Source organism: Streptomyces sp. AV19 (genome assembly GCF_015999245.1).
In the GTDB taxonomy this organism is placed as follows: Bacteria; Actinomycetota; Actinomycetes; order Streptomycetales; family Streptomycetaceae; genus Streptomyces.
On record NZ_JAEAMR010000004.1, the window covers coordinates 385,047 to 429,130 of the forward strand.

The following is a 44,084-nucleotide window of genomic DNA, read 5'->3' on the forward strand; positions in this document are numbered from 1 at the left end:
AGCACGCCGCCCTCTCAAGGCGGTAGCGCCGGTTCGAATCCGGTCGGGGGTACTGGTAACACCATGGGCTATGGTGTAATTGGCAGCACGAGTGATTCTGGTTCATTTAGTCTAGGTTCGAGTCCTGGTAGCCCAGCTGTAAACCTTCTGGTTTACAAACAGACTTGCCCCCGTTGTGTAGCGGCCTAGCACGCCGCCCTCTCAAGGCGGTAGCGCCGGTTCGAATCCGGTCGGGGGTACAAGTAAGAAGATGCCCCTCGCGTTTCGCGGGGGGCATCTTCGCGTTTTCCGTGCGCGCCCTTTCCGGGGCCGGGGCCCGCGACCATAATTCCCGGCATGGTCCATCCCCGTGGCGCGCTCCGCCGGGTCCCTGCCGGTGACCTCCGGCCCGGTGACCATGTCTGCCTGCTCTACGCCTCGGACGAGGAGCGGACCGCGGTCCTGCGCGACCTCGTGCGCGACGGCCTGGACGCCCAGGACAAGATCCTCTACCTGGCCGGCCCCCGCGAACCGCGCGACGCCGCTGCCCTGCTCGACCAGGCCGGCCGGCCGGAGGGCCGGGTCGACGTCGTCCCTCTCCGTGAATTCCTCACCGGCGAGGGCGAGTTGGAGCCCGACGCACTGCTCGGCCACCTGCGCCGGGCCGCGGCCCGCTCGCGCGCGGAGGGCTTCCGCGCCCTGCGGGTCGCCGGCGACCTGAGCGCGGCCCTGCGCGACGAGGGCCGTGACGAGTGCGACGTACGCCGGCTGCTGCGCTACGAGGCGCTGCTGGGCGAGGAGTTCGGCTCCGGGCAGGCGCTGGCCGTCTGTCAGTACGACGCCCGCCGTTGCGATCCCGCCGCGCTGGACGCCGTCGAGTCCGTCCACGCCCGCGGTGTCGAGGCCGACCCGCTGGTGCGGACCGCCGAACTCCTCGTCGCCCGCACCTACCGCCCGCAGGGGCTGCGTCTGGAGGGCGTCGTGGACACCGCCGCGCACCGGCAGCTGAGGGACGCCCTGCGATCCGTGGCGGCCGTCCGGGAGGACGTGCGGCTGGAGATGTCCCGGGTGGAGTTCCTGGACCTCGGCGGGCTGCGGCTGCTGATGACCTTCGCGCGGGCACGGGCGGCACGCCACCGCACGGTCGAACTGGCCGGGCTGGCACCGCATCTGGCCCAGGTCATCACGCTCATCGGCTGGGACCGGACGCCGGGGCTCGTGCTGGGCCGGCGAGGGCGCCCTAGCGGGCGAACCGCCGTGCCGACTCCTCCGCGTGCGCCATCCTCCGCAGACTCAGCAGCACCGGCTCGTACAGCACGGTGAGCGCCACGGCCGCCTCGACCTGCCCCGACGGCGTCGGCTCCGCCGTCACCAGGTCCAGGTCGCTGACGGCGAGCTCCGCCGCCAGCCGGCCGTACGGCAGCAGGTGCGCCGTGCCGCAGGGGTAGCCGAGCCGGTCCAGCGCGGCGACGGAGGCCACCAGCGTCTCGTACGCGGGCCCGCCGTGATGCTGCCAGCCCAGCCGCTTCAGCAGCGCCGCCACGGACGCCCGTGCGGCCCCGGCGGACGCGTCGTCCTCACCGTCCGCCGCCGGCTCGTGCGGCAGCGCCCAGGTGGCCGCGCCGAGCCGCATGTGGTGGTCGAGCGACTCGTCCTCGGCCGCCGCGACGACCTCCCGGGCGGCGGCCACGGACATCCGGCCCACCTGGATCAGGGCCCGCACCAGGCGCAGCCGGCGCAGATGCTCCTCGCCGTAGTCGGCCTGGGTCGCCGAGACCCGGTGCCCGGGCTGGAGCAGTCCCTCCCGCAGGTAGTACTTGATCGTCGCGGTGGACACCCCGCTGCGTTCGCTGAGCTCGGCCAGTCGCATCGTGCTTGCGCACCTCCTTGGGCAGTGGCACTATCCAAGCATGGATAGCGCCGCTATCCAATGATGCCTTCCGGGGGTTCCATGAACAGGACGGTGACGCCGGGCCGGGTCACGGCGGCGGTCGACGGCGACGTGGTCGTCTTCCTGATCGGCATGCGGGTCAACCGCTGGCGGTCGGTGCGGCATTGGCTGCCCGTGCTCACGGCCATGCCGCGCATGCTCAAGGAACTGGAGCGCGATCCGGAGAGCGGGATGCTGGGGTACCGGGTGCTGACGTCCGGCCCCCGGGAGTACATGGTCATCCAGTACTGGGAGTCGCGCGAGAAGCTGCTCGCCTATGCCCACGACCGCGGGCGCGCGCACCGCCCGGCGTGGGCGGCCTTCAACCGGCGGGCCCGGGAGGGGGCGGGCCGGGTGGGGATCTGGCACGAGACGTACGAGGTGCCGGCGGGGGCGTCGGAGTCGGTGTACAGCGGGATGCCGGGGTATGGGCTGGGGGCGGTGTATGGGGTGCGGGGGTTGGGCGCTGCGCGGTGAGAGTGCCCCGGTCCCGCCCTTTCTCCGTTTCCCGGGGAGCCCCCGGACCCCGTCCGCCCTTCGGGCGGAGTCCTCAAACGCCGGACGGGCTGAAATTCAGCCCGTCCGGCGTTTGAGGACTGGGGGCACCCCCTCTGGGTGAGGGTCCGGGGCGCCCTCCGCGACAGCGGACCTACGCACTCCTCCGCAGCGTCTCCGTCAGACGCACCGCCGCGTCCAGCACCGCCTGAGCGTGCATCCGCCCAGGATGCCGCGTGAGGCGCTCGATCGGTCCGGAGACCGAGACGGCCGCGACCACGCGATTCGAAGGGCCCCGCACCGGCGCGGACACGGACGCGACGCCGGGCTCGCGCTCGCCGATCGACTGCGCCCACCCCCGACGCCGCACTCCGGACAGCGCCGTCGCCGTGAAGCGCGCGCCCTGCAGCCCGCGGTGCAGCCGCTCCGGCTCCTCCCAGGCCATGAGCACCTGCGCGGCCGAGCCGGCCTTCATCGGCAGTGTGGATCCCACGGGCACCGTGTCCCGCAATCCGGACAGCCGTTCCGCGGCGGCCACGCAGATCCGCATGTCGCCCTGGCGGCGGTAGAGCTGGGCGCTCTCGCCCGTCACGTCGCGCAGGTGCGTGAGCACCGGCCCGGCCGAGGCCAGGAGCCGGTCCTCGCCCGCCGCCGCGGCCAGTTCGCTGAGCCGGGGGCCGAGGATGAAGCGGCCCTGCATGTCGCGCGCCACCATGCGGTGGTGCTCCAGGGCCACCGCCAGCCGGTGGGCCGTCGGGCGGGCCAGCCCGGTGGCCGTGACCAGCCCGGCGAGCGTCGCCGGACCGGACTCCAGCGCACTGAGCACCAGAGCCGCCTTGTCGAGTACGCCCACTCCGCTCGAGGCGCCGCCCGCGCCGCCAGAATTGTCCATGCAACGATACTCGCGTCTCACTCTGTGAAACGCAAGTTCATATTTCCGAGGAAGCCGCCAACCTGTACCCACAGCACCCAACCCGGAGGGACAGCGATGGGACGGACACTGGCGGAGAAGGTCTGGGACGACCACGTCGTCACGCGCGCCGAGGGCGAGCCGGACCTCCTCTTCATCGATCTGCACCTGCTGCACGAAGTCACCAGCCCGCAGGCGTTCGACGGGCTGCGCAAGGCCGGACGCACGGTCCGCCGCCGTGACCTGACCATCGCCACCGAGGACCACAACACCCCCACGCTCGACATCGACAAGCCCGTCGCGGACCCGGTCTCGCGCACCCAGCTGGAGACCCTGCGCCGCAACTGCGCCGAGTTCGGCGTACGGCTGCACCCGCTGGGCGACGTGGAGCAGGGCGTTGTCCACGTGGTGGGACCGCAACTGGGACTGACCCAGCCCGGCACCACGGTCGTCTGCGGCGACAGCCACACCTCCACCCACGGCGCGTTCGGCGCGCTCGCCTTCGGCATCGGCACCAGCCAGGTCGAGCACGTACTGGCCACCCAGACCCTGCCGCTGGCGCCGTTCAGGACGATGGCCGTCACCGTAGAGGGCGAACTCCCCGACGGCGTCACGGCGAAGGACCTGATCCTGGCCGTGATCGCCAGGATCGGCACCGGCGGCGGCCAGGGCCACGTCATCGAGTACCGCGGCCCCGCGATCGAGAAGCTCTCGATGGAGGCCCGGATGACCGTCTGCAACATGTCCATCGAGGCCGGTGCCCGGGCCGGCATGATCGCCCCGGACGAGACCACCTTCGCGTACCTCAAGGACCGCCCGCACGCGCCCAAGGGCGCCGCGTGGGACGAGGCGGTCGCCTACTGGCGCACCCTGCGCACCGACGACGACGCGGTCTTCGACCGAGAGGTGGTCGTCGACGCCTCCGAGCTCGCGCCGTTCGTCACCTGGGGCACCAACCCGGGGCAGGGCGCACCGCTCTCGGCGGCCGTTCCCGACCCGGCCTCGTACGCGGACCCCTCCGAGCGGTTCGCCGCCGAAAAGGCCCTGGAATACATGGACTTGACGCCGGGTCAGGCGCTCCGTGACATCCGGGTGGACACCGTCTTCGTGGGCTCGTGCACCAACGGGCGGATCGAGGACCTGCGGGCCGCCGCGGCCGTCCTGGGCGGCCGCTCCGTGGCCGAGGGCGTCCGGATGCTGGTCGTCCCGGGCTCGGTCCGGGTGTCGCTGCAGGCCGTCGCGGAGGGGCTGGACAAGGTGTTCACCGCGGCCGGCGCCGAGTGGCGGCACGCGGGCTGCTCGATGTGCCTGGGCATGAACCCCGACCAACTGGCGCCCGGCGAGCGGTCGGCGTCGACCTCCAACCGCAACTTCGAGGGCAGGCAGGGGAAGGGCGGCCGCACCCACCTGGTCTCGCCCCAGGTCGCCGCCGCCACCGCGGTGCTGGGCCACCTCGCCTCGCCGGCCGACCTGACGACCGCCCCCGTGCCGGCGGCCTGAGCGCGCGGAACCCTAGCGCAGCACGCCGACCGCAGCACACCGCACGAGCAACAGGAGAGCATGGTGGAAGCCTTCACCGCACACACCGGCCGGGCCGTCCCGCTGCGCCGCAGCAACGTCGACACCGACCAGATCATCCCCGCGCACTGGCTCAAGAAGGTCACCCGCGACGGTTTCGAGGACGGGCTCTTCGAGGCGTGGCGCAGGGACCCGGAGTTCGTGCTCAACCGCCCCGAGCGCGCGGGTGCCTCGGTCCTGGTCGCCGGCCCCGACTTCGGCACCGGCTCCTCGCGCGAACACGCCGTCTGGGCGCTGCAGAACTACGGTTTCCGGGCCGTCGTCTCGTCCCGCTTCGCCGACATCTTCCGCGGCAACTCGCTCAAGAACGGGCTGCTGACGGTCGTCCTCCCGCAGGAGACCGTGGAGCGGCTGTGGGAGCTGACCGAGGCCGACCCCGAGGCGGAGGTGACCGTGGACCTCGTCGCCCGCGAGGTGCGGGCCGAGGGCATCACGGCCGGATTCGACCTTGACGAGAACGCCCGGTGGCGGTTGCTGGAGGGGCTCGACGACATCGGGCTGACCCTCCGGCACGAGGCCGACATCGACGCTTTCGAGGCCCGCAGGCCCGGCCACAAGCCGTCCACGGCCCTGCTCTGAGGCTTTTTTTCACGCCCGTTCGGCGGAGCGCGGAGACCCTCGGGGGACCCCGGATTTCCGCTGCTCACCCCAGGTTTGGCATGATGCGCCCCCTGTCTTCGGACAGGGGGCGCATCGCTTTGTTGAGGCCCTGTGAGGCGACAACTCGCCTCAGATGGCACAATCGGTGCATGGAACGCGACAGCCAACTCGAGCTCTACCGGCTCGTCGCGGACCAACTCAAGGAAGCGCACTCCCGGGTGCGCACACTGCAAGTCCCGGAGGGCGTACGGATGGCGCTGTCCCGGAAGCTGCTGGCCATCACGGCTGCGGCGAAGCACGATCTCTCAGGCGCGGCAATGCGTCTGGACCGGCTGATGAAGGACCTCGACGAGGGCCGTTTCCCTTCAGAGCGCGGCACCGACGGAACTCCGTGATGGGTCGGGTTCGTTGCGGCACAAGGGTGATTAGACCGTTTCGTGTTTGATTTGCGGTATATATCTGCCTAACGTGCGAAAAAGGCTGGAACAAATTCCAGCGAAGTCTCCGAAGGGGAAGACGTGAACAAGGCGCAGCTCGTTGAAGCGATTGCCGACAAGATGGGCGGCCGTCAGCAGGCCGCTGACGCTGTCGATGCCGTACTCGACGCCATTGTGCGCGCGGTTGTGGCCGGCGACCGGGTCTCGGTCACCGGCTTCGGTTCGTTCGAGAAGGTCGAGCGCCCGGCCCGTTACGCCCGCAACCCGCAGACGGGCGAGCGCGTGCGGGTCAAGAAGACCGCGGTGCCGCGCTTCCGCGCCGGTCAGGGCTTCAAGGACCTGGTGAGCGGCTCGAAGAAGCTGCCGAAGGGCGGCGAGGTCGCCGTCAAGAAGGCGCCCAAGGGCAGCCTCACGGGCGGCAAGGCCACCACCAAGGCCGCGGCCAAGAAGGCCACCGCGAAGAAGGCCACCGCCAAGAAGGCGGCCGTCAAGAAGACGACCGCGGCGAAGAAGACCACCGCGGCGAAGACCACGGCGGCGAAGAAGACCACGGCGAAGAAGGCCGCACCGGCCAAGGCGGCCGCCAAGAAGACCACGGCGAAGAAGACCACCGCCGCGGCGAAGAAGACCACGGCCAAGAAGACCGCCCCGGCGAAGAAGGCCGCCGCGGTCAAGGCTCCTGCGCGCAAGACCACCGCGCGCAAGACCGCCGCCAAGAAGACCACGGCCAAGAAGAAGTAAAGGCTGCGGTCGGCGTCACCGCCGGGCCGGGCTCCCTCCGGGGAGCCCGGCCCGCGGTGCGTGACGGCCCCCAAGGGCCCGAGGGGGTCCGTGAACGCCCTTGGGCGCTCAGAAGGTCTGGAGGGTCACCAACGTCACACGGAGGCCCTCAGGGGCGTCCTGGGACCCTTCGCACTCGATCCGCACCCGCTGCCCCGGCCGCAACAGCCGCAGCCCGCCCGCGTCGAACGCGGCGGCGTCGAAGGGCACCGGGGTGCCGTCGTCCAGGAGGACGCTGCCGGAACGGGACTCGGGATCGTAGGTGTACGCGGTGGCCTGCATGGGCGCAGCCTAGTCCGTCACCGCGCCGTGGGCGGAACGCCCGCCTCCGGCCGTACCCCGGCGACCGCGGCCGTCCTGGGACCCACGCCCAGGGCCAGCGCGGCCCGCAAATCCACGCCGGTGTCCACGTCCCGGCGCACGGAATCCACCCCGGACAACACGATTTCGCGGGCACCGGAGGCGCGGTGCCGGGCGCGCGAGCGGCCCTCGAACGCCGGCGCCAAAGGTATTCCGGGAGCCGCCGCCAGCAGCGTCGTCCCGATTCCCGCCGCATCGGCGAGAAATGCCCGCGGGAATTCCGCGGCCGAATCGAGCACCCGCCCGAGTTCCGCGGCGCGCAGCGCCGGGAGGTCGGCGTTCAACGTCGCCACGGCCGCCCGCGGGCGGTGCGCGCGGACCGCGCGCGCCCCGTGCGCCAGCGCCGCGTTCAGCCCCTGTCCGCCGGGCGGTTCGGGCACCGCGCGGGCGCCGAGCGCGGTCAGCTCCGCGCTCGCGAGCGGATCGTCGGTGACAACCACCACATCGTCCACCGCGGCGCAGGCCAGCGCCGCGTCCACCGTGTCCAGCGCGAAGGCCAGCGCCAGCGCCGAGCGGGGCAGGGCCCCGACGGCGTCCGCCAGGCGGCTCTTGGCCCGGGCCAGCGGCTTGAGCGGAACCACCAGGGTCCAGACCACGGCAGCCCTTCCTTCCCGATCTCGCGTACGGCGTTCATTGTTGCCTGCCGCCCGGTCGCCACCGGCTGCCGCGTCCCCGGGACGGGCACGGGGTTACGGTGTTCTCGACAGACCGGGTACCCGGGGCGACACTTGTCCGGCCGCAGGGTGCGCAGCGGACCCGCGGAAGCTTCCAGGTCCCAAGAGAAGGGTGTACGGGTGTCCCGCCACAGAATCGGCTTCTGGTACCGCTTTACGGCGGTGTTGGCGAAACCGCCGCTCGTGGTTCTGTTCAAGCGGGAGTGGCGCGGAATGGAGCACATTCCGGCCGACGGCGGCTTTATCACCGCCGTCAACCACAACTCCTATCTGGACCCGCTCTCCTACGCCCACTTCCAGTACAACACCGGGCGCGTCCCCCGCTTCCTGGCCAAGGCCGGCCTCTTCCGCAACGGCTTCGTCGGCACCCTGCTGCGCGGCACCGGCCAGATCCCCGTCTACCGCGAGAGCACCGACGCCGCCAACGCCTTCCGCGCCGCCGTCGAGGCCATCAACAAGGGCGAGTGCGTGGCCTTCTACCCCGAGGGCACCCTCACCCGCGACCCCGACATGTGGCCCATGGAGGGCAAGACCGGTGCCGCCCGCGTCGCGCTGCTCACCCGGGCACCCGTGATCCCGGTGGCCCAGTGGGGCGCCCACGAGGCCATGCCGCCGTACGCCAAGGAGAAGAAGCTGCGGCTCTTCCCGCGCAAGACGCTCAAGGTGCTGGCCGGACCGCCGGTGGACCTCTCCGCGTACCACGGCAAGGAACCGACCGCCGAGGTGCTGCGCGAGATCACCGAGAAGATCATGGCCGCGATCACCGAACTCCTCGCCGAACTCCGGGACGAGCCGGCCCCCGCCGAGCCGTACAACCTCAAGAAGGCCCGCGCGGCGGCGCGCCGCCGGAGCCAGGAGGAGAGCAAGTGACGCGCTGCGCCGTCTTCGGCACCGGTTCCTGGGGCACCGCCTTCGCGATGATCCTCGCGGACGCCGGATGCGAGGTGACCCTGTGGGGCCGCCGCGCCTCCGTCGTGGACGCCGTCAACACCGGCCGCACCAACCCCGACTACCTCCCCGGCGTCGAACTGCCCGCCGCCGTACGGGCCACCACGGATCCCGCCGAGGCCGCGGCCGGCGCCGACTTCACCGTCCTCGCGATCCCCTCGCAGACCCTGCGCGCCAACCTCGCCGAGTGGGCGCCCCTGCTGGCCGGCGACACCGTGCTCGTCTCCCTGATGAAGGGCGTCGAACTCGGCACGGCCAAGCGGATGAGCGAGGTGATCGAGGAGGTCGCCAAGGTCTCCGCGGACCGCGTCGCCGTCCTCACCGGACCCAACCTCGCCAAGGAGATCGCCGCGCGGCAGCCCGCCGCCGCCGTCGTCGCCTGCCGCGACGAGGAGGCGGCCAAGCGCCTCCAGCGGGCCTGCCACACCGCGTACTTCCGCCCGTACACCAACACCGACGTGGTCGGCTGCGAACTCGGCGGCGCCGTCAAGAACGTCATCGCGCTCGCGGTGGGCATCGCCGACGGCATGGGGCTCGGCGACAACGCCAAGGCGTCCCTCATCACCCGCGGACTGGCCGAGACCACCCGGCTGGGACTGGCGATGGGCGCCGACGCGCACACCTTCGCCGGACTCGCGGGCATGGGCGACCTCGTCGCCACCTGTTCCTCGCCGCTCTCGCGCAACAACACCTTCGGCCACAACCTCGGGCGCGGCATGAGCCTGGAGGAGACCATCGCGGTCACCAAGCAGACCGCCGAGGGCGTCAAGTCCTGCCAGTCCGTGCTGGATCTGGCGCGCAGGCACCATGTCGACATGCCGATCACCGAGACCGTCGTGGGCATCGTGCACGAGGGCAAGCCGCCCATGGTCGCCCTCAAGGAGCTGATGTCGCGCAGCGCCAAGGCCGAGCGGCACTGAGACAGCGGGTGGCACAAGGTACTCTCAACGCGATATGAGCAGCGAGAACCCCACCCAGAACCCCGACCGCAAGCCCCGCGTCGCGGTGGTCTTCGGCGGCCGCAGTTCCGAGCACGCGATCTCGGTGGTCACCGCGGGCGCCGTGCTGCGCGCGATCGACCGCACCAAGTACGACGTGCTGCCGATCGGCATTACCACCGACGGCCGTTGGGCGCTGACCGCCGACGATCCCGAGCGGATGGCCATCGCCGACCGCGCGCTGCCGAGCGTCGAGCAGCTCGCGGAGTCTGCCGACGGTGAGGTCCTGCTGCCCGTCGCCCCGGCCCGCCGCGAGGTCGTCTACTCCGAGCCCGGCGCCGTGCCCAAGGCGCTCGGCGAGGTCGACGTCGTCTTCCCGGTGCTGCACGGCCCGTACGGCGAGGACGGCACCCTCCAGGGCATGCTGGAACTGGCCGGCATCCCCTACGTGGGCGCGGGCGTCCTCGCCTCGGCCGTCGGCCAGGACAAGGAGTACATGAAGCGGATCTTCATCTCCTACGGACTGCCCGTCGGCCCGTACGAGGTGATCCGCCCGCGCGAGTGGGAGGCCGACCCGGTCGCCGCGCGCCGCAAGATCGTGGACTTCGCCGAGCAGCACGGCTGGCCGCTCTTCGTGAAGCCCGCCCGCGCCGGCTCGTCCATGGGCATCACCAAGATCGACGACGCCGACGGCCTGGACGGCGCGATCGAGGAGGCCCGGCGCCACGACCCCAAGGTCGTCGTGGAGGCGCTGCTGCGCGGCCGCGAGATCGAGTGCGGGGTGCTGGAGTTCGAGGACGGGCCGCGCGCCAGCGTCCCGGCCGAGATCCCGCCGGTGGAGGCGCACAGCTTCTACGACTTCGAGGCCAAGTACATCGACTCCGCCTCCGGCATCGTGCCCGCGCCGCTCACCGAGGAGCAGACCCGCCGCGTCCAGGAGCTGGCCGTCCGCGCCTTCGACGCCACCTCCTGCGAGGGGCTGGTCCGCGCCGACTTCTTCCTCGGCGAGGACGGCGAGTTCGTCATCAACGAGATCAACACCATGCCCGGCTTCACGCCGATCTCCATGTACCCGCGCATGTGGCAGGAGAGCGGCGTCACTTACCCGGAGCTGGTGGACCGGCTGATCCAGGCGGCGCTGCGCCGCCCGACCGGGCTGCGCTAGGAGCGCGCGTCGTCCGGGTCCTGGGAGGGCACCGTCCTCTTGACGGCGGCGGCGAGATCGATGAGCGCGCTCATGTCGCCGCCGTCGCCGACGACCTCCTTCGGCAGTGTCACCTCGATGTACACCGGCCGCAGCGGGGTGGTGAGGCGGATGCCCCCGTCCCCGAGCCGCTCGGGGGCCCATTGGACGCCGTCGATCACCGCCGCGTCCGTCGCCGGGTCGTTGAACATCGCCGGGCGCGGCACCCCGCAGCGCAGGGTGATCGACGGATCGTCGCCCCAGGCGGCGGTGAAGTCCGAGACCGGCTCGGTGGCGCGGCGCTTCAGGCCGCCCACGGAGGCGGGCAGTTGGCCGTGCAGGGCCCGGCAGAGCTCGGCCTGCCGGCCCGTCGGCGCGGGCGTGGGCACCGCCGGCCCCGCGGCCCGGTCCGCCGCCGAGCAGGCGACGAGCGTGCACAGCAGGGCGGCGGCGGGCAGGCCGGTCAGCCGGCGGCCGGCCGGCCGGTGGAGCGAAAGGTTCACCGGCCGAGCATACGAGGGGTCAGAGGTGGACCACCGGGCAGGTCAGCGTGCGGGTGATCCCGTCGACCTGCTGGACCTTGGCCACGACCATCCGGCCGAGCTCGTCCACGGTGTCGGCCTGGGCGCGCACGATCACGTCATAGGGACCCGTGACATCCTCGGCCTTGATCACGCCGTTGATCTTCGAGATGACTTCGGCCACGGTCGACGCCTTGCCGACCTCGGTCTGGATCAGGATGTACGCCTGTACCACGGAACCTCCAGGGCGGCTACGAGGATCATGTGGGGAGAAGAGACGCCACCGTACCGCGCCGCCGCACGGCACGGGGAGACCCGCGCGGCCTGCGCGGCGCGGGACGCCTCACTGCGGGGCGTCTTCGAAAACGGCATCCCGAAATCAGGGCAACGGAACTCCGAGGAGGAGCGCAGTGAAAGGCACCGTCGGCGAGTTGGGGGAGTTCGGGCTCATCAGGGAGCTGACGTCCCGGCTCACCACCACTCCGGCCGTCCGGCTCGGACCGGGCGACGACGCCGCGGTGGTCGCAGCGCCCGACCGGAGGGTCGTGGCCAGTACGGACGTGCTCCTGGAGGGGCGGCACTTCCGACGTGACTGGTCCACCGCCTACGACGTGGGGCGCAAGGCCGCCGCGCAGAACCTGGCCGACATCGCCGCGATGGGCGCCGTGCCCACCGCCGTGCTCCTCGCCCTCGTGGTCCCGGCCGAACTGCCCGCCACCTGGCCCATGGAGCTGATGGACGGCATCCGCGACGAGTGCCAGGTGGCCGGGGCGGCGGTGGTCGGCGGGGACGTGGTGCGCGGCGAGACGATCACCGTCTCCATCACGGCCCTCGGCGACCTGCGCAACCACGAACCGGTCACCCGCTCCGGCGCCCAGCCCGGCGACGTCGTCGCCGTCACCGGCTGGCTGGGCTGGTCCGCGGCCGGACTGGCCGTCCTCTCCCGGGGCTTCCGCTCCCCGCGCGCCTTCGTCGAGGCGCACCGCCGGCCCGAACCGCCGTACCACGCCGGTCCCGCCGCCGCCTCGCTCGGCGCCACGTCCATGACGGACGTCAGCGACGGGCTGATCGCGGACCTCGGGCACATCGCCGAGGCCAGCAAGGTCCGCATCGACCTGCGCACCGCCGCGATCGACGTCCCCACGCAGATGTCCGACATCGGGCAGGCCGTGGGCGTGGACCCGATGCAGTGGGTGCTCACCGGGGGAGAGGACCACGCGATCGTCGCGACCTTCCCGCCGGACGTGAAGCTGCCCGCCCGCTGGCGGGTCATCGGCGAGGTGGTCAGCCCGTCCGCCCTGCCCCAGGTGACCGTGGACGGCGCGCCGTGGGACCGCACGGGCGGCTGGGACCACTTCGGGGACGGGTACGAGTACGGGGACCTCGGGGGCGCCGACGCCGGCGCCTTCGGTGACGAGGGCCACGACGGGCCCCTGGAGGACTGAGCCTAGATTGGGCCCATGCCGATACCTCCTCGTGTGCTGACCGTCGCCGGGTCCGACTCCGGCGGCGGGGCGGGCATCCAGGCCGACCTGAAGACCATGCTCGCCCTCGGCGTCCACGGCATGAGCGTGCTCACCGCCGTCACCGCGCAGAACTCCCGCGGCGTGCAGGGGGCCTGGCCGCTGCCGGCGGAGGCCGTGCGGGCGCAGTTCCGCAGCGTCGTGGACGACATCGGCGTCCAGGCGGTGAAGACGGGCATGCTCGCCTCGGCCGAACTCGTGGAGACGGTGGCCGGGCTGCTCGCCGGCGTGGACGCGCCCGTGGTCTGCGACCCCGTCGGCATCTCCAAGCACGGTGACCCGCTGCTGGCCGCGTCGGCGCGCGACGCGCTGCGGCTGAAGCTGCTTCCGCTCGCGACCGTCGCCACGCCGAACTTGGATGAGGTGGCGTGGCTCACCGGCGTCCGCGTGGGCGGCGAGTCCGACCTGCGGGCGGCGGCGGAGGCGGTGCTGGAGCTGGGACCGCGGTGGGTGCTGATCAAGGGCGGACACCTGGAGGGGGACGCCGTGGACCTGCTCACGGACGGCACGACGGAGCGGTGGCTGCGGGCGCGGCGCCATGACAACCGGCATACGCACGGGACGGGGTGCACGCTGGCGAGTGCGATCGCGTGCGGGCTGGCGCGGGGGCGCTCCGTGCCGGATGCCGTCGCGGCGGCGAAGGAGTACGTGACGGGGGCGATCGCGGCCGGGTTCGCGCTGGGGGAGGGGATCGGGCCGGTGGATCACGGGTGGCGGTGGCGGTAGGCGGTAGGGCTGCTGGCGCGGTGAGGGTGCCCCGGACCCTCCCCCAGAGGGGGTACCCCCACTTTCACCGTTCCCGGGGAGACCCCGGACCCCGTCCGCCCTTCGGGCGGAGTCCTCAAACGCCGCGAACGCGGCGCAGCCGCGTTGCCACGCGCGGAGCGCGCGAGAAACGGTGAAAGGTGCGGGCCGGGGGCAGACTCACCCCTTCTCCAGGAACTCCTCCCGCTCCGCGTCCAGCAGCGCGTCCAGCGCCGTTCGCAGCTCCGGGAGCCGCTCCAGGCCGGGGTCGGCGGTCACCACGGCCGTCGCCTCCTCCCGCGCCGCCGCGATGACCTCCTCGTCGTCGATGACGGCGAGCATCCGCAGCGAGGACCGGGCCCCGGACTGCGCCTGCCCCAGGACGTCCCCCTCGCGGCGCTGCTCCAGGTCGATCCGGGACAGCTCGAAGCCGTCGAGCGTGGCGGCCACGGCGCCGAGCCGGGCGCGGGCCGGGCTCGCCTCGCCCGCCTCCGTGACCAGGAGGCACAGGCCCGGCGCGGAGCCCCGCCCGACGCGCCCGCGCAGCTGGTGCAGCTGGGAGACGCCGAACCGGTCCGCGTCCATGATCACCATGACCGTGGAGTTGGGGACGTTCACCCCGACCTCGATCACCGTGGTCGCGACCAGCACGTCCACCTCGCCGGCGGCGAACCGCCGCATGACGTCGTCCTTGGCCTCCGGCTGCATCCGGCCGTGCAGCACCTCGACGCGGAGCCCGGCCAGCGACCCCTTCGCCAGCTGCCCGGCGATGTCCAGGACGGCCAGCGGGGGCCGCTTCTCCTCGTCCGCGCCGGCGGGGGACTTGCCGTTCTCGTCCTCGTCGCCGATGCGCGGGCACACCACGTACGCCTGGTGCCCGCCCTCGACCTCCTCCCGTACCCGCTCCCAGGCGCGCGTCAGGAAGTGAGGCTTGTCCTTGGCGGGCACCACGTGGGTGGCGATGGGCGAGCGGCCGGCGGGGAGCTGGTCCAGGACGGACGTCTCCAGGTCGCCGAAGACGGTCATGGCGACCGTGCGCGGGATGGGCGTGGCGGTCATCACCAGCAGGTGCGGAGGCTGCTTGCCCTTCGAGCGCAAGGCGTCGCGCTGCTCGACGCCGAAGCGGTGCTGCTCGTCCACGACGACCAGGCCGAGGTCGTGGAACTGCACCTTGTCCTCGATCAGGGCGTGCGTGCCGACGACGATCCCGGCCTCGCCGGTGACCAGGTCCAGCAGGGCCCGGCGGCGGGCCGCCGCGCCCATGGAGCCGGTGAGCAGCACGACCTTGGTGCCCCGCTCGGCGCCGCCGAGCATGCCTCCCTCGGCGAGGTCGCCCATCATCTCGGTGATGGACCGGTGGTGCTGCTGGGCCAGGACCTCGGTGGGGGCGAGCATCGCCGCCTGGCCGCCCGCGTCCACCACGCCGAGCATGGCGCGCAGGGCGACCAAGGTCTTGCCGCTGCCCACCTCGCCCTGGAGGAGGCGGTGCATCGGGTGCTCGGTGGCCAGGTCGTCGAAGATCTCGGCGGAGACCGCGCGCTGGCCGTCGGTCAGGGTGAAGGGCAGCCGGGCGTCGAAGGCGTCGAGCAGGCCGCCCTCGACGGGCTTGCGGGCCACGGCCGGCAGCTGGGCGTCGGCGTGCCGGCGGCGGGCCAGCGCGACCTGGAGGACGAACGCCTCGTCCCACTTCAGCCTGTCCCGGGCGGTCTGGACGTCGGCCTTGGCGCGCGGGCGGTGGACCTTGCGGAGGGCGTCCGGCAGCTCGGCCAGGCCCCGGCCCTCGCGCAGGGCGGGCGGCAGCGGGTCGACCAGGCCCTGCCAGCCGTCGGCCTCGAAGTGGGCCAGCAGCACGTCCACGGCCTTGGCGACCTTCCAGGACTGGACCTGCTTGCAGGCCGGGTAGAGCGGCAGCAGCCGGCCCGCGAACTCCTCCGCGGCACCGGCCCCGCTGTCGTGGTCCAGCAGCTCGTAGTCGGGGTGGAGGAGCTGGCGGGCGCGGTTGAAGACCGAGACCTTGCCGGCGAACATCCCGCGCCGGCCGGGCACCAGTTCCTTCTCCCGCGCATAGGCGCCGCGCCCGAAGAAGACCAGTGTCAGCGAGCCGCTGCCGTCGGTCACGACGACCTCCAGGCGCATGCCCCGGCCGTGGTTGAAGGTCTTCATGGCGGCCTTGGCGACCTGGGCGACGACCGTGACGTGCTCATCGAGCGGCAGGTCGGCCAGGCGCGTGAGCTCACCGCGCTCGGCGTAGCGGCGCGGGTAGTGGTGCAGCAGGTCACCGGCGGTGTGCAGGTCGAGGTGCTCGGCCATCACCTTCGCGGTGGTGCCGCCGAGGAGCTTCTTCAGAGGTTCATCCAGCACTTCTTCTCCAGGGCCTGCTTCTCCAGGGCCTGCGCCACCGGTATCCGGCTGGGGGTCCGGGGGTCGTCCCCCGGGGTATCGCAGTGTCGAGCGCGGGCACGTTCCCATTCCACACCAGGCCACTGACAACGCGGGCTATTCGATCCCGATCAGCAGTGCCGCGGGCTGCTGGCCACCCCGGTAGACGACGGTGTCCACGGCGAGGTGGCCGGAGCGGACGTGCCGTTCCAGGCCCTCCGCGACGGCGTCGGGGACCCCGGCGCCCAGGACGAGGGTGACCATCTCGCCGCCCGCCGCGAGCATCCGGTCCAGCACCGTCGCGGCCGTCGCGGCCAGGTCCTCGCCGATGACCGCCACGTCCCCGTCGATCAGGCCGAGCACGTCCCCGGCCTGGCAGACGCCGGCCATGGTCCACGACTGGCGCTCGGCGACGGTCAGTTCGGCGTACCGGGTGGCACCGGCGGCGGTGGTCATGGCGACGACGTCCTCGTCGAAGCGGCGGCCGGGCTCGTGTACGGCGAGCGCGGCGATGCCCTGGACCGGGGAGCGGGTGGGGATGAGGGCGACGCGCACGCCCTCGGTGCGGGCCTGTTCGGCCGCGGCGGCGGCCGTGTGCCGCAGGCCGGCGTCGTTGGGCAGCAGCACCACCTCGTGCGCGTGCGCGCGCCGCACCGCCTGGACGAGCTCGCCGCTGGCGGGCGGCTCGCCCGGCCGGACGCCGACCACGGTCGCCCCCGCCCCGGCGCACAGCTCGGCCAGTCCCTCACCGGGGACGACGGCCACGACGGCGCGCTGGACGCGCTCGGGGACGCGGGTGCGCTCCTCGGCCGCGGCGCCGAAGTGGGTGATGCGGACCCGGTGCGGGCGCCCGGCCTCGATGCCGGCCTCGACCGCGGCCCCGGCGTCGTCCACGTGGACGTGGACGTTCCACAGCCCGTCCCCGCCGACGACGACCAGGGACTCGCCGAGGACGTCCAGCCGGGCGCGCAGCCTGGCGACGGCGGCGTCGTCCGCGTCCAGGAGGTAGATCACCTCGAACGCGGGCCCGGCGCCCGGCGCGGCGCCGTCGCCGGTGTCCGCCGGGCAGCCCCCAGTACGCCACGGGTGCGCGGGCGCCTTCGCGGGCACCGGGACGCCGCTGCCGCCGAGCGCGCCCGACAGGGCGGCCAGCACCTCGACGAGGCCCCTGCCGCCCGCGTCCACCACCCCGGCCCGGCCGAGCACGTCGAGCTGGCAGGGGGTGGCCTCCAGGGCGGTACGGGCCGCCGCGTGCGCCGCGCGGGCCACGGCGGTGGCGTCCCCGCCGGTCCGCTCGCCGGCGGCCGCGGCCGCCGCCGCGACGGTGAGGATCGTGCCCTCGACGGGCCGGGCGACGCCCTCGTAGGCGGACTCCACCGCCCGCCGCAGCGCCCGCCGCAGCAGAGCGCCGTGGCCGTGATCCTCGTCACCGCCGGCCGCCAGGACCTCGGCCGTGCCGCGCAGCAGCTGCGCCAGGATCGCGCCGGAGTTCCCGCGCGCGCCGATGAGGGCGCCGTGCGCCATCGCCCGGGCCGTCTCCGGCAGTCCCGGGCGGGAGGACGGGCCCGTGGTGGCGTGGGCGTCGAAGACGGCGTCCACGGCGCGGGCGGCGGACTCGACGGTCAGGTAGAGGTTGGTCCCGGTGTCGCCGTCGGCCACGGGATAGACGTTGATCGCGTCGATCTCCTCGCGGGCCCGGCCGAGCGCGTCGAGCGCCAGGGCGCACCAGGCGCGTACCGCAGCGGCGTCCAGCGATCGCGGCACCTGCGCTCCTCCTGTCGGCTGTGAACAACGCTGGGCACCCTAGCCGTGCCGGGCCTCCCGGGGGCCCGGACGGGCGGGATCAGGGCCGGTCATGGTAGTTTCGTTGTCCTGGAGCGGTCGTTGTATGCTGCTCCGGTTGCCTGACGAGAGTCAGGCCATCCCCCTGACACTGCCGGTCGCTCACTGAGATCTCGGCACGCAGGGATTCACCGTACGTGCCTGTCGTTTCCGCGTGAGCGGGGATGACCCGTCTTTGGAGTAACCCGTGGCTGCCAACTGCGACGTCTGCGGCAAGGGGCCGGGCTTCGGCAACAGCATCTCGCACTCGCACCGCCGTACCTCCCGCCGTTGGAACCCCAACATTCAGCGGGTTCGTGCGAAGGTCGGTGCGACGCCGAAGCGCCTCAATGTCTGCACCTCGTGCATCAAGGCCGGCAAGGTCTCGCGCTAGCGGCTTCTCGCCAGTGGCGCAGCCTTTCGGTTGCACGCAGCCGGTCCCGGTCCCGGGGCCGGCTTTTTGCTGCCCCGCCGCGGACGGGGCCGGGGCGCCCGGCTCCCGCACCGCCTAGGCTGAGGGGGAGACGCCCCCTCCACCCCGCCCCGCAAAGGACCCCGACCCCATGACCCGCGTGATCGCCGGATCCGCCGGCGGACGCCGCCTCGCCGTGCCGCCGGGCACCGGCACCCGTCCCACCTCCGACCGGGCGCGCGAGGGCCTGTTCTCGACCTGGTCGTCGCTGCTCGGCACCCTGGAGGGCGCCCGCGTCCTCGACCTGTACGGCGGCTCCGGCGCCGTCGGCCTGGAGGCGCTCTCGCGCGGCGCGGCGCACGCCCTGCTCGTGGAGGCCGACGCCCGCGCGGTCCGCGTGATCCGGGAGAACGTCCGGTCCGTCGGCCTGCCCGGCGCCGAGGTCCGGGCCGGCAAGGCGGAGCAGGTCGCGGCCGGGCCCGCCGGCCCGGGCGGCCCCTACGACGTGGTCTTCCTCGACCCGCCCTACGCCGTCACGGATGACGAACTCGGCGAGATCCTCCTCACACTCCGCTCCGGCGGCTGGCTCGCCGAGGACGCGCTGGTCACCGTGGAGCGCAGCACCAGGGGCGGCGAGTTCCGCTGGCCGCGGGGCTTCGAGGGGCTGAGGGCCCGCCGCTACGGCGAGGGCACGTTTTGGTACGGTCGCGCCGCCTCGGCGTACGCGGCCGCCACACAGACGCCACGCACGCCATGAATGGACCGGAGAGCGAGGAACCACCGTTGTTGCGCCGCGCCGTCTGTCCGGGGTCGTTCGACCCCGTCACCAATGGACACCTCGACATCATCGCCCGCGCTTCCAAGCTGTACGACGTCGTGCACGTGGCCGTGATGATCAACAAATCGAAACAGGGCCTCTTCACGGTCGAGGAGCGCATAGACCTGCTGCGCCGGGTGACCGCCGAGTACGGCAACGTGGAGGTGGAGTCCTTCCACGGCCTCCTCGTCGACTTCTGCAAGCAGCGCGAGATCCCCGCCATCGTCAAGGGGCTGCGGGCCGTCAGCGACTTCGACTACGAGCTGCAGATGGCCCAGATGAACAACGGCCTCTCGGGTGTCGAGACCCTGTTCGTCCCCACCAACCCCACCTACAGCTTCCTCTCCTCCAGCCTGGTCAAGGAGGTCGCGGCCTGGGGCGGAGACGTCTCGCACCTCGTCCCGGCGCCCGTGCTGGAGGCCCTCACCGAGCGCCTCGCCCGCCGCTGAGGACCCCGATGGCCTGACGGGCCGTCAGTCGCTGCCGGGCGGGCGGCGCGAGCCGTACAGTCGTGCCGTTCGCAGGCAGCGCGGCGGCACCGCCGGGCACTGCCATCACAGCCGGAAGAGAGTGGCGATCGTCAGGTGGACGTACAGAAGAAGCTCGACGAGATCGTCGCGGCCGTCGCCGGCGCCCGCTCCATGCCGATGTCGGCGTCCTGCGTCATCAACCGGGCCGACCTGCTCGCCCTCCTGGAGGAGGTGCGCACCGCCCTGCCCGGCTCGCTGGCGCAGGCGCGGGAGCTCATCGGCGACCGGGAGCAGATGGTCGCCGAGGCCCGGGGGGAGGCCGAGCGGATCATCGAGTCCGCCCGTGCCCACCGGGGCTCGCTGATCTCCGACACCGAGGTCGCCCGGGAGTCCCGCGAGGAGGCCGACCGCATCCTCGCCGAGGCCCGCCGGGAGGCCGCGGAGATCCGGGCCGAGGCCGACGACTACGTGGACAGCAAGCTGGCCAACTTCGAGGTCGTCCTTACCAAGACCCGGGGCTCGGTCGAGCGCGGCCGCGAGAAGCTGCTCGGCCTCGGCGACGGCTACGACCCCGAGGACCCGGACGGCACGGACCTGCCCGGGCGCAGCGCCGACCCGGCCGCGCAGCGGCACAACGCCGACGCGTACGTGGACGCCAAGCTCGGGGCGGTCTCCGCCGTGCTGGCCAAGACCCTGGAGGCGGTGGGCCGCGGCCGGGAGAACCTGCTGGGCGCCCGTCCCACCGACGAACTGGGCGCCCTGGCCGACCGGGACGGCTCCGCCGGGGGGCATCCCACCAGTGACGCCGACTTCCTCGCCGGGCTGGCGGAGGCCCCCGCAGCGGCCCCCGCGCAGCCGCCCGCGCCGGAGTACCCCGGCTACCAGCCCCCTGCCCCCGCCTACCCGCCGCACGAGCCGCAGCCCGGCGCGTACGACTGGCAGCAGTTCCCGCAGCAGGCGGACCCCTACGCCGCGGGCGGCGGCTACGCGCAGCAGGCCGACCCGTACGCCTGGCAGGGCGGCACCGGCGGCGCCCAGGGCTATGCCGCCTACCCGCAGCAGCAGGGGCAGGGGCAGCCCGCGGACGGGCAGCAGGCGCCGCGCTCCGGCGGGGCGCTCGACGAGACGAGTTTCTTCGACACGAGCATGATCGACCTGGAGCAGCTCCGCCGGTACGAGCAGGGGCGCTGAGCCCGCGGCCCGCTCCCCGGACCCGTCCTGACCGGGGCGGTTCCGGGAGCGGATTGGGCCGATCGCGGACCGTCCAGTATCCTGGCTCTTCGGTCGCGAGTAACTCCGCGATCCGGGCTGCCCTCGGCGCACCGCACGGTGTGCCGCAAGTGTGGCCGTCGCCCGCAGCGTAGAAAGCAGGAAGCCCTGAACGCCCGCCTCGATCACCGTTCCCCTCTTGTGTTCGACACACACGAGCTGGGGCGGCGTCCCGGTGCGCTGAAGCGGCTCACCCGCTCCCTCCCGGCCCCCGCCGACCTCGGCATCGAGGTCATCGGGATCGCCGAGGGCGTGACCGTGGAGCTGGACCTCCGTCTGGAGTCGGTCATGGAAGGGGTGCTCGTCACAGGCACCGCCCGTGCACCGCTCACCGGGGAGTGCGTAAGGTGTCTGGAGCCGATCGAGCGCGAGCTCGAAGCGGACTTCCAGGAGATGTACTCCTACCCCGACGCCGACGCCCGGGGCCGCATCGCGGCCGCGGACGACGACGCCGAGGACGACGAGGAGGACATGCTCTTCCTCGAGGACGACCTGTTCGACCTCGAACCCGTGCTGCGCGACGCGGTGGTGCTCGCACTGCCGCTGCAGCCGGTGTGCCGGGAGGACTGCCCGGGCCTGTGTTCCGAATGCGGGGCGCGGCTGGCGGACGAGCCGGACCACCACCACGAGACCGTCGACATTCGTTGGGCGGCACTGCAGGGACTCGCCGGTTCCGACCAGGACGGCGAGAAGGACAACGCACCCCGGTCCGCCGGGGATGACTCACAGGAGAAGTAGCCGTGGCTGTTCCGAAGCGGAAGATGTCGCGCAGCAACACGCGCCACCGCCGGTCGCAGTGGAAGGCTGCGGTCCCCACCCTGGTGGCGTGCGAGCGCTGCCACGAGCCGAAGCAGCAGCACATCGCGTGCCCGAGCTGCGGCACCTACAACAAGCGCCAGGTCCTCGAGGTCTGATCGGCGGGTGACAGGCTTCATGTCAGACGCCACCACGCCGTCCCGCTCCCGCGGGAATGCACAGGCGCCACAGGACGCAGCCTCGTCTCTCACGCTTCTGGAAGGGCGGCTCGGGTACAAACTCGAGGCCGCCCTTCTGGTGCGTGCGCTGACTCACCGCTCCTACGCCTACGAGAACGGCGGTCTGCCCACCAACGAGCGGCTGGAGTTCCTCGGTGACTCCGTCCTCGGCCTGGTGGTCACGGACACGCTGTACCGCAAGCACCCGGACCTGCCGGAGGGCCAGCTGGCCAAACTGCGGGCCGCGGTGGTCAACTCCCGTGCGCTGGCCGAGGTGGGCCGGGGTCTCGACCTCGGATCCTTCATCCGGCTCGGCCGTGGCGAAGAGGGCACGGGGGGACGCGACAAGGCGTCCATCCTCGCGGACACCCTCGAAGCCGTGATCGGTGCCGTCTACCTCGACCAGGGTCTGGACGCCGCCGGGGAGCTGGTGCACCGGCTCTTCGACCCGTTGATCGAGAAGTCCTCGAACCTCGGCGCCGGCCTGGACTGGAAGACCAGCCTCCAGGAGCTCACGGCGACGGAGGGGCTGGGGGTTCCCGAGTATCTGGTCACCGAGACGGGGCCCGATCACGAGAAGACCTTCACGGCTGCTGCCCGCGTCGGTGGTGTCGAGTACGGCACCGGCACCGGCCGCAGCAAGAAGGAAGCGGAGCAACAGGCGGCCGAGTCCGCCTGGCGCTCCATCCACGGCGCGGCCGAGGCCCGCGCCAAGGCGGAGAAGGAAGGCGCGCCCCAGCAGGGCGCGGCGGACTCCTCCCGCTGAACCACCGGCCGGCCCGGGGCGCACCACGCGCCCCGGGCCGGCCGTTTTCCGTCCTTTCCCGTTTTCCCGTCCCGCGTCGTGGAGGAAGAGCGTGCCCGAACTGCCCGAGGTCGAGGTCGTCCGGCGCGGTCTGGAGACATGGGTGTGCGGCCGCACCGTCGCCCGCGTCGAGGTGCTCCACCCCCGGGCCGTCCGCCGCCACCCGGCCGGGGCGGCCGACTTCGCCGCCCGGCTCACCGGGCAGCGGCTGGGGCCCGCGCGGCGCCGGGGCAAGTACCTGTGGCTGCCGCTGGAGACCGCGGGCCTGTCGGTCCTGGCCCATCTCGGCATGAGCGGCCAGCTCCTCGTCCAGCCCGAGGGCGCGCCGGACGAGAAGCACCTGCGCGTCCGCGTCGGTTTCGCGGATGACGTCGCGACCGAGCTGCGCTTCGTCGACCAGCGGACCTTCGGCGGGCTCTCGCTCCACGACACCGTGCCGGACAGCGACGACGGCCTCCCCGACGTGATCGCCCATATCGCCCGGGACCCGCTGGACCCGGCCTTCGACGACGCCGCCTTCCACACCGCGCTGCGCCGCAGGCGGACGACGGTCAAGCGCGCCCTGCTCGACCAGTCGCTGATCAGCGGCGTCGGCAACATCTACGCCGACGAGGCGCTGTGGCGCTCGCGGCTGCACTACGACCGCCCGACGGCGACCCTCACCCGCCCGCGGACCGCCGAACTGCTCACCCACATCCGCGAGGTCATGAACGAGGCCCTGGCCGTCGGCGGCACCAGCTTCGACAGCCTCTACGTCAACGTCAACGGCGAATCCGGCTATTTCGACCGGTCGTTGGACGCCTACGGGCGCGAGGACGAACCCTGCCGCCGCTGCGGAACGCCCATGCGCCGCAGGCCCTGGATGAACCGGTCGAGCTACTTCTGCCCCCGCTGCCAGCGGCCGCCGCGCGTCTGAGACGCCCGGCGGCCCCGGCACGTCAGTAGCCGAAGTCCTGCGTCCACCAGGGGCCGCCCGGACCGTGGTGGACACCGACGCCGAGCGACCGGTAATCGCAGTTGAGGATGTTCTGCCGGTGGCCGGCGCTGCGCATCCAGGCCTCCACCACCGTGTGCGGGTCGGGGTGGCCGCGGGCGATGTTCTCCCCGCCGAGGTTTCTGATGCCCCGGCGGGTGGCCCGGTCCCACGGGGACCGGCCGTCCGGGTCGGTGTGGTCGAAGAAGCCCCGGCGTGCCATGTCGTCGCTGAACGACTGGGCGAGGGAGCTCAGCCGCGTGTCCGTGCGCAGCGGACGGCAACCGGCCTTCGCCCGCTCGGCGTTGACCAGGGCGACCACCGTGCGCGCGGCCGAACCCCGCAGACCGTCCACCGCTCTGGCCGCGGCATGGGCCGAGTGGTCTTCGCCGGCCGCGGCCGGCAGCACCGAGGCGGAAGCCGACGCCGACGCCGATGCGGAGGCCGCGGCCGCCTGATGCGACGCGACGGTGGCGGGCCCGGCGCCCGGGGTGCCGGTGGGCCCGTCCGTCGCGGCCCTGCGGGGAGCGGCGGCGCCGGTCGTCCTGGCCTCGGCCGGTGCGGAGGAGGAAGGGGCGGACGCGGGCGCGGAGGAACGGGCGGCGACCGGGGCGGCGCGTGCGGCGGGCGTGGCGGGGGCGGACTCCCGCTCGTAGGCCCGGCTGGCGGCGGCCTCCGGCCGGGTGGCCGGGACCGTGGGGCCGAAGTGGCGTGCGGCGGGCGGTTTCTCCTGTCGCGTGGCGGACGGGACGTCGATGGGCGCGTCGGCGCGGACCTGGCCGCTGGTGCCGCTGTGACCGCCGCCGCTGCTGTCGCCGACGGACAGCGGATTGCCGGGCAGCAGCCCCGAGACCATCGCCACCGCGCCCATGGCCACGGCCGCGGAGGCGCCCAGCAGCCCGGTGCGCGCGGACGTCTTCGCCTTGGCCGGTGCGGTTGCCTTGGCCGCGGTTGCTTTGGCCGTCGTCTTGGCCGCGGTTGCCTTGGCGGCGACGGGGGCCGGGGCCGGCGCGGGGGGCTTGTGCTCCTTGGGGGCCCCCTCCGGTTTGAGGTCCTCGCGGGCGGCCGTGGCCCGGTGCGGGCTGCGGTGGCGCCCGGTGCCGGGGCGGCACTCCGGGGCCGGGGGGACCGCGATGGGGATCGGGACGGTGGGTGCTTCGGCGGGGTCGAGGTGTTCGGTCGTCCCGCTCGTCAGGGGGGCCCTGGCTGCCCGGGGGCCGGCTGCCGCTTCATCGGAGGTCAAGGGGGCAGAGCGTCGATGGCGACCCATCCGCTGCCTTCCTACGCGTTCGGCGTCTCGGTGCATCACTCGTACGGGGGAGTCTTTTCGAGCCGCGACTGTACGGCATGAAAGGAGGGGCCGAAGTGCTGCTTATCTAATTGGCCGGTTAGCGTGCAGACATGAACGACTGTGTTCGACTTACTGCCTGGGTTCGTGGTCATGTGCAGGGCGTCGGTTTTCGATGGTTCACCCGGGAGAATGCTCTGAGGATCGGCAGTCTGATCGGTTTCGCCTCGAACCTCGCGGACGGCCGGGTGCAGGTGGTGGCGGAGGGCCCGCGGGCGGAGTGCGAACAGCTGCTCGACTGGCTGCGGGACGGCGACACGCCCGGCCGCGTGGACGGCGTGACCGAGATCTGGGGCGTTCCGCGCGGGGGTTATGACGGCTTCGAGATCCGGTGACGAGGGCCGGGAGGAATGCGGAACGCGGCGGCGCGCAGGGCGCCGCCCTTCCCCTTCATATGCTTATGGCATATGCAGAGTCCGAGTATTGCCTGATGGTTGCCAAGAGGCCCCGGCCATGGAAGGCTGCCTCTCAACGGATGATCTCCACGCCCCTCCGGGCCCGGTCGGGGAAAGCGCCGCCATTCGGTAGCCGCGCACCCCGGGACGCCCGCCGATACGGGGTGTGATCGTGTTGACCGTCAAACCTTTTGGTGAGACTCTGGAAGCCCCGCGCACCTTAGCTGTTTGGCATTGAAACACGGCAGTAGCGATGGCAAGCACCGCGGGTGCGAATCCCTCACGACCCACACCGCTTAGGTCGGTCACTCAGTGTGGAGGACCATCCATCATGGCAAAGGCGCTTCTCGGTTACGTCGGCGGCTCCGACCCCCGAGTCCTCTCCGAGATGCGACGGCTTCAGCAGCGAGTCCAGGACCTGGAATCCGAGCTCATCCGGATGCAGGCCGAGAACGACGCGCTGTCTGCCGCCGCTCACCGTGGTGACTCGCTGCTCGACAGCATCGACGTATCCAAGGCGGAGCCTGCGCTCGCCTGACCCCGCGCCCCGCCCCGGGGCCCGGTCGGGCTGCAACGTCAGCCGCTCGAGAATCTGCAAGGGACGCCCCGGCGTCCCTTCGTCGTCTCGCGGTGCGGTCCCCTCGGCGTTTCCCCCGTCGTTCATCCGCGTTCTCCCCCCGTCCCACATCGCAACATGTGCCCTGCACGTTCCGGGGTGAAACCATGCCTCGGGCCGCGTCCGGCGGCGGCGCGCCAGAAGGTCCCACGGGCCGGGGACACGGCACCGCCGGACGGTAGAGTCCTTCCGCGTGCACCTCAAGAGCCTGACCCTGCGCGGGTTCAAATCCTTCGCCTCCGCCACGACCCTGCGCTTCGAGCCGGGCATCACCTGTGTCGTGGGGCCCAACGGCTCGGGCAAGTCCAACGTCGTGGACGCCCTGTCCTGGGTCATGGGCGAGCAGGGCGCGAAGTCGCTGCGCGGCGGCAAGATGGAGGACGTCATCTTCGCCGGGACGACCGGCCGGCCGCCGCTCGGCCGCGCCGAGGTCTCCCTCACCATCGACAACTCCGACGGCGCGCTGCCCATCGAGTACGCCGAGGTCACCATCACGCGGACGATGTTCCGCAACGGCGGCAGCGAGTACCAGATCAACGGCGACACCTGCCGCCTCCTGGACATCCAGGAGCTCCTCTCCGACTCCGGCATCGGCCGGGAGATGCACGTCATCGTCGGCCAGGGCCAGCTCGACTCCGTCCTGCACGCCGATCCGGCCGGCCGCCGTGCCTTCATCGAGGAGGCCGCCGGCGTCCTCAAGCACCGCAAGCGCAAGGAGAAGGCGCTCCGCAAGCTCGACGCGATGCGCGCCAACCTCGCCCGCGTCCAGGACCTCGGCGACGAGCTGCGCCGCCAGCTCAAGCCGCTGGGCCGGCAGGCCGCGGTGGCCCGGCGGGCCGCCGTCATCCAGGCCGACCTGCGCGACGCCCGGCTCCGCCTGCTCGCCGACGACCTGGTCACCCTGCGCGAGGCCCTGCGCGCCGAGATCGCCGACGAGGCCGCGCTCAAGAGCCGCCGGGACGCCGCCGAGGCCGGACTGCGCGCCGCCGCCCAGCGCGAGGCGGCCCTGGAACAGCAGGTCGAGGAGCTCACCCCGCGCCTGGCCGCCGCGCGGCAGACCTGGCACGAGCTCTCCCGGCTCACCGAGCGGGTGCGCGGCACCATCGGCCTCGCGGACGCCCGGGTCACCAGCGCCACCACCGCCCCCGACGAGGAGCGGCGCGGCCGCGACCCCGAGGACCTCGAACGCGAGGCGCGGCGGGTCCGCGAGCAGGAGGCCGAGCTGGAGGCCGCCCTGGAGGCCGCCGACCGGGCCCTGGAGGACACCTCCGCCCACCGCGCCGAGCTCGAACGCCGCCTGGCCGAGGAGGAGCGCCGGCTGCGCGACGCCGCCCGCGCCCTCGCGGACCGGCGCGAGGAGCTCGCCCGGCTGCACGGCCGGGTCACCGCCGCCCGCGGCCGGGTGGCCTCCGCCGAGGCGGAGACCGGCCGGCTGGCCGTCGCCCGCGACGAGGCCCGCGAGCGCGCGGCGGCCGCGCAGGCCGCGTACGAGCTCCAACGGGCCGAGACGGACGGCGCCGAGGAGGGCGACGCCGAGCTGGCCGGCCGCCTGGAGCGGGCCAAGGCCGGGCTGACGGCTGCCGACGCCGCGCTCACGGCCGCCCGCGAGGCGGCCACCGCCGCCGACCGGCAGCGCGCCGCCGTCACCGCCCGTCACGACGCCCTGGCCCTCGGGCTGCGCCGCAAGGACGGCACGGGCGCCCTGCTGTCGGCGAAGGAACGATTGGCCGGCCTCCTGGGCCCGGCCGCCGAGCTCCTCACCGTCGCCCCCGGACACGAACTCCCCGTAGCCGCAGCCCTCGGCGCGGCCGCCGACGGCGTCGCCGTCACGGGCCTCGCGCCCGCCGCCGAGGCGCTGCGCCTGCTCAAGAAGGAGGATGCCGGACGCGCCGTCCTGCTGCTGGGCGGCGCCCCCGAACCGGCCGCCGCCGACCGCCCCGGCGGCCTCCGGTACGCCGACGGCCTCGTGAGCGGCCCCGCGGACCTGCTGCCCGCCGTACGCAGGCTGCTGCGCGACGTCGTCGTCGTGGACACCCTGGAAGAGGCCGAGGAGACCGTCGCGGCCCACCCGGGGCTGACCGTCGTCACCGCCGAGGGCGACCTGCTCGCCGCCCACCTCGCGCAGGGCGGTTCCGGCGGAGCCCCCAGCCTGCTGGAGGTGCAGGCGGCCGTCGACGAGGCCGCGGCCGAGCTGGCCGAACTGGAGGGTCGCTGCGACGAGTTGACCGAGGGTCAGCGGAACGCGGCGGAGGAACGCGCCCGGTGCGCCGCGCTCGTCGAGGAGCTGTCCGCCCTGCGCAGCACCGCCGACCGCGAGAAGTCCCGCCTCGCGCAGGACCTCGGCCGGCTGGCCGGGCAGGCGCGCGCCGCGGCCGGCGAGGCCGAGCGGGCGGCGGCCGCGGCGGCCCGCGCCGAGGACGACCTGCTCCGGGCCGGCGAGGAGGCCGAGGAACTGGCCGCCCGGCTGGCCGCCGCCGAGGAGCTCGGTGACGAGGAGGCCCCGGCCGAGCCCGACACCTCCGTCCGCGACCGGCTCGCCGCCGACGGCGCCAACGCCCGGCAGACCGAGATGGAGGCGCGCCTCACGCTGCGGACGCACGAGGAACGGGTCAAGGCGCTCGCCGGCCGGGCGGACTCCCTGGACCGCGCGGCGCGCGCCGAACGGGAGGCGCGGGAGCGCGCCGAGCGGCGGCGCGCCCGGCTGCGCCACGAGGCGCGGGTCGCCCGCGCCGTCGCGGCCGGGGCCCGGCAGCTGCTGGCGCACGTCGAGGTCTCGCTGGTCCGCGCCGACGAGGAGCGGCAGGCCGTCGAGGCCGCGCGGGCCGGGCGGGAGGCCGAGCTGGCCGGCGGGCGCAACCGGGCCCGGGAGCTCAAGGCCGAGCTCGACAAGCTCACGGACTCGGTGCACCGGGGGGAGGTGCTGGGCGCCGAGAAGCGGCTGCGCATCGAGCAGTTGGAGGCGCGGGCGCTGGAGGAGTTCGGGATGGAACCCGGCGCGCTGGCCGCCGAGTACGGACCCGGCCAGCCCGTCCCGCCGGTGCCGCCCGCGGAGGGGGAGGAGCCGCGCGAGCCCGCCCCGGTGCCGTACGTCCGCGCCGAGCAGGAGAAGCGGCTGCGCGCCGCCGAGCGCGCGTACCAGCAGCTGGGCAAGGTCAACCCGCTGGCGCTGGAGGAGTTCGCGGCGCTGGAGGAGCGGCACAAGTTCCTCTCCGAGCAGCTGGAGGACCTCAAGAAGACCCGGGCCGACCTGCTTCAGGTCGTCAAGGACGTGGACCGCCGGGTGGAGGAGGTCTTCACGGCCGCCTACCGGGACACCGCCCGGGAGTTCGAGGGCGTCTTCTCCCGGCTCTTCCCCGGCGGCGAGGGACGGCTCGTCCTCACCGATCCCGACGACATGCTCGCCACCGGGGTGGACGTGGAGGCCCGGCCGCCGGGCAAGAAGGTCAAGCGGCTGTCCCTGCTGTCCGGCGGTGAGCGCTCGCTGACCGCCGTCGCCCTGCTGGTGGCCATCTTCAAGGCGCGGCCGAGCCCGTTCTACGTGATGGACGAGGTCGAGGCGGCGCTGGACGACACCAATCTCCAGCGGCTGATCCGGATCATGCGGGAGCTCCAGGAGAGTTCACAGCTGATCGTCATCACCCACCAGAAGCGGACGATGGAGGTCGCGGACGCGCTCTACGGCGTGTCCATGCAGGGCGACGGCGTCTCGAAGGTGATCAGCCAGCGGCTGCGGTGACCGCCGGGCGGGTGGGGCGGACGAGTCCGGGCGGGACCGGGCGGGTATTTCAAGATCGACTTCAAGTATTGAACCCAAACCCCCTCAATCCTCGAAGTTGGTTCTTCGTCACAAAGTATTGACTTCGCTAAATGAAGACATAGGGTCTGCTGCGTCGCTTATGCCTTCAACTGGTGGGCACTTGGATCTTGTGCCCCACTGGAAAAGGCCACCCCACACCTTCCCCGCAACGTCGCCGGGAACCCAGGAGTACACGTTGACCAGCACAGCGATGGCACAGGGGGCCGAGGGTCGCAAGGCCCAGCCGGACCACCTCGGCCACGTCATCTTCATCACCGCGGCCGCGGCCATGGGTGGCTTCCTCTTCGGCTACGACAGCTCCGTGATCAACGGCGCGGTCGAGGGCATCCGCGGGAAGTACGACATCGGTTCGGCCGCCCTCGCCCAGGTCATCGCCATCGCGCTGATCGGCTGCGCCATCGGCGCGGCGACCGCGGGCCGCCTCGCCGACCGGATCGGCCGCATCCGCGTGATGCAGATCTCGGCGACCCTCTTCACCATCAGCGCCGTCGGTTCCGCGCTGCCCTTCGCCCTGTGGGACCTGGCCTTCTGGCGCGTCCTCGGCGGCATCGCCATCGGCATGGCCTCCGTCATCGGCCCGGCCTACATCGCCGAGGTCTCGCCGCCCGCCTACCGCGGCCGCCTGGGCTCCTTCCAGCAGGCCGCGATCGTCGTCGGCATCGCGATCTCGCAGCTGGTCAACTGGGGCATCCTCAACCTCGCCGACGGCGACCAGCGCGGGAAGCTCCTGGGCATCGAGGCCTGGCAGCTGATGCTCGGCGTCATGGTCGTCCCGGCCGTCCTCTACGGCCTGCTCTCCTTCGTGATACCCGAGTCCCCGCGCTTCCTGATCTCCGTCGGCCGCACCGAGAAGGCCAAGGCCGTCCTCGCGGACGTCGAGGGCAAGGACATCGACCTCGACGCGCGCGTCGCCGAGATCGAGCACGCGATGCACAGCGAGCAGAAGTCCACGTTCAAGGACCTCATCGGCGGCAAGGCGGGCCTGCTGCCCATCGTCTGGGTCGGCATCGGCCTCTCCGTCTTCCAGCAACTGGTCGGCATCAACGTCGCCTTCTACTACTCGGCGACCCTGTGGCAGTCGGTGGGCATCGACCCGAGCGACTCGTTCCTCTACTCGTTCACCACGTCGATCATCAACATCGTCGGCACCGTGATCGCGATGATCTTCGTGGACCGGATCGGCCGCAAGCCGCTGGCCATCATCGGCTCCGCCGGTATGGCCGTCTCCCTCGCGCTCGAGGCCTGGGCCTTCTCCGCGCAGGCCGCGGACGGCTCCCTGCCGACCGCGCAGGGCACGGTGGCCCTGATCGCCGCCCACGCGTTCGTGCTCTTCTTCGCCCTGTCGTGGGGTGTCGTGGTCTGGGTCTTCCTCGGCGAGATGTTCCCGAACCGGATCCGCGCGGCGGCGCTGGGCGTCGCGGCGTCGGCCCAGTGGGTCGCGAACTGGGCGATCACGGCGAGCTTCCCGAGCCTGTCCGACTGGAACCTGTCGGGTACGTACATCATCTACACGGTCTTCGCCGTGCTCTCGATCCCCTTCGTGCTCAAGTACGTCAAGGAGACCAAGGGCAAGGCGTTGGAGGAGATGGGCTGACAACCCCCCGCCGCCCGTCTTCTCGAAGAGGCCGTCCCGCTGTGCGGGGCGGCCTCTTCGTTCGCGCACCCCTGCCGTGCCCCGCGCGTCCTACGATGAGCTGTGCTCTCCCTCGTCGTGGCACCCTGGCGGCGCGCTCCGGTGATCGCGCGGAACGCGGACGAACCGCACGACGCGGCCAGCACCATGAAGATGGCGGTGCTCGCGGCGCTGCTGCGCGGCGGCACGGACCTGGACCGCCGCGTCCCGGTCGTCAACCGGTTCGTCTCCGTGACCGGCGGCGACTACGCCAACGACCCCGCGCAGGACAGCGATCCGCGGCCCTGGGAACTGCTGGGCGGCACCGCGTCGCTGCGCTGGCTCGCCGGCCGGATGGTGACGCACTCCTCGAACCTGGCCACCAACCTCTGCCTGGCCGAGACGGGACACGAGGCCGTGGCCGAGGTGTGGCGGCGCGCCGGGGCCACCGGCAGCTCCAGCCCGCGCGGCATCGAGGACTACGCCGGCCGCGCGGCCGGCGTCCACAACCGGGTCACCGCCCGGGACCTGGTCCGGCTGCTGGAGTCGCTGGAGCCCGGCACGCTCGCGCTGCTGGAGCACAACGTCCACCGCGTCGACCTGGCCGCCGGGCTGCCGCCGGGCACCCGGCTCGCGGGCAAGAACGGCTGGTTCCCCGGGCTGCGGCACAGCGCCGCGGTGGTCCACCCGCCGGACACGGCGCCGTACACGATCGCCGTCTGCTACACCGGGCCGCTCGCCTCGGGCGACGACGTGCGCGACCCCGCCGCCCGGCTGCTGGCCCGGATCTCGGCCGCGGTCTGGCGCGGCCGGCCCGGCTCGGAGCGCTGACCGGCGGCGGTCATCAGGGCCTCGACGCCCGGACGGTTGAGCAGGTTGACGCGGATGTAGCCGGGAAAGCCGTCCAGTTCGAAGTACTTCGCGTCCAGGGCCAGGAACCAGCGGTGGGGCACCCGCGGCCGTGCGAACAGGAAGAAGCCGCTCTCGACGGGCATCCGCGCGGTGAGCGCGCCACTGGCGGTCAGCACCCGGTGGCTGTCGCGGATGTGCTCCACCAGCGCGCCGTTGCCCTCGCCGAGCATCAGGTCGGCCGCGCGACGGGCGAAGAGGCGGTCGGAAACCGCGACGTCGCCATGGAGGTTGAGGTGCAGCTCGGCCAACTCCTCCCGGAGCGCCGCGGGGACGAGCAGGTGGGCGCAGCGGTAGCCGTGGACCGAGAGGTATTTGGTGGGGCACACCAGGCGCAGGGTCCGGTCGGCGGGCAGGCGGGCGGATTCCTCGCGGCGCTCCCCGTCCCAGCGCATGTACTGGAAGGTGCCGTCGACGAACACCAGCGAACCCGTGGCCTCCTGCCACTCGGCGATCCGCCGCAGCACCTCGGCGGGGACCCGTCTGCCCGCGTACCAGACCGGGTCGGTGAGCACCAGCACGGTCCGTTCCGCGGGCAGCCGCAGGTCGAACTCCGGCTGGTGGGCATGGCCGTGGGCGACCCGGACCGGCTCGACGCCCATGCGCCTGAACAGGTAGGCGAGTTTGTAGTACACCGGGGCGATGTAGTGCACCCGCCGGCGGCCGGTCAGCAGGAGCCAGGTGGCGAAGGTGCCGAGGAGGGCGCTGGATCCGCCGCCGGGCAGCACCTGGCGCGGGGCGTAGTCCGCCCCGTCGTAACGCCGGTGCATTTCGGCGATCTTGGCGCGCAGTACGGCGTCTTCGTCCAGCGCCGAGTACCGGGCGATGTCCGCCAGCCTGCCGGGCGCGGCGTCGGCGAGCTCGCCGAGGTACTTCTCGACGAACGGGTGCCCGCCGTTGTAGTCGGAGACGAAGACCCGGGCGCCGGGCTGCTGCCGCTCCGCCTCGATCTGTTCGTGCCACTCCAGCATGCGGAACAACGATGGCGTCACGGGCATCCCCGCATTCACAGGCGGCTGTTGACGTCCCTCAGTGTCCTGGCCCGTCGGGGGCCCGGCAACCGGGCGTACACGCGAGCGCCCTCCGTACCGGAATCCGGACGGAGGGCGCTCGGTGCCGTGCGGGAGGAGCCGTTACGCGGCGGCCTTCTCGCGGTCCCGCGCCGGGGCCGCGTCCGGTGCCTCCGGCGCGGTCTCGCGCGGCGTCGGCAGGGCGGCCATCACCGCGGCCGAGATGACGATCGTCGCCGCCCAGCCCAGGCCGTACTTGCCGATGAACGTGGTCGCCAGCGGGCCGGAGAACCAGGCGCAGTCGGTGAAGCACAGGCCCGCGGCCAGGGCCACGGCCCAGGCCGTCATCGCCTGCCAGCAGAAGCCGCCGACGTACCAATAGCGGCTGGTGCGGCCGGTGTCCATCAGGCCCTCGGCGTCGTAGCGCACGGCGCGGGACCGGCGGCGGGCCATGTCCACGGAGTAGACGCCGATCCAGGCGGAGAAGGAGACCGCCAGCAGGATCAGGAAGGTGATGAAGGAGCTGAGGAAGCTCTTCGCCACCAGCATCAGCATCAGGCCGCCGACCAGCGAGATCATCGCGTTGATGCTGACCGCCGCGGCGCGCGGCAGCTTGACGCCCATGGTCTGGGCGGTGAAGCCGGCCGAGTACATCGAGAGGCTGTTGATCAGCAGCATGCCCACGATGGCGGTGATCAGGTACGGCACGGCCAGCCAGGTCGGCAGCAGGTCGCCGAGGAAGGAGACCGGGTCCTGGGCCTTGGCGAGGTCCGGGGTGGAGACGGCCATGACCGCGCCCATGAGGACCATCGGGACCATGACGATGCCCGCGCCCGAGACCGTCACGCCGACGATCTTCTTGCCGGAGGCGGCGTGCGGCAGGTAGCGCGCGAAGTCCGGACCGGTGGGGACCCAGCTGATGCCGCCCGCGGCGATGGTGCCGATGCCGGCGATCAGCATGGCCGTGGAGCCGGCCGGCTTGGAGAAGACGTCGTTCCAGTCGATGTCGACGATCAGGTAGCCGAGCACCAGGACGCTGAAGACGCCGAAGAGGTACGTGGACCACTTGTTGCAGACGTTCAGCGCCTTGCGGCCCATGCCGCTCACCAGGAACGTGCAGGCCACGAAGGCGAACAGCGTGACGACGATGAGCGCCGTGTTGCTGCCGATGCCGAAGAGCAGGTCGAGCACGGTCAGCACGGCGTACGCGCCGGTGACCGCGTTGATCGTCTCCCAGCCGAAGCGGGCGACCCACAGGATCGCGCCCGGGAAGAGGTTGCCGCGCACACCGAAGGTCGCGCGGGAGAGCATCGCGCCCGGCGCACCGCCCCACTTGCCGGAGACCGACAGGACGCCGACCAGACCGAAGGACACCGCCGCCGCGCACACCGCGACGATCAGCACCTGCCAGAAGTTCAGGGAGTTGAAGACGATCAGCGCCGCGCCCATGGTGAGCAGCAGCACGCTGATGTTGGCGGCGACCCAGGTGGGGAAGAGCTCCCGGACCCGGCCGTGCCGTTCGTGATCCGGTACGGGTTCGATGCCGCGGGTCTCGATGGCGCTTTCGGCGGCATCGACGCTGGACACGTTGGCGCCTTCGGCAGCGTTGTCCATGGTGGGGGCCATATCGGGGGCTCCGAGCGGGGTGTTGCAGGCGGGGCCTGGACAGAATGGGACGTTGGGACTCTACGCGCGTGGCATGAGCCTCGGCCATCGTACTTTGATCTAACTTTGGCCGGTTAGTGCCATTAGTCCTTGTGGCAACGCACAAATAGGGCCCAGTTCCGTGCACCTCGGCGCACTGCGGTCCTCGGCCACCGTGGTGTCCGATACTGGATGCGTTATGGAAATCGTCATCCTTGCCGTAGTCATCGCTGTGGTCGCGCTCGGCGCGATCAGCGGGCTCGTGGTGAGCAGCCGCAAGAAGAAGCAGCTGCCCCCGGCGCCGCCGAGCAGCCCGTCCGTCACCGCGCCGCCCGCCGAGCCCCACGTCGGCGAGGAGGCCGAGGCCCCGAGGGAAGAGAAGCGCCGCACCGTCGAGGAGGTGGAGCTGCCGCCGGCCGAGGCACCGGCCGCGGAGGAGCCCGTCGTCGAGCCGGAGGCCCCCGAGGCCCCGGCCGAGCCCGCGCTCGAGGTGCCCGAGCCCACCGCGGGCCGGCTCGTCCGGCTCCGGGCCCGCCTGTCGCGTTCGCAGAACTCCCTGGGCAAGGGGCTGCTGACCCTGCTGTCCCGCGAGCACCTCGACGAGGACACCTGGGAGGAGATCGAGGACACCCTGCTGACCGCCGACGTCGGCGTCGCCCCCACGCAGGAGCTGGTCGAGCGGCTGCGCGAGCGCGTGAAGGTGCTCGGCACCCGGACCCCCGAGGAGCTGCGCGACCTGCTCCGCGAGGAACTGCTCACGCTCATCGGCACGGACTTCGACCGCAGCGTGCACACCGAGCCCGGTGTCGGCACGAACGGCGAGGAGAAGCCCGGCGTCGTGATGGTCGTCGGCGTCAACGGCACCGGCAAGACCACCACCACCGGCAAGCTCGCCCGCGTCCTGGTCGCCGACGGCAAGTCCGTCGTCCTCGGCGCGGCGGACACCTTCCGCGCCGCGGCCGCCGACCAGCTGCAGACCTGGGGCGAGCGGGTGGGCGCCCGCACGGTCCGCGGCCCCGAGGGCGGCGACCCGGCGTCGATCGCCTTCGACGCGGTCAAGGAAGGCATCACGGAGAACGCGGACGTCGTCCTCATCGACACCGCCGGCCGGCTGCACACCAAGACCGGGCTCATGGACGAGCTCGGCAAGGTCAAGCGCGTCGTGGAGAAGCACGGCTCGGTGGACGAGGTGCTGCTGGTGCTGGACGCCACCACCGGGCAGAACGGCCTGGTGCAGGCCCGCGTCTTCGCCGAGGTCGTCAACATCACCGGCGTCGTCCTCACCAAGCTCGACGGCACCGCCAAGGGCGGCATCATCGTGGCCGTCCAGCGCGAACTGGGCGTGCCCGTGAAGCTGGTGGGCCTGGGCGAGGGGGCGGACGACCTCGCGCCGTTCGAGCCGGAGGCGTTCGTCGACGCGCTGATCGGGGACTGAGCGCACGCTCGCACAACGATGACGGGTCCTGTCGCAGGTGGGGTTGCGGCAGGACCCGTCGGCGTATGCGCGGACGTGAGGGGCGTACGGGTCAGGCGGTGCCCGAGCGGTGGCAGACGTAGGCGAGCGTGCCGAGCAACAGCCGGGCCTCCGGCGGCCGGTAGGCCGTGTCGAGGGCCGGCGGACGCAGCCAGCGCACCGGGCCGAGGCCCGCGAAGTCCGAGGGGGGTGCGGTGATGTGGTCGCCGGGGCCCAGGCCGTGCAGGTCGAGCCGGGCGTCGTCCCAGCCCATCCGGTAGAGCAGGCGGGGGAGTTCGGCGGCGGCGCCCGGGGCGACGAAGAACTGCGCGCGGCCGTGCGGGGTGAGGGTCACCGGGCCGAGCGGCAGGCCCATCCGCTCCAGCCGGGCCAGCGCGTGCCGCCCGGCCGCCTCCGCGACCTCCAGGACGTCGAACGAGCGCCCCACGGGCAGCAGTACGGCCGCGCCCGGCACCCGGGACCAGGCCGCCGTGGCCTCGTCCAGCGTGGCGCCCGCGGGGACCGAGGGGGCGAGGGGGAGCGGATGGGCGCCGGGGGACGGGCAGTCGGCGGCGCCGCACGAGCAGGTGATCCGCTGGCCGCCGCGCACGGCGTGGGCCCCGGGGGTCACATCCCAGCCCCAGAGCCCGGTGTATTCCGCGATGGTGGTCACGGATTCGGACGCGCGGCCCCGGCGCCGAGAGCCCGAACGCAGATCCCGGATGCCGCCGATTGTGAAGCCCATGCCCCCTCCAACGGGTCCTGTTCGCGGTTGGTTACGGGTCGGAGTTTCCCGGACACTTACGGTCGCGGACGACCTGCTTCACGACGGCGTGACGGTGTGCGGCAGGTGGCGTGACCTGCTGCGCGCGCCATGCCGCGCGACCGTCCGCCTCTTTTCCGCCGCCCCGTCCTCCGGTATCCGGTGTTCGTGTCAAGTCAATCGTGCCGAGAGCGCCGGGAGTTCATTCCTTGGGGTGGCGAATGGTGGCGATTACCGGGCCGCACTCGCGTCGGCCGTGATCGTAGGATTACTTTCGGTGTGTGGAGCGTGAGCGGAGGCCCCTCGGACGGGCCCGCGCCGCGACCACGTGACCGGCGCCCTGCGCCGGCGGTTACGTACACAGGCGGCCCGCGCACCGGAAGCGCGGGAGCGGACGGTCGGGATGGGGGCGTTCCAGTGGACGGCAGCGTCAGTGGCACCGGCGGTGCCGGTGGTTCGGCCGGGGCCGTGCGGCCCGGCGGTGACAAACCGGAGAAGCGCCCCAATGAGCAGCTCAACTCCTGGTTCCTGCGCAGCGGATGGTCCAAGGGCGAGCTGGCGCGCCAGGTGAACCGCCGCGCCCGGCAGCTCGGCGCCCACCACATCAGTACGGACACCTCCCGGGTGCGCCGCTGGCTCGACGGCGAGCAGCCCCGCGAGCCCATCCCCAAGATCCTCTCCGAGCTCTTCTCCGAACGGTTCGGCTGCGTCGTCGGCGTGGAGGACATCGGCCTGCGCGTCGCCCACCAGTCGCCGTCCGTCTCGGGCGTCGACCTGCCCTGGGCGGCCCCCCAAACCGTCGAGCTGATCAGCGAGTTCTCCCGCAGCGACCTGATGCTGGCCCGCCGCGGCTTCCTCGGCACCTCGCTCGCGCTCTCCGCCGGCCCCGCCCTCATCGAGCCCATGCAGCGCTGGCTGGTGCCGGGCCCGTCGGCCACCGGCGAGCCCCCGGCCGACGCGCTCGGTTCCCGCCGCGCCCGGCTCTCCAAGCCCGAGCTCGACCTCCTGGAGTCCACCACCCGGATGTTCCGCGCCTGGGACGCCCAGTGCGGCGGCGGGCTGCGCCGCAAGGCCGTGGTCGGCCAGCTCCACGAGGTCACCGACCTGCTCCAGGAGCCCCAGTCCGACGAGACGTCCAAGCGCCTGTTCAAGGTCGCGGCCGAACTGGCCGAGCTGGCGGGCTGGATGAGCTACGACATCGGCCTGCACCCCACCGCCCAGAAGTACTTCGTGCTGGCGCTGCACGCCGCCAAGGAGGCGGGCGACCGCCCCCTCGGCTCGTACATCCTCTCCAGCATGAGCCGCCAGATGATCCATCTCGGCCGCCCCGAGGACGCGTTGGAGCTCATCCACCTCGGGCAGTACGGATCGCGGGAGACGGCCACGCCCCGCACCCAGGCCATGTTGTATGCGATGGAAGGCCGCGCGTACGCGAGCATGGGCCAGCCCGCCAAGTGCAAACGAGCCGTGGGCATGGCCGAGGACTGCTTCTCCGACTGCACCGCCCGTGACACCGACCCCGACTGGATCAGCTTCTTCTCCGAGGCCGAGCTCAACGCGGAGAACGCCCACTCCTTCCGCGACCTCGCCTACGTCGCGGGCCGCAGCCCCACGTACGCCTCGCTCGCCCGCCCCAAGATGGAGCGGGCCGTCACCCTCTTCGAGGAGGACGGCGAGCACCAGCGCTCCTACGCCCTCAACCTCATCGGCCTGGCCACCGTGGATCTGATGGAGCGCGAGCCCGAGGTGTCCACGGCACGTCTGGGCAAGGCCCTCCGCATCGCCAAGCAGGTCCGCTCCGAGCGGGTCAACAACCGCCTCCGCAAGACCGCCGGCACCGCCCTGCGCGACTTCGGCGGCGTCGCCGAAGTGCGCGACCTGACCGAGCAGATGGCCCTCCACCTGCCGGAAACCGAGGCCGCCCACGCGGTGTGAGCCGCCGGGCTCCCTCCCGGCCCCCGATCCCGGCCGCGGCGACCCTCCCGTACAGCCCGACTCGGCTCCCCCACGCCGGTCACACCGGGCGGTCGCCGCGGCCGGCCCCGTGTTTTTCGGGGGAAGGGGCCCGGGGGCGGCAGGGACGCCGGGCGAGCGCCGTTCACCGTGCCGTAACACACGGGCCGGCTTCGTCACCGGCCCGAAACAGCCGTCTGTCCTGGCCGAAACCGCACTGCGTCAGCCTCGTGGCCACACACCGGCCCGCCACGGGCCCCTCGCGCACGGGGGCACGGGCCCCACCCGCGAGGAGACACGGTCGTGAATGCAGCGGACACCGCGTTCGTCCTGATCAGCGCCGCGCTCGTGATGCTGATGACGCCGGGCCTGGCCTTCTTCTACGGCGGCATGGTCCGGGTCAAGAGCGCCCTGAACATGCTGATGATGTCCTTCGTCTCGCTCGGCATCGTCACCGTGCTCTGGGTGCTCTTCGGCTACTCGCTCGCCTTCGGGGACGACATCGGCGGCGGCCTCCTCGGCAACCTGGACCACATCGGCCTCAAGGGCATCCGGCCCGACACCTTGACCGGCGGCACGGAGGGCATCCCGGTCTTCGCCTTCGCCCTCTTCCAGCTGATGTTCGCGGTCCTCACCCCCGCCCTGATGAGCGGCGCCCTCGCGGACCGGGTGAAGTTCGGCGCCTGGTGCCTGTTCGTCACCCTCTGGGTCACCGTCGTCTACTTCCCGGTCGCCCACTGGGTCTGGCAGCCCGGCGGCTGGCTCTTCAAACTCAAGGTGATCGACTTCGCCGGCGGCACGGCCGTCCACATCAACGCCGGCGTCGGGGCCCTCGCCGCCCTCCTCGTCGTCGGCAAGCGCATCGGCTTCCGCAGGGACCCCATGCGCCCCCACAGCCTCCCGCTGGTGATGCTCGGCGCCGCGCTGCTCTGGTTCGGCTGGTTCGGCTTCAACGCCGGCTCCGCGCTCGCCGCCAACGGCACCGCCGCCAACATGGCCCTCAACACCCAGGTCGCCACCGGCGCCGCCATGCTCGGCTGGCTCGCCTACGAACGCGTGCGGCACGGCGCGTTCACCACCCTCGGCGCCGCCTCCGGAGCCGTCGCCGGCCTCGTCGCCATCACCCCCTCCGGCGCCGCCGTGAACGCCTTCGGCGCCCTCCTCATCGGCATCGTCGCCGGAGCCGTCTGCTCCTGGGCCGTCGGCCTCAAGTTCCGGCTCGGCTACGACGATTCCCTCGACGTGATCGGCGTCCACCTCGTCGGCGGCCTCCTCGGCACCCTCCTCGTCGGCCTCCTCGCCACCGACGGGGTCGGCGGCGCCGTCCAGCTCGGCCGCCAGGCCGCCGGCGCCTTCGCCGTCCTCGCCTACTCCTTCACCGTCTCCTGGCTGCTCGCCAAGCTCGTGGACCGGACCATCGGCTTCCGGGCCACCGAGGACGACGAGATCGCCGGCCTCGACCGGGCCTTCCACGCCGAGACCGCCTACGACCACAGCGCCGTCGGCGGCACCACGGCCCCGCGCGACAACCAGGCGCCCCGCACCCCGCACGAAGCACCGCAGCACCACAAGAAGGTGGACGCATGAAGCTCGTCACCGCCGTCGTCAAACCGCACCGCGTCGACGACGTCAAGGAGGCCCTCCAGCGGTTCGGCATCCAGGGCCTGACCATCACCGAGGTCCAGGGGCACGGCCGCCAGCGCGGCCACACCGAGGTCTACCGCGGGGCCGAGTACCGCATCGACACCCTCCCCAAGTCCCGCATAGAGGTCCTCGTCGAGGACCAGGACGCCCCCGACGTCGTCGACGTCATCGTCACCGCCGCCCGCACCGGGAAGATCGGCGACGGCAAGGTCTGGGTCGTCCCCGTCGAGACGGTGGTCCGCGTCCGCACCGGCGAACGCGGACCCGACGCCCTGTGAACCGCCCGAGGAGGGAGCCGAGTTGACGCACACCGGCCTGCGCGCCACCGACACCGCCCCGGACGCCGGCGGCTACGCCGCGGCCCGGCTCCGCCTCCTCGGCGGGGCGGCACCCGCCGGGCCCGCGCTGCGCACCGCGCTCGCCCGCCTCACCGACGAGTGGCTCGGCGCCCTCCTCGGCCGCGCCCACGGCGTCGCCCTCGTCGCCGTCGGCGGCTACGGACGCGGCGAGCTGTCCCCCCGCAGCGACCTCGACCTCCTCCTGCTGCACCACCCCACCGCCGACCCCGGCCACGTCGCCGCCGTCGCCGACCGCGTCTGGTACCCCGTCTGGGACATGGGCCTCGCCCTCGACCACGCCGTGCGCACCCCCGCCGGGGCCCGCGCCACGGCCGGCGACGACCTCAAGGTCCACCTCGGCCTCCTCGACGCCCGCCACCTCGCCGGCGACCCCGCCCTCACCACCGCCCTGCGCACCACCGCCTACGCCGACTGGCGCGCCCAGGCCCCGCGCCGCCTGCCCGAACTGCGCGAACTGTGTGAGGAACGGGCCCGCCGCCAGGGCGAGTTGCGCTTCCTCCTCGAACCCGACCTCAAGGAGGCCCGCGGCGGCCTGCGGGACGCCACCGCGCTGCGCGCCGTCGCCGCCTCCTGGCTCGCCGACGCCCCCCGCCAGGGCCTGGACGAGGCCCGCATCCTGCTCCTCGACACCCGCGACGCCCTCCACCGCACCACCGGACGCGCCACCGACCGCCTGACCCTGCAGGAGCAGGACCAGGTCGCCGCCGCCCTCGGGCTCCCTGACGCCGACACCCTGCTGCGCCGCGTCTACCGGGCCGCCGCCACCGTCTCCCACTCCGGCGACGCGACCTGGCGCGAGGTCGGCCGCGTGCTGCGCTCCCGCTCGGGGCGGCCGCGGCTGCGCCGGGTGCTCGGGGGCCGGGGCGGGCGCGGGGGGTTCGTCGAGCCCGAGCGCGTGCCGCTCGCCGAGGGCGTCGTCGAGCAGGACGGCGAGGCGGTCCTCGCCCGGACCGCGCGGCCCGACCGGGACCCCGTCCTGCCGCTGCGCGCCGCGGCCGCGGCCGCGCGGGCAGGGCTGCCGCTGGCCACCCACACCGTGCGGCGGCTCAGGGGCGCCGGGCCGCTGCCCGAGCCGTGGCCCGCCGAGGCGCGCGAGCAGTTCGTCACCCTGCTCGGGGCCGGCGAGCCCACCGTCGCCGCCTGGGAGGCGCTGGAGGCGGAGGGCCTCGTCTCCCGGCTGCTGCCCGAGTGGGAGCGGGTGCGCCACCGGCCGCAGCGGAACGCCGTCCACCGGTGGACCGTGGACCGGCACCTGGTCGAGACCTGCGTCCGGGCCGCGGCCCTCGCCCGCCGCGTCGCCCGGCCCGACCTGCTCCTGGTCGCCGCCCTGCTGCACGACATCGGCAAGGGACACGATCAGGGCGATCACTCCGTCACCGGGGCGGCCGTCGCCCGCGACGTGACGCTGCGGATCGGCTTCGGCGACGGGGACGCGTCCGTCGTCGCCACGCTCGTCCGCCACCACCTGCTCCTCGTGGAGACCGCCACCCGGCGCGACCTCGACGACCCGGCGACGGTCCGCGCGGTCACCGACGCGGTCGCGGACGCGGAGACCCTGGAGTTGCTCCACGCCCTGACGGAGGCGGACGCGCTGGCCACCGGGCCGGCGGCGTGGAGCGCCTGGCGGGCGTCGCTCGTCGCGGACCTGGTGCGGCGGGCGGCGGCGGTGCTCGCCGGGGAGCCGGCCGCGGAGCGTGCGGTTCCGCCGCCGCCGACGCCCGCGCAGGAGCGCCTGGCGGCACGGACGCTGGCCTCGGGCGGCTTGGCCGTGGAGCTGTCCGCCGGCGCGGACGGTGCCGAGCTGCTGCTCGCCGTGCCCGACCAGCCGGGGGTGCTGCCGGCCGCGGCCGGGGTCCTCGCGCTGCACCGGCTCGCCGTGCGCACGGCCGACCTGCGGGCGGTGGACGGCTCCGTCCTGCTGCTGCGCTGGCGGGTCGCGGCGGAGTACGGGGAGCTGCCGGAGGCGGCCCGGCTGCGGAACGATCTCGTCCGGGCGCTGGACGGGTCGCTGGACGTCGCGGGGCGGCTGGCGGAGCGGGAGGCCGCGTACGCGGGCACGGGCACGGGCGCGGGCCGGCGCCGGGGCACCGTGCCGCCGCCCTCGGTGACGGTCGCGGAGGGCGGCTCGCGTTCCGCGACGGTGCTGGAGGTCCGGGCGGAGGACGGGCCCGGGCTGCTGCACCGGATCGGGCGGGCGCTGGAGGGCGCGGGGGTGTGGGTGCGGAGCGCGTATGTGTCGACGCTGGGCGGGAGCGTTGTGGACGCGTTCTATGTGACGGGGGTGGGAGGGGAGCCGCTGGGGGAGTCCGCGGCGGGGGAGGTCGCGGGGGCGGTGGAGCGGGCGCTGGTGGGGTAAGGGGGTTGTCCCCGCCCCGCCCTTTCACCGTTTCCTCCGGGGCTCCGCCCCGGGCCCGCAACGCGGCTCCGCCCCGGGCCCGCAACGCGGCTCCGCCGCGTTGACCCCTGGAACCGCGCTCCGCGCGGTGAGGCGGGGGCTCCGCCCCCTGCACCCCCGAAGCGCCCTGCGGGCGCTGTCCTCAAGCTCCCCGGAGGGGGCAACCCCCAGACGGGCTGAGTTGTGCGCCCGGGCTGAAAACCTCCCGCAGCCGATCCTCCCGCAGCCGATATACAGCCCGGGCGCGAAATCCAGCCCGTCTGGGGGTTGCCCCCTCCGGGGAGCTTGAGGACGAGCGGCGGAGCCGCGATACGGGGTCCGGGGCGGAGCCCCGAAGGGGGGCAGGGGGCGCAGCCCCGGGAGCGGACGCGAGGACGCGGCCCCGCAGCAGGCCAGGGCCGGCCCCGGAACAGGGGCCAGGGGTGCAGCCCCGATGGGGGCGCAGGGGGCGCAGCCCCCCGCTCACCGCGCGGAGCGCGGTTCCAGGGGTCCAGGGGGCGCAGCCCCCGGCCAACGCGGCGCAGCCGCGGTACGGGCCCCCGGGGGCGCCCCCGGGGGAACCGGGGAAGGGGGGGGGCGGGGGGAAACCCCCCCCCGCGGGCCAACGCTCACCCCCCCGCCCCCAACACCCCCCCCCCCGCCGCCC

41 protein-coding genes and 2 tRNA genes are annotated in these 44,084 nt (G+C 73.2%); 31 read left to right on the forward strand and 12 right to left on the reverse strand.

The window, feature by feature from the left end:
* The first annotated feature begins 64 nt into the window (after positions 1 to 64).
* The 3 genes from I5Q34_RS06505 to I5Q34_RS06515 all read left to right on the forward strand — a co-directional run bounded on the left by I5Q34_RS06505 (position 65) and on the right by I5Q34_RS06515 (position 1,302).
* Positions 65 to 136 (forward strand) — tRNA-Gln (locus I5Q34_RS06505).
* A 30-nt stretch (positions 137 to 166) separates the two neighbouring features.
* Positions 167 to 239: transfer RNA gene (locus I5Q34_RS06510), tRNA-Glu, on the forward strand.
* A 97-nt stretch (positions 240 to 336) separates the two neighbouring features.
* The gene (locus I5Q34_RS06515; RefSeq protein ID WP_199891183.1) at positions 337 to 1,302 is read left to right on the forward strand and encodes an MEDS domain-containing protein; all 966 of its coding nucleotides are present in this window, start codon (positions 337 to 339) and stop codon (positions 1,300 to 1,302) included.
* Here I5Q34_RS06515 and I5Q34_RS06520 read toward each other — a convergent pair.
* Positions 1,220 to 1,849, reverse strand: a complete 630-nt coding sequence (locus tag I5Q34_RS06520; RefSeq protein WP_199891184.1) for a MerR family transcriptional regulator — start codon at positions 1,847 to 1,849, stop codon at positions 1,220 to 1,222. The two genes, I5Q34_RS06515 and I5Q34_RS06520, sit on opposite strands and share 83 nt — an antisense overlap.
* 81 nt (positions 1,850 to 1,930) lie before the next feature.
* Here I5Q34_RS06520 and I5Q34_RS06525 point away from each other — a divergent pair, with 81 nt between their 5' ends.
* Complete coding sequence (locus tag I5Q34_RS06525; protein WP_199891185.1) at positions 1,931 to 2,386, forward strand: DUF4188 domain-containing protein; 456 nt, start codon at positions 1,931 to 1,933, stop codon at positions 2,384 to 2,386.
* Between the two features lie 172 nt (positions 2,387 to 2,558).
* Here the strand turns inward: I5Q34_RS06525 and ndgR are convergent, their stop codons facing one another.
* Entirely contained in the window at positions 2,559 to 3,296 is a 738-nt protein-coding gene (gene ndgR, locus I5Q34_RS06530) for an IclR family transcriptional regulator NdgR (protein WP_199891186.1), read from the reverse strand.
* A 96-nt stretch (positions 3,297 to 3,392) separates the two neighbouring features.
* Between ndgR and leuC the strand changes: the two genes are divergently transcribed.
* The 4 genes from leuC (at position 3,393) to I5Q34_RS06550 (ending at position 6,670) form a co-directional block, all read left to right on the forward strand.
* Entirely contained in the window at positions 3,393 to 4,814 is a 1,422-nt protein-coding gene (gene leuC, locus I5Q34_RS06535; RefSeq protein WP_199891187.1) for a 3-isopropylmalate dehydratase large subunit, read from the forward strand.
* A 63-nt stretch (positions 4,815 to 4,877) separates the two neighbouring features.
* Positions 4,878 to 5,471 (forward strand): 3-isopropylmalate dehydratase small subunit, encoded by a 594-nt coding sequence (gene leuD / locus I5Q34_RS06540; RefSeq protein WP_199891337.1) that lies wholly within the window; start codon positions 4,878 to 4,880, stop codon positions 5,469 to 5,471.
* A 170-nt stretch (positions 5,472 to 5,641) separates the two neighbouring features.
* Complete coding sequence (locus tag I5Q34_RS06545; protein WP_199891188.1) at positions 5,642 to 5,887, forward strand: hypothetical protein; 246 nt, start codon at positions 5,642 to 5,644, stop codon at positions 5,885 to 5,887.
* 123 nt (positions 5,888 to 6,010) lie between these two features.
* Positions 6,011 to 6,670 (forward strand): HU family DNA-binding protein, encoded by a 660-nt coding sequence (locus I5Q34_RS06550; protein WP_199891189.1) that lies wholly within the window; start codon positions 6,011 to 6,013, stop codon positions 6,668 to 6,670.
* A gap of 108 nt (positions 6,671 to 6,778) precedes the next feature.
* Here I5Q34_RS06550 and I5Q34_RS06555 read toward each other — a convergent pair whose 3' ends face one another.
* Together I5Q34_RS06555 and cofC are read right to left on the reverse strand one after the other, a co-directional pair.
* Positions 6,779 to 6,991, reverse strand: coding sequence for a hypothetical protein (locus tag I5Q34_RS06555; protein ID WP_199891190.1), 213 nt, complete (start codon positions 6,989 to 6,991; stop codon positions 6,779 to 6,781).
* A gap of 17 nt (positions 6,992 to 7,008) precedes the next feature.
* A complete protein-coding gene (gene cofC, locus I5Q34_RS06560) occupies positions 7,009 to 7,665 on the reverse strand; it encodes a 2-phospho-L-lactate guanylyltransferase (RefSeq protein ID WP_199891191.1) in 657 nt (218 codons plus the stop codon).
* 198 nt (positions 7,666 to 7,863) lie between these two features.
* Between cofC and I5Q34_RS06565 the strand changes: the two genes are divergently transcribed.
* The 3 genes from I5Q34_RS06565 to I5Q34_RS06575 are packed head-to-tail and all read left to right on the forward strand — an operon-like array spanning position 7,864 to position 10,794.
* The gene (locus tag I5Q34_RS06565; RefSeq protein ID WP_199891192.1) at positions 7,864 to 8,613 is read left to right on the forward strand and encodes a 1-acyl-sn-glycerol-3-phosphate acyltransferase; all 750 of its coding nucleotides are present in this window, start codon (positions 7,864 to 7,866) and stop codon (positions 8,611 to 8,613) included.
* Positions 8,610 to 9,611, forward strand: coding sequence for an NAD(P)H-dependent glycerol-3-phosphate dehydrogenase (locus tag I5Q34_RS06570; RefSeq protein WP_199891193.1), 1,002 nt, complete (start codon positions 8,610 to 8,612; stop codon positions 9,609 to 9,611). Before I5Q34_RS06565 ends, I5Q34_RS06570 begins: the two co-directional genes overlap by 4 nt.
* Positions 9,612 to 9,645: 34 nt before the next feature.
* Positions 9,646 to 10,794, forward strand: coding sequence for a D-alanine--D-alanine ligase family protein (locus I5Q34_RS06575; RefSeq protein WP_199891194.1), 1,149 nt, complete (start codon positions 9,646 to 9,648; stop codon positions 10,792 to 10,794).
* On the opposite strand, the gene I5Q34_RS06580 is transcribed toward I5Q34_RS06575, so the two are convergent.
* Entirely contained in the window at positions 10,791 to 11,315 is a 525-nt protein-coding gene (locus I5Q34_RS06580) for a DUF3515 domain-containing protein (RefSeq protein WP_277965634.1), read from the reverse strand. The genes I5Q34_RS06575 and I5Q34_RS06580 overlap by 4 nt on opposite strands.
* A gap of 19 nt (positions 11,316 to 11,334) precedes the next feature.
* The gene (locus tag I5Q34_RS06585; protein WP_199891195.1) at positions 11,335 to 11,568 is read right to left on the reverse strand and encodes an Lrp/AsnC ligand binding domain-containing protein; all 234 of its coding nucleotides are present in this window, start codon (positions 11,566 to 11,568) and stop codon (positions 11,335 to 11,337) included.
* 175 nt (positions 11,569 to 11,743) lie between these two features.
* Here I5Q34_RS06585 and I5Q34_RS06590 point away from each other — a divergent pair, with 175 nt between their 5' ends.
* Together I5Q34_RS06590 and thiD are read left to right on the forward strand one after the other, a co-directional pair.
* Positions 11,744 to 12,778, forward strand: a complete 1,035-nt coding sequence (locus tag I5Q34_RS06590) for a thiamine-phosphate kinase (RefSeq protein ID WP_277965633.1) — start codon at positions 11,744 to 11,746, stop codon at positions 12,776 to 12,778.
* Between the two features lie 15 nt (positions 12,779 to 12,793).
* Positions 12,794 to 13,582, forward strand: a complete 789-nt coding sequence (thiD, locus tag I5Q34_RS06595) for a bifunctional hydroxymethylpyrimidine kinase/phosphomethylpyrimidine kinase (protein WP_199891196.1) — start codon at positions 12,794 to 12,796, stop codon at positions 13,580 to 13,582.
* 198 nt (positions 13,583 to 13,780) lie between these two features.
* Here thiD and recG read toward each other — a convergent pair whose 3' ends face one another.
* Both recG and I5Q34_RS06605 read right to left on the reverse strand, forming a co-directional pair.
* The gene (gene recG, locus I5Q34_RS06600) at positions 13,781 to 15,961 is read right to left on the reverse strand and encodes an ATP-dependent DNA helicase RecG (protein ID WP_199891197.1); all 2,181 of its coding nucleotides are present in this window, start codon (positions 15,959 to 15,961) and stop codon (positions 13,781 to 13,783) included.
* A gap of 135 nt (positions 15,962 to 16,096) precedes the next feature.
* Entirely contained in the window at positions 16,097 to 17,743 is a 1,647-nt protein-coding gene (locus I5Q34_RS06605; RefSeq protein ID WP_199891198.1) for a DAK2 domain-containing protein, read from the reverse strand.
* Between the two features lie 265 nt (positions 17,744 to 18,008).
* Between I5Q34_RS06605 and rpmB the strand changes: the two genes are divergently transcribed.
* From rpmB to mutM, 8 genes are all read left to right on the forward strand, one after another.
* On the forward strand, positions 18,009 to 18,194 hold the full coding sequence (gene rpmB / locus I5Q34_RS06610) for a 50S ribosomal protein L28 (RefSeq protein ID WP_199891199.1): 186 nt from the start codon (positions 18,009 to 18,011) through the stop codon (positions 18,192 to 18,194).
* A 169-nt stretch (positions 18,195 to 18,363) separates the two neighbouring features.
* Positions 18,364 to 18,969: a 16S rRNA (guanine(966)-N(2))-methyltransferase RsmD gene (gene rsmD / locus I5Q34_RS06615; protein WP_199891200.1), complete on the forward strand. Its 606-nt coding sequence runs from the start codon at positions 18,364 to 18,366 to the stop codon at positions 18,967 to 18,969.
* Positions 18,966 to 19,478 (forward strand): pantetheine-phosphate adenylyltransferase, encoded by a 513-nt coding sequence (coaD, locus tag I5Q34_RS06620; protein WP_234428456.1) that lies wholly within the window; start codon positions 18,966 to 18,968, stop codon positions 19,476 to 19,478. Before rsmD ends, coaD begins: the two co-directional genes overlap by 4 nt.
* Positions 19,479 to 19,613: 135 nt before the next feature.
* Positions 19,614 to 20,690, forward strand: a complete 1,077-nt coding sequence (locus I5Q34_RS06625; RefSeq protein ID WP_199891202.1) for an ATP synthase F0 subunit B — start codon at positions 19,614 to 19,616, stop codon at positions 20,688 to 20,690.
* A 219-nt stretch (positions 20,691 to 20,909) separates the two neighbouring features.
* A complete protein-coding gene (locus I5Q34_RS06630; protein WP_199891203.1) occupies positions 20,910 to 21,506 on the forward strand; it encodes a DUF177 domain-containing protein in 597 nt (198 codons plus the stop codon).
* Between the two features lie 2 nt (positions 21,507 to 21,508).
* A complete protein-coding gene (gene rpmF / locus I5Q34_RS06635; RefSeq protein WP_003951102.1) occupies positions 21,509 to 21,682 on the forward strand; it encodes a 50S ribosomal protein L32 in 174 nt (57 codons plus the stop codon).
* A 19-nt stretch (positions 21,683 to 21,701) separates the two neighbouring features.
* Positions 21,702 to 22,508, forward strand: coding sequence for a ribonuclease III (gene rnc / locus I5Q34_RS06640; RefSeq protein ID WP_199891204.1), 807 nt, complete (start codon positions 21,702 to 21,704; stop codon positions 22,506 to 22,508).
* Between the two features lie 91 nt (positions 22,509 to 22,599).
* Entirely contained in the window at positions 22,600 to 23,463 is an 864-nt protein-coding gene (mutM, locus tag I5Q34_RS06645) for a bifunctional DNA-formamidopyrimidine glycosylase/DNA-(apurinic or apyrimidinic site) lyase (RefSeq protein ID WP_199891205.1), read from the forward strand.
* A 22-nt stretch (positions 23,464 to 23,485) separates the two neighbouring features.
* On the opposite strand, the gene I5Q34_RS06650 is transcribed toward mutM, so the two are convergent.
* On the reverse strand, positions 23,486 to 24,763 hold the full coding sequence (locus tag I5Q34_RS06650) for a CAP domain-containing protein (protein ID WP_199891206.1): 1,278 nt from the start codon (positions 24,761 to 24,763) through the stop codon (positions 23,486 to 23,488).
* Positions 24,764 to 24,921: 158 nt separating this feature from the next.
* Between I5Q34_RS06650 and I5Q34_RS06655 the strand changes: the two genes are divergently transcribed.
* The 5 genes from I5Q34_RS06655 to I5Q34_RS06675 all read left to right on the forward strand — a co-directional run bounded on the left by I5Q34_RS06655 (position 24,922) and on the right by I5Q34_RS06675 (position 32,139).
* Positions 24,922 to 25,203 carry an acylphosphatase gene (locus tag I5Q34_RS06655; protein ID WP_199891207.1) on the forward strand — a complete coding sequence of 94 codons (282 nt, stop codon included), beginning with the start codon at positions 24,922 to 24,924 and terminating at the stop codon, positions 25,201 to 25,203.
* Between the two features lie 391 nt (positions 25,204 to 25,594).
* Positions 25,595 to 25,801, forward strand: coding sequence for a hypothetical protein (locus I5Q34_RS06660; protein ID WP_004944922.1), 207 nt, complete (start codon positions 25,595 to 25,597; stop codon positions 25,799 to 25,801).
* Between the two features lie 271 nt (positions 25,802 to 26,072).
* Complete coding sequence (gene smc / locus I5Q34_RS06665; protein WP_199891208.1) at positions 26,073 to 29,615, forward strand: chromosome segregation protein SMC; 3,543 nt, start codon at positions 26,073 to 26,075, stop codon at positions 29,613 to 29,615.
* Between the two features lie 256 nt (positions 29,616 to 29,871).
* Positions 29,872 to 31,290 (forward strand): sugar porter family MFS transporter, encoded by a 1,419-nt coding sequence (locus I5Q34_RS06670; protein WP_199891209.1) that lies wholly within the window; start codon positions 29,872 to 29,874, stop codon positions 31,288 to 31,290.
* 102 nt (positions 31,291 to 31,392) lie between these two features.
* Positions 31,393 to 32,139, forward strand: coding sequence for a serine hydrolase (locus I5Q34_RS06675; RefSeq protein ID WP_199891210.1), 747 nt, complete (start codon positions 31,393 to 31,395; stop codon positions 32,137 to 32,139).
* Here I5Q34_RS06675 and I5Q34_RS06680 read toward each other — a convergent pair.
* Positions 32,031 to 33,215 carry an aminotransferase class I/II-fold pyridoxal phosphate-dependent enzyme gene (locus I5Q34_RS06680; protein ID WP_199891211.1) on the reverse strand — a complete coding sequence of 395 codons (1,185 nt, stop codon included), beginning with the start codon at positions 33,213 to 33,215 and terminating at the stop codon, positions 32,031 to 32,033. The genes I5Q34_RS06675 and I5Q34_RS06680 overlap by 109 nt on opposite strands.
* A gap of 135 nt (positions 33,216 to 33,350) precedes the next feature.
* Complete coding sequence (locus I5Q34_RS06685; protein WP_199891212.1) at positions 33,351 to 34,841, reverse strand: cytosine permease; 1,491 nt, start codon at positions 34,839 to 34,841, stop codon at positions 33,351 to 33,353.
* 229 nt (positions 34,842 to 35,070) lie between these two features.
* Here I5Q34_RS06685 and ftsY point away from each other — a divergent pair, with 229 nt between their 5' ends.
* Positions 35,071 to 36,306, forward strand: a complete 1,236-nt coding sequence (gene ftsY / locus I5Q34_RS06690) for a signal recognition particle-docking protein FtsY (RefSeq protein WP_199891213.1) — start codon at positions 35,071 to 35,073, stop codon at positions 36,304 to 36,306.
* 91 nt (positions 36,307 to 36,397) lie between these two features.
* On the opposite strand, the gene I5Q34_RS06695 is transcribed toward ftsY, so the two are convergent.
* Positions 36,398 to 37,069: a bifunctional DNA primase/polymerase gene (locus I5Q34_RS06695; RefSeq protein WP_199891214.1), complete on the reverse strand. Its 672-nt coding sequence runs from the start codon at positions 37,067 to 37,069 to the stop codon at positions 36,398 to 36,400.
* Between the two features lie 435 nt (positions 37,070 to 37,504).
* Here I5Q34_RS06695 and I5Q34_RS06700 point away from each other — a divergent pair, with 435 nt between their 5' ends.
* From I5Q34_RS06700 to I5Q34_RS06715, 4 genes are all read left to right on the forward strand, one after another.
* Positions 37,505 to 39,022: a hypothetical protein gene (locus I5Q34_RS06700; protein ID WP_374192983.1), complete on the forward strand. Its 1,518-nt coding sequence runs from the start codon at positions 37,505 to 37,507 to the stop codon at positions 39,020 to 39,022.
* Between the two features lie 321 nt (positions 39,023 to 39,343).
* Positions 39,344 to 40,627, forward strand: a complete 1,284-nt coding sequence (locus tag I5Q34_RS06705; protein WP_199891215.1) for an ammonium transporter — start codon at positions 39,344 to 39,346, stop codon at positions 40,625 to 40,627.
* Positions 40,624 to 40,962 carry a P-II family nitrogen regulator gene (locus I5Q34_RS06710; RefSeq protein WP_199891216.1) on the forward strand — a complete coding sequence of 113 codons (339 nt, stop codon included), beginning with the start codon at positions 40,624 to 40,626 and terminating at the stop codon, positions 40,960 to 40,962. Before I5Q34_RS06705 ends, I5Q34_RS06710 begins: the two co-directional genes overlap by 4 nt.
* A 22-nt stretch (positions 40,963 to 40,984) precedes the next feature.
* Positions 40,985 to 43,399 carry a [protein-PII] uridylyltransferase gene (locus I5Q34_RS06715; protein WP_199891217.1) on the forward strand — a complete coding sequence of 805 codons (2,415 nt, stop codon included), beginning with the start codon at positions 40,985 to 40,987 and terminating at the stop codon, positions 43,397 to 43,399.
* Positions 43,400 to 44,084: the final 685 nt, after the last annotated feature.

Coding starts and splice junctions, on each gene's coding strand:
- I5Q34_RS06515 (WP_199891183.1), top strand. CDS start 337: ATGGTCCATCCCCGTGGCGCGCTCCGCCGGGTCCCTGCCGGTGACCTC.
- I5Q34_RS06520 (WP_199891184.1), bottom strand. CDS start 1,849: ATGCGACTGGCCGAGCTCAGCGAACGCAGCGGGGTGTCCACCGCGACG.
- I5Q34_RS06525 (WP_199891185.1), top strand. CDS start 1,931: ATGAACAGGACGGTGACGCCGGGCCGGGTCACGGCGGCGGTCGACGGC.
- ndgR (WP_199891186.1), bottom strand. CDS start 3,296: ATGGACAATTCTGGCGGCGCGGGCGGCGCCTCGAGCGGAGTGGGCGTA.
- leuC (WP_199891187.1), top strand. CDS start 3,393: ATGGGACGGACACTGGCGGAGAAGGTCTGGGACGACCACGTCGTCACG.
- I5Q34_RS06545 (WP_199891188.1), top strand. CDS start 5,642: ATGGAACGCGACAGCCAACTCGAGCTCTACCGGCTCGTCGCGGACCAA.
- I5Q34_RS06555 (WP_199891190.1), bottom strand. CDS start 6,991: ATGCAGGCCACCGCGTACACCTACGATCCCGAGTCCCGTTCCGGCAGC.
- I5Q34_RS06575 (WP_199891194.1), top strand. CDS start 9,646: ATGAGCAGCGAGAACCCCACCCAGAACCCCGACCGCAAGCCCCGCGTC.
- thiD (WP_199891196.1), top strand. CDS start 12,794: ATGCCGATACCTCCTCGTGTGCTGACCGTCGCCGGGTCCGACTCCGGC.
- rsmD (WP_199891200.1), top strand. CDS start 18,364: ATGACCCGCGTGATCGCCGGATCCGCCGGCGGACGCCGCCTCGCCGTG.
- coaD (WP_234428456.1), top strand. CDS start 18,966: ATGAATGGACCGGAGAGCGAGGAACCACCGTTGTTGCGCCGCGCCGTC.
- rnc (WP_199891204.1), top strand. CDS start 21,702: ATGTCAGACGCCACCACGCCGTCCCGCTCCCGCGGGAATGCACAGGCG.
- I5Q34_RS06655 (WP_199891207.1), top strand. CDS start 24,922: ATGAACGACTGTGTTCGACTTACTGCCTGGGTTCGTGGTCATGTGCAG.
- I5Q34_RS06660 (WP_004944922.1), top strand. CDS start 25,595: ATGGCAAAGGCGCTTCTCGGTTACGTCGGCGGCTCCGACCCCCGAGTC.
- I5Q34_RS06680 (WP_199891211.1), bottom strand. CDS start 33,215: ATGCCCGTGACGCCATCGTTGTTCCGCATGCTGGAGTGGCACGAACAG.
- I5Q34_RS06685 (WP_199891212.1), bottom strand. CDS start 34,841: ATGGACAACGCTGCCGAAGGCGCCAACGTGTCCAGCGTCGATGCCGCC.
- ftsY (WP_199891213.1), top strand. CDS start 35,071: ATGGAAATCGTCATCCTTGCCGTAGTCATCGCTGTGGTCGCGCTCGGC.
- I5Q34_RS06695 (WP_199891214.1), bottom strand. CDS start 37,069: ATGGGCTTCACAATCGGCGGCATCCGGGATCTGCGTTCGGGCTCTCGG.
- I5Q34_RS06710 (WP_199891216.1), top strand. CDS start 40,624: ATGAAGCTCGTCACCGCCGTCGTCAAACCGCACCGCGTCGACGACGTC.